59 protein-coding genes are annotated in these 55233 nt (G+C 47.1%); 48 read left to right on the forward strand and 11 right to left on the reverse strand.

Annotated elements, in window-relative coordinates:
* Window positions 1–234: 234 nt before the first annotated feature.
* The 13 genes from HYR79_10925 to HYR79_10985 all read left to right on the forward strand — a co-directional run bounded on the left by HYR79_10925 (window position 235) and on the right by HYR79_10985 (window position 12425).
* On the forward strand, window positions 235–588 hold the full coding sequence (locus tag HYR79_10925) for a hypothetical protein (protein MBI1822210.1): 354 nt from the start codon (window positions 235–237) through the stop codon (window positions 586–588).
* Entirely contained in the window at window positions 585–2447 is a 1863-nt protein-coding gene (locus HYR79_10930) for a hypothetical protein (GenBank protein MBI1822211.1), read from the forward strand. Before HYR79_10925 ends, HYR79_10930 begins: the two co-directional genes overlap by 4 nt.
* A 20-nt stretch (window positions 2448–2467) precedes the next feature.
* Window positions 2468–2686, forward strand: coding sequence for an ATPase (locus HYR79_10935; protein ID MBI1822212.1), 219 nt, complete (start codon window positions 2468–2470; stop codon window positions 2684–2686).
* 9 nt (window positions 2687–2695) lie between these two features.
* Window positions 2696–3298, forward strand: coding sequence for a hypothetical protein (locus HYR79_10940; protein MBI1822213.1), 603 nt, complete (start codon window positions 2696–2698; stop codon window positions 3296–3298).
* Window positions 3291–4337, forward strand: a complete 1047-nt coding sequence (locus HYR79_10945; protein ID MBI1822214.1) for a V-type ATPase subunit — start codon at window positions 3291–3293, stop codon at window positions 4335–4337. The genes HYR79_10940 and HYR79_10945 overlap by 8 nt, the downstream gene beginning before the upstream one ends.
* Window positions 4338–4377: 40 nt before the next feature.
* The gene (locus tag HYR79_10950) at window positions 4378–4707 is read left to right on the forward strand and encodes a V-type ATP synthase subunit F (GenBank protein MBI1822215.1); all 330 of its coding nucleotides are present in this window, start codon (window positions 4378–4380) and stop codon (window positions 4705–4707) included.
* A complete protein-coding gene (locus HYR79_10955; GenBank protein MBI1822216.1) occupies window positions 4704–6458 on the forward strand; it encodes a V-type ATP synthase subunit A in 1755 nt (584 codons plus the stop codon). The genes HYR79_10950 and HYR79_10955 overlap by 4 nt, the downstream gene beginning before the upstream one ends.
* Window positions 6451–7887, forward strand: a complete 1437-nt coding sequence (locus HYR79_10960; GenBank protein MBI1822217.1) for a V-type ATP synthase subunit B — start codon at window positions 6451–6453, stop codon at window positions 7885–7887. Before HYR79_10955 ends, HYR79_10960 begins: the two co-directional genes overlap by 8 nt.
* Before the next feature lie 9 nt (window positions 7888–7896).
* Window positions 7897–8520 carry a V-type ATP synthase subunit D gene (locus HYR79_10965; GenBank protein MBI1822218.1) on the forward strand — a complete coding sequence of 208 codons (624 nt, stop codon included), beginning with the start codon at window positions 7897–7899 and terminating at the stop codon, window positions 8518–8520.
* Window positions 8521–8531: 11 nt separating this feature from the next.
* Window positions 8532–9038, forward strand: a complete 507-nt coding sequence (locus HYR79_10970; protein MBI1822219.1) for a ubiquinol-cytochrome c reductase iron-sulfur subunit — start codon at window positions 8532–8534, stop codon at window positions 9036–9038.
* Entirely contained in the window at window positions 9035–10360 is a 1326-nt protein-coding gene (locus HYR79_10975; protein ID MBI1822220.1) for a cytochrome b N-terminal domain-containing protein, read from the forward strand. Before HYR79_10970 ends, HYR79_10975 begins: the two co-directional genes overlap by 4 nt.
* Before the next feature lie 99 nt (window positions 10361–10459).
* Complete coding sequence (locus HYR79_10980) at window positions 10460–11149, forward strand: universal stress protein (GenBank protein MBI1822221.1); 690 nt, start codon at window positions 10460–10462, stop codon at window positions 11147–11149.
* A gap of 34 nt (window positions 11150–11183) precedes the next feature.
* Window positions 11184–12425, forward strand: coding sequence for an FAD-dependent oxidoreductase (locus HYR79_10985; GenBank protein MBI1822222.1), 1242 nt, complete (start codon window positions 11184–11186; stop codon window positions 12423–12425).
* An 88-nt stretch (window positions 12426–12513) separates the two neighbouring features.
* On the opposite strand, the gene HYR79_10990 is transcribed toward HYR79_10985, so the two are convergent.
* From HYR79_10990 to pyrF, 4 genes are all read right to left on the reverse strand, one after another.
* Window positions 12514–13953: a diguanylate cyclase gene (locus HYR79_10990; GenBank protein MBI1822223.1), complete on the reverse strand. Its 1440-nt coding sequence runs from the start codon at window positions 13951–13953 to the stop codon at window positions 12514–12516.
* Window positions 13954–14075: 122 nt separating this feature from the next.
* Entirely contained in the window at window positions 14076–14945 is an 870-nt protein-coding gene (locus HYR79_10995) for an aminotransferase class IV (GenBank protein MBI1822224.1), read from the reverse strand.
* Window positions 14942–16372: an anthranilate synthase component I family protein gene (locus tag HYR79_11000; protein ID MBI1822225.1), complete on the reverse strand. Its 1431-nt coding sequence runs from the start codon at window positions 16370–16372 to the stop codon at window positions 14942–14944. The genes HYR79_10995 and HYR79_11000 overlap by 4 nt, the downstream gene beginning before the upstream one ends.
* An 8-nt stretch (window positions 16373–16380) precedes the next feature.
* Window positions 16381–17103, reverse strand: a complete 723-nt coding sequence (gene pyrF, locus HYR79_11005; GenBank protein MBI1822226.1) for an orotidine-5'-phosphate decarboxylase — start codon at window positions 17101–17103, stop codon at window positions 16381–16383.
* A 234-nt stretch (window positions 17104–17337) separates the two neighbouring features.
* On the opposite strand from pyrF, the gene HYR79_11010 reads away from it, so the two are divergent.
* The 8 genes from HYR79_11010 (at window position 17338) to iscX (ending at window position 24340) form a co-directional block, all read left to right on the forward strand.
* On the forward strand, window positions 17338–19155 hold the full coding sequence (locus HYR79_11010) for a HEAT repeat domain-containing protein (GenBank protein MBI1822227.1): 1818 nt from the start codon (window positions 17338–17340) through the stop codon (window positions 19153–19155).
* The gene (locus HYR79_11015) at window positions 19142–20620 is read left to right on the forward strand and encodes an HD-GYP domain-containing protein (protein MBI1822228.1); all 1479 of its coding nucleotides are present in this window, start codon (window positions 19142–19144) and stop codon (window positions 20618–20620) included. The genes HYR79_11010 and HYR79_11015 overlap by 14 nt, the downstream gene beginning before the upstream one ends.
* A gap of 232 nt (window positions 20621–20852) precedes the next feature.
* Window positions 20853–21317: an Rrf2 family transcriptional regulator gene (locus HYR79_11020; protein MBI1822229.1), complete on the forward strand. Its 465-nt coding sequence runs from the start codon at window positions 20853–20855 to the stop codon at window positions 21315–21317.
* A gap of 19 nt (window positions 21318–21336) precedes the next feature.
* The gene (locus HYR79_11025; protein MBI1822230.1) at window positions 21337–22551 is read left to right on the forward strand and encodes an IscS subfamily cysteine desulfurase; all 1215 of its coding nucleotides are present in this window, start codon (window positions 21337–21339) and stop codon (window positions 22549–22551) included.
* A 30-nt stretch (window positions 22552–22581) separates the two neighbouring features.
* Entirely contained in the window at window positions 22582–22992 is a 411-nt protein-coding gene (gene iscU, locus HYR79_11030; protein MBI1822231.1) for a Fe-S cluster assembly scaffold IscU, read from the forward strand.
* A gap of 12 nt (window positions 22993–23004) precedes the next feature.
* Window positions 23005–23736: a Fe-S protein assembly co-chaperone HscB gene (hscB, locus tag HYR79_11035; protein MBI1822232.1), complete on the forward strand. Its 732-nt coding sequence runs from the start codon at window positions 23005–23007 to the stop codon at window positions 23734–23736.
* Window positions 23737–23851: 115 nt separating this feature from the next.
* Complete coding sequence (locus tag HYR79_11040) at window positions 23852–24130, forward strand: 2Fe-2S iron-sulfur cluster binding domain-containing protein (GenBank protein ID MBI1822233.1); 279 nt, start codon at window positions 23852–23854, stop codon at window positions 24128–24130.
* A gap of 3 nt (window positions 24131–24133) precedes the next feature.
* On the forward strand, window positions 24134–24340 hold the full coding sequence (iscX, locus tag HYR79_11045) for a Fe-S cluster assembly protein IscX (GenBank protein ID MBI1822234.1): 207 nt from the start codon (window positions 24134–24136) through the stop codon (window positions 24338–24340).
* Window positions 24341–24403: 63 nt separating this feature from the next.
* On the opposite strand, the gene HYR79_11050 is transcribed toward iscX, so the two are convergent.
* Genes HYR79_11050 through HYR79_11060 form a run of 3 tightly spaced genes read right to left on the reverse strand, consistent with a single transcriptional unit; the run spans window position 24404 to window position 25353 of the window.
* Entirely contained in the window at window positions 24404–24616 is a 213-nt protein-coding gene (locus tag HYR79_11050; protein MBI1822235.1) for a hypothetical protein, read from the reverse strand.
* Window positions 24617–24671: 55 nt separating this feature from the next.
* Complete coding sequence (locus HYR79_11055) at window positions 24672–25037, reverse strand: DsrE family protein (protein MBI1822236.1); 366 nt, start codon at window positions 25035–25037, stop codon at window positions 24672–24674.
* 4 nt (window positions 25038–25041) lie between these two features.
* A complete protein-coding gene (locus tag HYR79_11060) occupies window positions 25042–25353 on the reverse strand; it encodes a DsrE family protein (GenBank protein ID MBI1822237.1) in 312 nt (103 codons plus the stop codon).
* Between the two features lie 17 nt (window positions 25354–25370).
* On the opposite strand from HYR79_11060, the gene HYR79_11065 reads away from it, so the two are divergent.
* Window positions 25371–26600, forward strand: a complete 1230-nt coding sequence (locus HYR79_11065) for a cysteine desulfurase (GenBank protein ID MBI1822238.1) — start codon at window positions 25371–25373, stop codon at window positions 26598–26600.
* 11 nt (window positions 26601–26611) lie between these two features.
* On the opposite strand, the gene gltX is transcribed toward HYR79_11065, so the two are convergent.
* Both gltX and HYR79_11075 read right to left on the reverse strand, forming a co-directional pair.
* Complete coding sequence (gltX, locus tag HYR79_11070) at window positions 26612–28015, reverse strand: glutamate--tRNA ligase (protein ID MBI1822239.1); 1404 nt, start codon at window positions 28013–28015, stop codon at window positions 26612–26614.
* A 120-nt stretch (window positions 28016–28135) separates the two neighbouring features.
* Entirely contained in the window at window positions 28136–30217 is a 2082-nt protein-coding gene (locus tag HYR79_11075; protein ID MBI1822240.1) for a HAMP domain-containing protein, read from the reverse strand.
* Between the two features lie 425 nt (window positions 30218–30642).
* On the opposite strand from HYR79_11075, the gene HYR79_11080 reads away from it, so the two are divergent.
* Window positions 30643–31785 (forward strand): hypothetical protein, encoded by a 1143-nt coding sequence (locus HYR79_11080; GenBank protein MBI1822241.1) that lies wholly within the window; start codon window positions 30643–30645, stop codon window positions 31783–31785.
* A gap of 46 nt (window positions 31786–31831) precedes the next feature.
* Window positions 31832–32404: a hypothetical protein gene (locus HYR79_11085; GenBank protein ID MBI1822242.1), complete on the forward strand. Its 573-nt coding sequence runs from the start codon at window positions 31832–31834 to the stop codon at window positions 32402–32404.
* Window positions 32405–32431: 27 nt separating this feature from the next.
* Here the strand turns inward: HYR79_11085 and HYR79_11090 are convergent, their stop codons facing one another.
* Window positions 32432–34336: an ABC-F family ATP-binding cassette domain-containing protein gene (locus HYR79_11090; GenBank protein ID MBI1822243.1), complete on the reverse strand. Its 1905-nt coding sequence runs from the start codon at window positions 34334–34336 to the stop codon at window positions 32432–32434.
* Between the two features lie 286 nt (window positions 34337–34622).
* Window positions 34623–35471, reverse strand: a complete 849-nt coding sequence (locus HYR79_11095) for a hypothetical protein (GenBank protein ID MBI1822244.1) — start codon at window positions 35469–35471, stop codon at window positions 34623–34625.
* A gap of 476 nt (window positions 35472–35947) precedes the next feature.
* On the opposite strand from HYR79_11095, the gene HYR79_11100 reads away from it, so the two are divergent.
* The 24 genes from HYR79_11100 to HYR79_11215 form a co-directional block, all read left to right on the forward strand.
* Window positions 35948–36247, forward strand: coding sequence for a 2-nitropropane dioxygenase (locus tag HYR79_11100; GenBank protein ID MBI1822245.1), 300 nt, complete (start codon window positions 35948–35950; stop codon window positions 36245–36247).
* Window positions 36248–36408: 161 nt separating this feature from the next.
* Complete coding sequence (locus HYR79_11105; GenBank protein ID MBI1822246.1) at window positions 36409–37008, forward strand: 4a-hydroxytetrahydrobiopterin dehydratase; 600 nt, start codon at window positions 36409–36411, stop codon at window positions 37006–37008.
* Window positions 37009–37011: 3 nt separating this feature from the next.
* Entirely contained in the window at window positions 37012–37638 is a 627-nt protein-coding gene (locus HYR79_11110; GenBank protein ID MBI1822247.1) for a tetratricopeptide repeat protein, read from the forward strand.
* A complete protein-coding gene (locus HYR79_11115; protein ID MBI1822248.1) occupies window positions 37635–37883 on the forward strand; it encodes a hypothetical protein in 249 nt (82 codons plus the stop codon). The genes HYR79_11110 and HYR79_11115 overlap by 4 nt, the downstream gene beginning before the upstream one ends.
* A 3-nt stretch (window positions 37884–37886) precedes the next feature.
* Window positions 37887–39164 carry a (Fe-S)-binding protein gene (locus HYR79_11120; protein ID MBI1822249.1) on the forward strand — a complete coding sequence of 426 codons (1278 nt, stop codon included), beginning with the start codon at window positions 37887–37889 and terminating at the stop codon, window positions 39162–39164.
* A gap of 1 nt (window position 39165) precedes the next feature.
* Window positions 39166–39816 carry a fructose-6-phosphate aldolase gene (gene fsa / locus HYR79_11125; protein ID MBI1822250.1) on the forward strand — a complete coding sequence of 217 codons (651 nt, stop codon included), beginning with the start codon at window positions 39166–39168 and terminating at the stop codon, window positions 39814–39816.
* Between the two features lie 144 nt (window positions 39817–39960).
* Window positions 39961–40419, forward strand: a complete 459-nt coding sequence (gene rpiB / locus HYR79_11130; protein ID MBI1822251.1) for a ribose 5-phosphate isomerase B — start codon at window positions 39961–39963, stop codon at window positions 40417–40419.
* 220 nt (window positions 40420–40639) lie between these two features.
* Window positions 40640–41878, forward strand: a complete 1239-nt coding sequence (locus HYR79_11135; GenBank protein MBI1822252.1) for a serine hydroxymethyltransferase — start codon at window positions 40640–40642, stop codon at window positions 41876–41878.
* 14 nt (window positions 41879–41892) lie between these two features.
* Entirely contained in the window at window positions 41893–43479 is a 1587-nt protein-coding gene (locus HYR79_11140; protein ID MBI1822253.1) for an APC family permease, read from the forward strand.
* Window positions 43476–43724, forward strand: a complete 249-nt coding sequence (locus tag HYR79_11145) for a hypothetical protein (protein MBI1822254.1) — start codon at window positions 43476–43478, stop codon at window positions 43722–43724. Before HYR79_11140 ends, HYR79_11145 begins: the two co-directional genes overlap by 4 nt.
* A 44-nt stretch (window positions 43725–43768) precedes the next feature.
* The gene (locus tag HYR79_11150; protein ID MBI1822255.1) at window positions 43769–44293 is read left to right on the forward strand and encodes a universal stress protein; all 525 of its coding nucleotides are present in this window, start codon (window positions 43769–43771) and stop codon (window positions 44291–44293) included.
* Between the two features lie 36 nt (window positions 44294–44329).
* On the forward strand, window positions 44330–44728 hold the full coding sequence (locus HYR79_11155) for a TrkA family potassium uptake protein (protein MBI1822256.1): 399 nt from the start codon (window positions 44330–44332) through the stop codon (window positions 44726–44728).
* Between the two features lie 232 nt (window positions 44729–44960).
* Window positions 44961–45617 carry an NAD-binding protein gene (locus HYR79_11160; GenBank protein MBI1822257.1) on the forward strand — a complete coding sequence of 219 codons (657 nt, stop codon included), beginning with the start codon at window positions 44961–44963 and terminating at the stop codon, window positions 45615–45617.
* A gap of 177 nt (window positions 45618–45794) precedes the next feature.
* Window positions 45795–46283 carry a transcriptional repressor NrdR gene (nrdR, locus tag HYR79_11165; protein MBI1822258.1) on the forward strand — a complete coding sequence of 163 codons (489 nt, stop codon included), beginning with the start codon at window positions 45795–45797 and terminating at the stop codon, window positions 46281–46283.
* A complete protein-coding gene (gene rsxC, locus HYR79_11170) occupies window positions 46267–47616 on the forward strand; it encodes an electron transport complex subunit RsxC (protein ID MBI1822259.1) in 1350 nt (449 codons plus the stop codon). The genes nrdR and rsxC overlap by 17 nt, the downstream gene beginning before the upstream one ends.
* 144 nt (window positions 47617–47760) lie before the next feature.
* Complete coding sequence (locus tag HYR79_11175; protein ID MBI1822260.1) at window positions 47761–48744, forward strand: RnfABCDGE type electron transport complex subunit D; 984 nt, start codon at window positions 47761–47763, stop codon at window positions 48742–48744.
* Window positions 48713–49330: an RnfABCDGE type electron transport complex subunit G gene (locus tag HYR79_11180; GenBank protein ID MBI1822261.1), complete on the forward strand. Its 618-nt coding sequence runs from the start codon at window positions 48713–48715 to the stop codon at window positions 49328–49330. The genes HYR79_11175 and HYR79_11180 overlap by 32 nt, the downstream gene beginning before the upstream one ends.
* Window positions 49331–49456: 126 nt before the next feature.
* Window positions 49457–50158, forward strand: coding sequence for an electron transport complex subunit E (locus HYR79_11185; protein MBI1822262.1), 702 nt, complete (start codon window positions 49457–49459; stop codon window positions 50156–50158).
* 189 nt (window positions 50159–50347) lie between these two features.
* Window positions 50348–50929, forward strand: a complete 582-nt coding sequence (rsxA, locus tag HYR79_11190; GenBank protein MBI1822263.1) for an electron transport complex subunit RsxA — start codon at window positions 50348–50350, stop codon at window positions 50927–50929.
* 48 nt (window positions 50930–50977) lie between these two features.
* On the forward strand, window positions 50978–52027 hold the full coding sequence (locus tag HYR79_11195) for an RnfABCDGE type electron transport complex subunit B (GenBank protein MBI1822264.1): 1050 nt from the start codon (window positions 50978–50980) through the stop codon (window positions 52025–52027).
* A 397-nt stretch (window positions 52028–52424) separates the two neighbouring features.
* A complete protein-coding gene (locus HYR79_11200) occupies window positions 52425–52856 on the forward strand; it encodes a response regulator transcription factor (protein ID MBI1822265.1) in 432 nt (143 codons plus the stop codon).
* 249 nt (window positions 52857–53105) lie between these two features.
* Window positions 53106–53915 (forward strand): hypothetical protein, encoded by an 810-nt coding sequence (locus tag HYR79_11205; GenBank protein ID MBI1822266.1) that lies wholly within the window; start codon window positions 53106–53108, stop codon window positions 53913–53915.
* A 298-nt stretch (window positions 53916–54213) separates the two neighbouring features.
* The gene (locus tag HYR79_11210) at window positions 54214–54750 is read left to right on the forward strand and encodes a cupin domain-containing protein (GenBank protein MBI1822267.1); all 537 of its coding nucleotides are present in this window, start codon (window positions 54214–54216) and stop codon (window positions 54748–54750) included.
* Window positions 54751–54769: 19 nt separating this feature from the next.
* The coding region (locus HYR79_11215; protein MBI1822268.1) for a universal stress protein at window positions 54770–55233 on the forward strand (464 nt) is incomplete at its 3' end.

Genomic DNA, 55233 nt, shown 5'->3' on the forward strand with positions numbered 1-55233 from the left:
CAGTCAGGAATGAGATGGACCGTCAAAGGCGCCAATGCGATTATCGCCCTGCGCTGCTGCCAGATCAGCGGCCGGTGGGAGGAGTTTTGGGGAAATCGGGCAACCGGGTGAGAAGTTTACCCATAAATTTGTCTCACACCCGTCTTGGGTCCCCCTCTTGACTTGTTAAATCTCCCGGAATAGGATAAGCAGACGCTTTTCAAATTTCAGCCGATGGATGGGATTGAGGAATAGATGGATGCCAAAGGTTTCGATGAAACTGCAATTCTAAAGAAAATCCAGGAAGTTGAAGCGGAGTTGGAAGAAACGATTCAGCGGGCTCAAGCGGAGACCGGGGAAAAGGTTAGAAAGGCCAAAGAAGAAGCCGATCAGCTTTTCCGGAAACGGGGCGAAAGTATAAAAGCGGAGTGCGAGCGATGGCTTCAAAATGAGAAATCAGAAGGGGAAAAGGAAGCCGCTTTAATCTTTTTAGCGGCGAAAGTAGAGGCGCAAGATTTAAGGGAACAGGTTGGTTCGAAGATTGAGGAGGGTTCGAAACATGTTCTCAGGGGGATCTATCCAGATCTCTCCGAGGATCTTCATAAATGATCCTTGGGATGGCCAAATTGAGGATCGTCGGCCCTCTTGCTCTTTTGGAGGAGGTGACTCGTCATCTTCAGGAGCTTGGCGATGTCCACCTCGAGTTTTCTCCTGTCCAAACTGGGGGAGTTTCCGGTTTGGCCAGGATTTCTCTCGATCCGGAGAACCAGAAGAAAAAAGCCGGCCTCGAAAATCTCAAAAAGGAATTAAATCATCTTATTGTTTCCTTGCCGGTGATTGAATCAACTGAATCCTCCATCACTGAAAATCAACCTTTGATCATTGAATCCCTTCGCCGGCAGGTGGAAAAGGTTCTGGAACAGGTCAGGGAGAGCGAAGAGGAGCAGGGCCTTCTTTTGAAATACGAGCGTGTCCTTGAGGCCCTGGCGCCGCTGCTTCACCAGATCAAAGACAAAGAGAATCTCGAACTGGATTTCATTGGATTGGTTCTGGAGGCGGAAACCGGGTCATCCATCCACGCCATTCGGCAGATTCTGTCTGAATTAACCGCCGGACGTTATGAATTATTTTTCTCCCGGGTGGATCCGAAAACAGTGGCTGGCCTCCTGGTTATTCCGCGCGAATTGTCGGGGACCGTTAGAGCTTCCCTATGGCAGAAGAATATTTCAGAGCTTAAGCTCCCCGCTTCCTTGATCAATCAGCCCGTCGGTCAGGCTCTTAAAATTCTTCTGAGGAAACGTTTAGAACTTCCTTGCCGGCTCCGGGAACTCCGTGAATCCCTTCACCGGCTTTCTCTTCAATGGCGGGACCGGTTAGTCCAATATGAAAGAAGCGTTGAAAATCAACTGGCTCAGCTGGAATCGGCCTTCTTCTTTTATCATACCCAGACTGCCTTCCTGGTCTTCGGCTGGGTTCCGGAGAGCAGGGTTTCCGGGGTTGTTCAACGATTAACCGGAATTTTTTCCGAACGGGTGGTCGTTGAGCGGTTAGTTATTCCAAAAGAAGAGCTCAGGAACGTTCCTGTTGCCTTGAGCAATCCCCCTCCGGTAAGATCCTTTGAATTGTTGACCAGATTAGTGGCTCTTCCCCGATATGGATCGATAGATCCAACCCCTTATTTGGCTTTTTTCTTTCCCCTTTTCTACGGAATCATCCTTGGAGACATTGGATACGGCGGATTGTTGCTTGCCCTTTCTCTTTACAGCAGGAAGCGGTGGGCGGGCAACCCGCTCATCCGGGATCTTTCGCTCGTTTTTATTCTGGCCTCCCTTTCGTCTATTCTCTTTGGCGTTCTCTATGGAGAGTTTTTTGGAGAGTTGGGAAAACCGGCGGGGATCCACCCTCTTTTGATCAACCGGATGGAGGAATTTATTTCTTTGATTAAAGTGACGCTTGGAATCGGTTTGTTTCAGATGTTTCTTGGAATGATTTTGGGGTTAATTACCGCATTTCGATATGGGGATTTCCGGAAGTTGATGATTAAGGGATGTAGTATGATCTTTTTTGTTTCCGTTCTCCTGACCCTTGCGGGGGCGGCGGGTCTGTTAAGCTCCGCTTTTTCGCTTGCCGGCGGGGCGACAGTCCTGGTCATGTTCTTTGCAATTTTTGTTTTAGGGGGAGCCCGTTCCCTCATGGAACTTCATAGCCTGGTCAGTGTCCTCTCCTATCTCCGTTTAATGGGAATCGGCGTGGCTTCAGCCGCGTTAGCGTTTGCGGCCAATACGCTTGGCCGATTGCCCGGCAACATCGTTGCCGGGATTTTTATCGGATTTTTTCTTCATCTGATTAATTTTTTGTTTGGGGTCTTTTCTCCGATGATTCAGTCTCTCAGACTCCACTATGTTGAGTTTTTTGAGAATTTTTTCCAACCGGGAGGCCGTGAGTATCGGCCGTTTAAAAAACTGTAGCGATCAGATAAGGAGGATCTATGGAGGCGGGACTTATTGCCATTGGGGCAGGATTGGCCATTGGACTTGCGGCGCTTGGAACAGCCATTGCCCAGGCAAAAATTGGAGCTGCAGCGATTGGAGCGATTTTGGAAAAACCTGAATCCTTTGTAACCGTTTTAATTTTGCTGGTGATTCCGGAGACCCTGGTGATTTTTGGCTTTACGATAGCCATTCTTATTATTTATACCTTAAAATAAGGCTTGTCGTTGGGCTATCAGGTTTTGATTGAAACCCTTTTGAAAGAGGGAAAACGGAAAAGCGAGGAAATTGTTGAAAAAGGACGTCTGGAATCCCAGGCCCTTTTCCTGAAGGCCAAAGAAAAAGCCGGCCATTTTGAACAGGAAAAACGAAGGGAAATTCAGAAGGAAATCCTTTTGACCCGGGCCAAAATTTTAAATGAGGCCCGTCTGGAAAGCCGCCGGATTATTTTAGAGGCCAAACATGAAATCTTGAAGCGCGTATTTGAAAGGGCTGAAGAATGTTTACAAACCTGGTTAAACGAGACGGCCGGAGAGGAACGACTCCGGATCTTTTGGAAAAAAAGGATGGAAGAGGCATTGCAGGAGACTCGAAGCGCTTCTTTAAAAGCTTTTCTTCCAGAGGACGGATCTAAAGGCCTCGAAGCTGTTTTTAAGGAAAAGGGGATTCCTTATGAAAAGGTGAAAGATCCCGATCTTCGCTATGGTTTTAAATTGGCGTTGGAGGAGGAAAAAGTGACGGTGGTTAACAGCTATCCTTCCCGGGTTGAAAAAATCCGAACGGAACTGATCACCGATCTTCAGAGCCTGCTTTTTAAAAAAAATGGATGATTACGCTTATCTCAATGCCCGCATCCGGTTTCTAAGATCGGAATTGTTGGACCCTCGAGTTTACGGGGAACTGATGAGCCTTCCTGACCTCATCTCCGCCAGGGGAGTTCTTGGAAAGACGGTTTATGAAAAGGTTCTGGGGGATTCTTCGGATAGACCGTCCTTGAGCCGGCTGGAGGCGGGTATCCGGGAGGAGTGGGCGCGGACGGTCAACAAGATTCACCAAATGACCGATGGGCGTCCAAAGGCGTATCTCCAGGGTTTAACGGCGTGGTGGGAGGGGGAGAACCTTAAGGCAATCCTCAGAGGCAAAACCAATCATTTTGGAGAACAGGAAATTTTTTCAATCCTCCTGCCCATAGGGTCTTTAAACCCATCGGCTCTCCGGGAGTTGGTTCGTCAGCCGTCGGTGCAAGGAATGGTCGATAGGCTGGTTGCCTGGCGTTCTCCCTATGCCAAACCTTTGAACATAGCTTTAAAAAATCAACCTGACCTTAAGAGGCTGGATCTCCTGGAACTCTCCCTGGATCGATTTATCTTCGAGGAGGTCTTCAAAAAAATAACAAATGGCGGACAGGATGCGAGCCTGTTTCACCAGCTGGCGGGTCTTATGGTTGACAAATTAAATCTTCTGACGGCATTTAAAGTTTTTCGTGAAGGAGGATTCGCGGCCTCCGACCCCGCCGATTATTTTATTCGGGGGGGAAATCACGTGATTCTAAAGGTTTTTCAAAAGGTAGCCCGTGCGCAAGATTTAAACGACGCCATTGAAATGATCAAAAAAACACCTTATTCCGGCGTTGTCGCCGGGATAAAACCGGAGGGAGAGCTCTTCCCGGCCCTCCGGTTAGAAATCGGTTTAAACCGGTTCATTCTTCGGCGGGCCAGAAAAATGGGGGTAGACGACCCCCTTGGATTTGGTTTAATCGCAGGATATTTTTTACAAAAATATTTTGAGGTGGTTAATCTTCGAATGATATTCAGGACAAAGTCTTACGGGATGTATGATTCTGATATTCGGTCGTTGTTGGTGGTTTAGCGACGACCCGACGGGGCGACGCTACAGAGGAAGGTAAAAGGTGGCCTGGATTGCGGCTCTGACAAACCCGGAAATGGCTTTAGGATTTCGGTTAGCCGGGATCGAAACTTTTTCGGCTCAAGACGCCCTTGAAGCCGAAGGCCTTCTGAAGGGTTTATTAGAGAGAAAGCTGCCGGGTATTGTGGTGATTAGCGAGGAGTTTCTTCCTTATTTTTCCGAAGGGACTCGGAAAAAGGTTGAAGAAAATTTTCAGCCGGTATGTGTTCCGGTCCCCCATATTCAATCATGGCGGGAAGGAGAGAAAAAGGAAGAATATCTCTCCCGGTTAATGCAAAACGTAATGGGTTACCAAATTAAAATTAAACGATGAAAACTAAAGGCAAGATCGTCAAAGTGTCAGGACCGACCATCGTCGCATCCGGAATGAAAAGCGCAGGGATCTACCATCGGGTGACCGTCGGGACTTTGAAGCTCCTGGGTGAGGTCATCCGGTTGGAAAGGGATCGGGCGACGATTCAGGTTTATGAAGATACGATCGGGCTCTCTTTGGGAGAAGAAGTCGAAGACCTGGGAGAGCCTCTGATGGCTGAACTGGGTCCCGGTTTGATTTCTTCTATTTTTGACGGTGTTCAGAGGCCTTTAACGGCGTTGCTTGAGAAACAGGGAGATTTTATTTCGAGGGGATTTGCTGTTCCGGCCCTTTCCCGGTCGATGAAATGGCGGTTTGTTCCCTCCGTGAAACCCGGAGCAGGGGTTTATGGGGGAGACCTCCTCGGAACGGTTCAGGAAACCGACCGGATCATTCACCGGATCATGGTTCCGCCCGGACGGTCTGGAAAAATAAAAGAGATTCGGGCCGGAGAGTTTACGGTTCAGGAGACAATAGCGGTCTTGGACGGCGGTATAGAAATCAGCCTCATGCAGAGGTGGCCGGTGAGATCCCCGCGCCCCTTTAAAAAGAAGCTCCTCCCGAACCTTCCCTTCATTACCGGCCAGCGGATATTTGATATGGTGTTTCCGATCGCCCTGGGAGGGACGGCTATTATGCCGGGAGGATTTGGGACAGGGAAAACGGTGGCAGAGCAAAGCCTGGCAAAATACGCCCGGGCAGAGATCATCGTTTATATCGGATGCGGCGAGCGGGGCAATGAGATGACCGACGTCTTATCCGAGTTTCCAAATCTTCAGGATCCGCAAACCGGCCGGCCGTTAATGGAGAGGACGATTCTTATTATCAATACCTCTAATATGCCGGTTGCGGCACGGGAAGCTTCTATTTTTACGGGAATTACGGCTGCCGAATACTACCGGGATATGGGATATCACGTCGCTTTGATGGCGGACAGCACGTCCCGCTGGGCTGAGGCGCTTCGGGAGATTTCATCCCGGCTGGAGGAAATGCCGGGGGAAGAAGGTTATCCAACCTATCTTTCCACCCGGTTGAGTCATTATTATGAAAGAGGAGGCCGGGTGGCCTGTCTTGGCCGGGAGGAGCGGGTTGGATCGGTGACCATCGTGTCCGCCATTTCTCCGCCCGGAGGGGATTTTTCCGAACCGGTTTCCCAGAGTTCAATGAGGATCGCGGGCGGCATATGGTCGCTCGATTCCGACCTCGCTCATCGCAGACACTTTCCGGCCATTAATTGGAAACGAAGTTACTCCCTTTATACCGATCTGCTTGATCCCTGGTTTCGGCAACAAGTGGCTTCTGATTGGTCTGAACTACGCGCCTGGTTAATGGAAGTCCTTCAGCAGGAAGAAGAGCTTTTAGAAGTGGCTCAACTGGTTGGAAAGGATGCGCTCCAGGAAGGGCAGAGAGCCATTCTGGAAATTAGCCGGCTGATCAGGGAAGATTATCTCCGTCAAAGCTCTTTTTCGCAGAGCGATGCCAACTGTCCGCTTGAAAAGCAATACTGGATGCTAAAAGTCCTCCATCGGTTTTATCAGCTTTTAATGGCGTCCGTTCAAAAAGGAACAGCCATTGACGTTGTTCTCGATCAACCTTTTGTTTTAGAGTTGATCCGGATGAAAGAGTGGCCTTCTGAGGGATTTGAACCCAGGGCAATTTCCTTGATCAATTTAATGGATGAGGGGATCACACAAGAGCCAGTCCATGGATAAGCGATCTTCCGGTCTTTTAACATTAGATTACCAGTCTGTGGGATCCATTTCCGGACCCCTTTTATTTGTGGAAGGGGTTCGAGGCGCTCACCTGGGGGAGATGGTTTCAATTTTAATGCCAGGGAATGAGCAGAGGAGGGGGCAGGTGATTGAACTCTCCGAACGGCACACCGTTGTTCAGGTCTTGGAAGAGACGTCAGGAATGCGTCTTTCCGACACCCGTGTCCGTTTTACCGGAAAGGCGGCGCGAATGGATCTTTCCCTCGATATCCTGGGGCGGCGATTTAACGGGGCAGGAGCGCCCGTCGACCTCCTTCCGCCCGTGATTCCGGAAAGGCAGACTTCCATTATCGGAAGCCCGATCAATCCCCTGGCGCGGGAAAGGCCCTCCCGCTTTATTCAAACCGGTATTTCAGCCATTGATGAACTTAATACGCTGGTACGGGGTCAGAAACTCCCGATTTTTTCGGGAGCAGGTCTTCCTGCAAAAGAAATTGCCGCCCAAATTCTCCGCCAGGCTGAAATTGTCTCTCCCCTCGATCAGAGCGAAGAAAAAATCGAAGAGCAGGACCCGGACGGTCGATTTGCCATCGTGTTTGCCGGGATGGGGATTCCATTCCGCGAAGCGGCGTTTTTCACCGAGGCGTTTGAGGAAAGCGGGACAACGTCCCATACCGTGGCCTTTTTAAATCTGGCTGATGATCCCACCATCGAACGTTTGTTAACCCCCCGTTTTGCGTTGACTGCGGCAGAGTACCTTGCTTTTGTTCATGATTTCCACGTTCTGGTCATTATGATGGATATGACCCATTACTGCGAGGCCCTTCGGGAAATTTCCACGGCCCGCGAAGAAATCCCAGGCCGCCGGGGGTTTCCGGGTTATATGTATACCGACCTGGCTGCATTGTATGAGCGAGCCGGGCAGATCAAAGGAAAAAAAGGTTCCGTAACGCAGATTCCGATCTTGACGATGCCGGATGATGATATCACCCATCCTATTCCTGATTTGACCGGTTATATCACCGAGGGACAAATTGTCCTGTCGAGAGAGCTGCACCGGAAAGGGATTTATCCTCCCATTGATGTTCTCCCCTGTCTTTCCAGACTGATGAACCACGGAATTGGAAAGGGACGGACAAGGGAGGATCACCGCGGCGTGGCCGATCAGCTTTATGCGTTATATGCTCAAGGGAGGGAATTGAGGCAGGTCGAAGCCATTGTCGGGCAGGAAGGATTAAGCGGGGACGATAAACGTCTTCTGGATTTTGCCAATCTCTTTGAGACGAAGTTTGTCAATCAGGGGAATCAGAAGAGAGGCCTGAAGGAAACACTCGACCTGAGCTGGGAACTGTTAAGGGGGATTCCGGTAGAAAGGTTGACCCGGATCAAGCCGGAACATCTCCAAAAATATGATCGGCCGCGGGGATAAAAAAAAGCGATGGAAAAAACAAGCCCCACACGGTTGAACCTTCTTCTTCTGAAACAGCGCGTTCAGACAACTGAAAAGGGACTTGGCCTGCTGGAAAGCAAGCGGGAAGCGCTGGTGAAGGAGTTTTTTAAGATGGCGGCGTCGGCCATGACAGCGAGAGAAAATCTTCGTCAAGGGATGCAAAAGGCTCAAAACGCCTTAACGCTTTCAATGGCTGTTTTTGGGAGAGAATCCCTGACTTCTGCCGCTTTTGCGTCCAAACGAAATCTGGCGCTTGAAGTGTCGGAAAAAAATATCTGGGGGGTGCGTTTCCCGGACCTCCAGTTTCAGACGGCAGTTCGTTCCGTGGAGGCAAGGGGCTATTCAGTGACCAGTACCACCCCCCATTTAGACGAGACGGTCAAAGGGTTCGAAGAAGTCATCGACCTTATTCTCAAGACGGTATCGGTGGAGATGAAACTCAAACGGATTGGCCAGGAAATTAAAAAGGTGACCCGCAGGATCAATGCCTTGAAGGAATTAATTCTGCCCCCCGTGAGGGCTTACATCCGTGAAATTAAGAACAGCCTTGAAGAAAGGGAACATGAGGAGATTTTCAGGATTAAACGGTTTAAGAGAAAATGGAAAGACTAAAGGAGAATAAAATGCCTGAAGAAGTGACGCGCCGGAGTTTTTTTGGAAAAGCCATTGCAGCGATTGCAGGATCCATTGCCCTGATTTTATCTGTTCCCATTCTGGGATACACCATCCTTCCTGCCCTTCGAAAACGGGAAGAACCCTGGTCGGAGGTCGGGCCGGTCACTCAATTAGAGATGAATCAGCCTAAAGAGCTGGAAGTCGTTCGTTCGGTTTCCAGCGGCTGGATGAAAGCCGCCTCGGTCAGATCGATTTGGGCGTTTCGTAAACCTGAGGGGGAGGTGGTGGTTTATTCGCCGATTTGCACCCACCTGGGATGCGGTTACCATTGGGACGATCAAAAAAAGAAATTTCTCTGCCCCTGCCATAATAGTTCTTTTGATTTGAACGGCCAGGTTTTGGGAGGCCCGGCTCCCAGACCGCTTGATGCGCTTCCGGCTAAAGTGGAGGGCGACCGGCTCTATGTGGTTTATAAAGAGTTTAAGTCCGGGATTTCACGAAAAGAGGAGATATGATGAAACGGATATCGGCATGGATTTCCAAACGATTAAATCTTCCTCCTGTACTCCATCATCTTCTGGATGAAAAAATCCCCGGCGGAGCCAGCTGGATCTATATCTTCGGAAGCGTGACCCTGTTTCTTTTTCTCCTCCAGGCGCTGACCGGAATGTTTCTGGCTATTTATTATGCGCCCACGCCGGATCATGCCTATGAGAGCGTCCGCTTTATTCAAGAAGAGATTCCTTTCGGTTCTTTTATACGGGGTCTCCATCATTGGGGAGCCAGTGCGATGATGGTCATGATCGGACTTCACATATTGCAGGTTTTCCTCTATGGCGCTTTTAAAGCTCCCCGGGAAATGATGTGGATGGTCGGCGGTTTTCTCCTGATCCTGACGTTGTCTTTTGGATTTACCGGATACCTTCTGCCCTGGGATCAAAAAGCCTACTGGGCCACCCAGGTCGGAATCAACCTGGTGGGGACTGTTCCGTGGATCGGAGGAGCCTTGACCCGGATCTTGAGAGGAGGGGGGGATCTGGGCGCTTTAACCTTAAGCCGTTTTTTTGCCGTCCATACGCTCTTTCTTCCCTGGTTGGTTGTGATGATGATTGCGCTTCATCTCTTTATTTTAAGGCGAGTTGGAGCGGCTGGCCCCTGGGATAAGAAAAAGGCAGAGGCCGTTTCAGAGCCCTTTTATCCCAGGCAGGTCTTCATGGATGCGGTGGCGATGGGAGTGATGTTTATTGTGCTGGTGGTTCTGGCGGCTAATGTTCCGGCTCATCTGGCCGATCGCGCCGATCCCACCGATACCACCTTCCGGCCTGTTCCTGAGTGGTACTACCTTTTTTATTACCAGTTCCTGAAATATTTCGAGGGACGTTTTGAAATTGTGGCGACCTTTGTCATTCCTCTCCTTTTTTTCGGAATATTTTTCGCGATTCCTTTTTTAGGACGCCGGTGGGAACGGATTCCCGTTAAACGGCCGATGGCAATGATATTAGGCGGGTTGTTTCTTGTTTTTGTGTTTACGATGCTGGGACTGGCCGTGAAAGAGACCGCTTCGATTGTCGTCGCCGACCCGGCGATTGCCCGGGGGAAGGCGATTTATGCAAAACTGGCCTGCGCCGGCTGTCACAGGATTCAGGGAGAAGGGGCTCAGGTGGGACCTGATCTTTCGTATGAAGGGGATAAGCGGGACAAGACCTGGCTGGAGGCCCATTTTAAGGACCCACAAAGTCTTTCTCCCGGTTCTTTTATGCCCTCTGTTCGGTTAAGCGAGGCAGAATTGGAAAGTTTAACCCGGTATATGCTGAGCCTAAAAAAAGAAGCCCGATAAATATTATTGCAATCGTGTTGACGCGTAACTGAAACTCTTGATAAAGGCTTGTCTGTTGCGCTACCCTGAAACTAGAGGGTTAGATTGAAGGAGGTCAAAATGTCCAATTCCGCAACCAATCGCGCAAGTGTTCAATTGAACATACAAAAGATACTGGTCCCTACAGATTTTTCGGAGTGTTCTGAAAGGGCGATGGCGTATGCTGGTTCTCTCGCGAGAGATTTCAAGGCTCGAATCATCCTTTTGCATGTCATCGAGTCGTCAGTTTATGCATTGGATACTTCTTTAATGCCTCCCGGAGACCCCCTTGGGTTGAGGCAGAAACTCATTGAGATGACCGAACAAAGAGTGAACCGGTTGAAAGAGAGCGGACTTGAAGCCGACGGGTATTGCGTCACGGGTGTCCCTTCGATTGAGATTATTAAAGCGGCCAGGGAGGTTCAGGCCGATCTGGTGGTCATGGGAACCCGAGGGAGAACGGGTTTGGCCCACATCTTACTCGGGAGCACTGCGGAACGGGTGATTCAACGCGCTCAATGCCCTGTTTTGACGGTTAAAGCGGAAACCATGCGGGCAGAGAAAGGGGAAAAGAAACAAACGATTGAAGAGAAAAGAAACACGGTAAAGGAGCTTGTCCCGCCCGGGGAGAATTTAACCTTTTGCCATTTATGCGCTCAGCCTTCTCATGACATCATTTGTGATGCCTGCAAGGTTCGTGTGCAGTCTGAGGCTTTTGACATGAAGCAGAGGGTTGAAAAGGAAGGGCGGGCCGATACCGGCCGGAGATAGTTTAATTACAGTTTGAATAGGGAAGGAGGAAAATATGGCCCGCGTTGTTATTATTGGCGCTTCAATCGGAGGTCTTCCAGCGGCCTATGAATGTCGGAAAATGCTAGGTCAACGGCACTCCGTAACGGTTATTTCTAATGTTGATTATTTTCATTTTGTGCCTTCCAATCCCTGGGTGGCCGTGGGTTGGCGGACGCGTAAGGAGATCTCCTTTCCATTAGCGCCTGTTCTTCGGAAAAAGGGGATAGAGTTTATTCAGTTGCCTGCAGAGGGAATCGATCCGAAGCAAAATCAGGTGATGACGTCAAAAGGCCCCGTAACGTATGATTATTTGATTATTGCTACGGGTCCTAAATTGAATTTTGGCGCGATTCCGGGGTTGGGACCCGGCGGATATACGCAGTCCATCTGTACAGTCGCTCATGCTGAACAGGCCTGGGGCGCCTATCAGGAATTTTTAAAAGATCCGGGGCCGATTGTCGTGGGAGCCGCGCAGGGAGCGTCTTGTTTCGGTCCGGCTTATGAAATGGCCTTTATTTTTGCGGCTGATTTGAAAAAGAAGAGGCTGCGCCGAAAAGTGCCAATCACCTTTGTGACGCCGGAACCTTATGTCGGTCATATGGGTCTCGCAGGCGTAGGCAAATCGAAACGACTGATGGAAGATGAGTTTGCCGATCATGACATCAAGTTTGTGACGAATGCCTCAATTAAAGAGGTCAAACCCGGAAACCTGACCCTTGAAAGCGGACAGGAGATCCCTTTCCGTTACTCGATGTTTATCCCTCCATTTGCCGGTGTGGACGCGGTTGCCGGGACATCGGGGCTTTGCAATCCAAAAGGGTTTGTGAACATCGATCCTTATCAGGCCAATCCCGGCTATAAAAATATCTATGCCGCGGGGGTTTGCGTCGCCATTCCTCCCGTGGAACAGACGCCTGTTCCGACCGGAGCGCCAAAGACGGGCTATATGATCGAATCCATGGTGGCGGCCGCTGTTCATAATATTAAAGCGGACATTGAAAATAACCCGAAAAGGGCAACTGCGACCTGGAATGCGATCTGTCTGGCGGATATGGGGGATACAGGAATCGCCTTTGTGGCTCTTCCGCAGATGGCGCCCCGCAATTTAAACTGGACCAAGAAGGGAAAATGGGTGCATCTGGCCAAGATAGCTTTGGAGAAATATTTCTTGCATAAAATGAAAAAGGGGATCAGCGAGCCTTATTTTGAAAAAGCCATTTTAAAAACGCTTGGGATTACCAAGCTGGAAAAATAAGAACTAATACAAACGTATTAGATGTTGTTGCATTTCATCGTAGGGGCAGGCCCCTGTGCCTGCCCTGGGCAACCACGGGGGGTTGCCTCTACCTGTCAGAAGAGTTCCTTGGGATGATTCGTGTAATCCCAGGCCTGCGATTTTTCTGATCTTTAATGATTAATCCTTTTAATTTATTGTTTGGAGAAAAACTTATTTTATTTCTTCCATTTTGTTTGGATTCATATAACGCGGTATCTGCATGGTGAAGAAATTCATCGGGAGTCGTTTTTTTGGTTTCAGATTCGGACAAAGTATGAATTCCAAAACTACAGGTAACCGCGGAGTCATCCGGAAGAAGTTTGGCATTCGAGATCGAGCTTTTCAGCCTTTCACAAAGTTTCATAGCGGCCGTCCCATCCGCATCGGGTAGAAGAATCAGAAATTCATCTCCACCAAACCTGGCAAAGGTATCATATTTTCGTACAGAAGATTTAAATAACCGGGCCAGGCTCTGAATGACGCGATCGCCGGCCAAATGCCCGAACTTGTCATTAATCTTCTTGAAATGATCAATGTCAAAAATAATTGCGGATAGAGGATGATTCAGCCGGAGAGCCCTGTCGATTTCCAAAGTAAGAATTTCCATAAAATATCTTCGATTATACAAACCGGTTAGCGGATCGCGAATCGAGAGGGTCTTTAACTTTTCCAATGCTTGCTGTTTTTGAATCGCTAAGGTCGCTCTTGAGGCCAAAAGCTTTAAGATATCAAGGCAAGATTGCGAGAATTCACGGGGTTTAAAGTCGTCAAGAAAAAGGATCCCCATTGGACCATCCTGGGCTGCTAACGGAACACCGATAAGAGATTTTACCCCTTCCTTTATTAACAAGGAGTTGTTAAAGGACGGGTTCTCTTCCACATTGGACACGACAAAAGGTTCTTTCTTGGACAGAACATGTTCTGTCAGACCTCCTGTCCGGACCAGGTCAATGGCATGTTGATAGAATTCAGTTGAAAAACCCTTTGCGTAGACTAAAAATAATTCATCTTTTGAATCGTTATAAATCGATAAAGAGGCCGCCGGAACCCCTGCCAGATTCATTCCTCCGTTTACGATGGTCTCGAATATATTGTCGGAAGTTTCAGCTTCGGAAAGTTTAAGCGCGACTTCGGCTAGAATCTGATGTTCTTCAAGCGATTCCTTTATTTCCTCTTTTTGTTTGTTTTCCTGACGAATCAAATTCATGAAAAGGGCGGCAGTTTCGCCCGTAGCAATGTTGAATTTACCGTTTGTCATATTCAAGAGATTGGATGCTATGGCGGGATCTTCTGTAAGATCAAAAACCAGATCGATATCCAGTTTTTCCAAATAATCTAATGAATCTTCAATAAAAACAGGAATGCCATTTTCCTCGGCAACGAACAGGCCTGGAGCAGAGGATTTAATATCGGAAATTCCTATCACCTTCACCCAATCAAGATTCAGGAACTGGTCTAATAATTGGGTTCCCTTATCTCCGGCACCCATCAAAAATACGTTTAACATGATGAGAAATCTCCTTTAAAAATATTTTACTTATTTCAGTTCATTTTATAAGTATAACCGATTTTTGGAATTATGATTCAGGTTGAAGTTACAATGCTGTAAAGATCGATACAGGATGACAGTCAGGAGGAACATTTAACATGCTCTTTGAAAAGATTCATCAAAAGTTTTGTTAATGGACCAGGTTTGCCGTTTCCGATCTTTTTCCCATTCACTTTTGTGGCGGGCATGATTTCATAGCCGGTACTCGTGATCAAACATTCATCCGCCATCAAGAACTCTTTTGGCTTGACGAGTTTTTCAATGACTCGAACGCCAATCTCTTTTGCAATTTCAATCACGATGTTACGGGTGATTCCTTCTAAAATCCCTGATTTTAAAGAAGGAGTGACCAAGACCCCGTGTTTGATATAAAAAACATTACTGATGGTTCCTTCGGCGATATGCCCCTTGTCATTTAATAGAATCCCTTCATCTGCTCCGCTTTGTTTGGCTTCCATTTTTGCCAGAATATTGTTTAAAAAATTGGCAGATTTGATATCGTTCGGAATCGCTCCTGGATGGTTCCGGATGGTTTTGACAATTTTCAGGGCAAGCCCTTTTGAATAAAGAGATTCAGGGGGAGGGTTAAACGGAAACGCCATGATCATAAAAGTAGAACGGGGACATAGGGAAGGGTCTAGTCCAATTTCACCCGGACCTCGAGAACAGGCGATACGGATGATCCCGTCTTTAATTTTGTTTCTTGCCAGAGTTTTTTCGACAATTGTTTGAATTTTTATTGGAGATTGGGGAAACCGCAATCCGATCCTGCGGCAGGAATGAACGAGCCTTTTTAAGTGATCTTTTAATTTAAAAGGCCGCCCATGGTATGACCGGATGGTTTCAAAGACCCCGTCGCCGTAAAGAAATCCATGGTCCATCGGAGAAACGCGGGCGGATTTTAAAGGAACCCACCGGTTGTTGAAATAGATGACGAGGTTTTTATTCAAATTTTAAGCTCCATTGCGTTAAAGAGGGCCCGGGCCTTTTGGATTGTTTCTTCATATTCCTTTTCAGGATCGGAATCCGCGACGATTCCGGCGCCGGTTTGAATATAGCCCTTGCCGTCAGTGAGAAAAAGGGTGCGGATAAGGATGTTTAAATCGAGGTCCCCCGAAAAACTGATATAGCCCAGGGAGCCGGTATAAGGCCCCCGGGTGACCTTTTCTAATTCTTCAATAATTTCCATGGCTCTGATTTTAGGCGCGCCGGTAATGGTCCCTCCCGGAAAAACCGCCTTTAAAATGTCATACCATCCTTTTCCCTTTTTTATTTGACCGGTAATATTTGAAACAATATGGATGACATGAGAGTAGCTTTCAAGGCCCATTAATTCATCGACTTTAACCGATCCAAATTCGCAGACCCTTCCAAGATCGTTTCTTTCCAGGTCAACAAGCATGAGATGTTCCGCTCTTTCTTTTTCATTGGCGATCAGGTCGGACGTCAGCCCGGCATCTTCAAGAGAATTTTTTCCCCGGGGCCGGGTTCCCGCGATCGGGCGGGTATTAAGCCGTCCTTGAAAGAGATTGACCAGCCTTTCCGGGGAAGAACTCACGATTTGAAAGTCCCCGGCATCCAAAAAAGATGAAAACGGAGCCGGGTTAATTTTTTTCAGGACTTCATAAAGAGAGAGAGGGGAGGCGCCGACTTCAGAAACGGTAAAACGTTGTGACAAATTGGCCTGGAAAATCTCTCCGTTACGAATATATTCTTTACACTTAAGCACATTCTCTTGAAACGCCTCTTTTGAAATGGACGGAGAAATGGCGGGAGTCTGGAATGCGGAGCATGGAACGCGGGGGCATTTCGGGGAAGTTTTTAGTCTTTCAAAATACAAGAAGACTTTCTCCTGACCGGTTTTTTCGAGACTTTCCCAATCTTTTTCTAATAAATCTTCGGGTGAAGGACAATAAATAATTTTCCCGGTTCTCTCCAGGTGGTCAAATACGATGATGGTATCGACAAAGAGAAGAAAACAGTCGGGGAAACCGATCCCTTCCCTGGGTTGGAAAGGAAGCCGCTCAAAATAACGGACCATCTCATACCCAAAAAAGCCGACCGCTCCTCCGAAAAAGGGAGGAAGACCCGGTGGTCTTGAAAAATTAAAACGGTCGATTAGCGGCTTTAGATATAAAAAGGGGTTACCTTTTAAAATTTTGGCCGGGCCTCCTTTTTTTTGGATGACGACCGTGTTTTTCCCGGCGTTAAATGTCAGATAGGGGTCGGAACCCAGAAAAGAGTAACGTCCTGTGATCGGATTTTCCCGCGCGCTTTCAAGAAGAAACCCGGGCGGGGAACGAAAGATTTTCTTAAAGCAGAAAAATGGGGATTCGTAAGGGATCACTTTTACAATAGGCTTAAATTTAAATCCCATGGTAAAGACTATTCTGTGGGAGAAATTTCCTGAATGATCCTCTGAAGGGCCTTCTCGGGATCTTCAGCGGTCAGAACAGGTCTGCCGATGACTAGGAAACTGGCCCCATGAGCAAGGGCTTCTTCGGGTGTTACGACTCTTTTTTGATCGTCATGGGCGGCCCATGCGGGCCGGATTCCGGGGACCACATAAGAAAAATCTTTTCCAAACTCTTTCCTTAAGAGGGGGAGCTCAAGCGCCGAGGTAACGACACCTTCGATCCCCGATTCCTTTGCGAGCTTGGCGAGCCGAATTGAATGGTATACGAGGGGGCCCTGAAGACCCATTTCTGTTTCGACCATGATTTTGCTATGGCTCGTGAGGAGCGTAACGGCCAGGATTTTGGGGAGAGGGAGGTTATTTTGAATCGCAAAATTACGGGAAGATTCTATGCAGGTTTTCATCATTTCGGCCCCTCCAAGGGCGTGGACATTGAACATCCCGGCACCCATCCGGGTTGCTTCAATTCCGGCTTTTGCGACGGTATGTGGAATATCGTAGAACTTCAAATCTAAAAAAACTTTCGACCCGTTCCGAAGGACTTGATCGACGATCCGGGGACCTTCCGCGAGAAAGAGCTGGCTTCCGATTTTAAACCATTCGATAAAGGGTTTTAATCGATCGACCCATTCAAGGGCTTCGCCGCCGGATTCAACATCAAGGGCTAAAATGATTTTTTCGTTGGGAATCATGAATAGGTGCCGTTAGATTTAACTCGAAGGTATCATACAATGAATCTCATTAAAGTCAATATGTTGTTTAAGCCCAAGAACAGCGATAGGATTTGTAACTCCTTGTTTTGCCTGTCATCGCGAGCGCCCGCAGGGTGCGTGGCGATCTCGGTTCACGATGGCGAGATTGCTTCGCTTCGCTCGCAATGACAACTTTCTATCGCTGTTCTTGGGTTTGCGCCTATATTTTATAATGTGACAGCTGACCCGAATAAATATTCTAAAAACCCTTCCACGCCGGTTTTGAAGGACAGTGATGACGGTGAGGATTTTTCTTCTCAGGCAGTTAAATCTATCGGAGAGGTTTTTAAAATCCTTGTTAAAGCCCTCAAGAATTTAAAAATTTACCTTCCCAATAATCCCGTTCACCAACGGTTCTTAAAAGAGTTTTACGCGCAGCTGGATACCCATTTAAAAAACTTCGGAGAGACTGTTTTGACGGTCGGACAGTATACCCTGTCTTATGATGATCAGGTCATATACGAAAATATGAACCGGCTTGATAGTCTGGCTTTTAAATTGTTCGTGGACGGTGTTAGACAGATGACTTTATTAGAAGGGATGACCGATGAGGAATCAAGAGAACTTCTGGAGGTCTTGGGGAAAACCTATGACGCGGAATATCCCGATGATGACCTGGTGACCTTGCTGTGGCAGCGGCATTTTCATCATATTAAGTTTCAAATTCTTGAAGATTACTTTTCGGACTCGAATGAATCGTCTCTGATCCCCGATCTACAGGCTAAAGCGGGATTCACGAACCTTATCCAATCGGAATTAAAGGATTCGCAAGAGTTAAAAGATCAAACGGATGCCTCTGCAAGCCACCGTCCCTCGATCAGCGTGGAAACCAAAGGCCTTCAATTCAGTCAGGTTTTTAGGTTGACAGATGATGAGATCGAAAAAATAAAACAAGAAATGAAAGAGGAGGGGGACAAAGACCTGATCCTGGAAATGATTGGAATTATTTATTCTGTTCTTCAGGTCGAAAAAGATAGTCAGTTTTTCTCAGAGATGATCGGGGCCTTGACAAAGAACATCACTCAGTTTTCGGACCAGGGGGATTTTGTCCAGGTAGAAAAAATCACCCGGCTCTTTGTCTTGTTAAAAGAGCAAATTCCGCCCTTGCCTGAAAACCAATTGGCGATCTTAAACGAGTTCATTGATTCGCTCGCGAAGCCTGAATGTTTGATGAATCTGGAACAGCATATCAACAGCCTGGATGACAAAAATATAGCGGCTCTGGCAAATTTTTTAGGCATGTTAACCCTTTCGGCCGTTCCTTCCATTATTAATATTCTAGGAAAGGCTAAAACGAGGAAGACGCGGAAAGTATTGTCCGACATCCTTGTCGAATTTGGAAAAAAAGATATTGGACCGATCATTAAACGGCTTCAGGGAGGTGAATGGTTCGTCATCCGAAACCTGGTTCAGATCATCGGGCGGATCGGGAACAAACAGGCGATTGATTCTTTGAGAAAACTGGTTCAATACCCCGATGAAAGAGTTCGCAAAGAAGTGGTGGCCACTCTGCTAATGATCGGAAATGAAAAAGAAAACGCCAGGGAGATGATGCTCCAATTCTTACATGATCACGACCTGGCGATCCGGAAACAGGTTATTCATGTCGTTCAATTAAACAAAAATGTTAAAGCGGTGCCTGTTTTAATAAAAATGATCGGAGAAGAAGATTTTAGTTCCAGGGATCCGGAAGAAAAACATTTAATCTTTAGCGCATTGGGCAAATTAGGAAATGATGATTTAATTCCCCTGTTAGGAAGCTATTTAAAGCCGACATTTTTGTATTTTGTCAAAAGAAAAAAAAAGGAAGAAAAAGCGATCTGTGCGGTTCATGCCTTAAAACATTTAGAAACCGCGAAGGCTGTAAACCTGCTGACAGAAGCGAAAAAACACCCTTATAGGCCGGTGAGTGATTTTGCCGCCCGGGCGTTATTTGAAATTCAAAGGGCCAATGAAAAACGGGAGTTAAAAAGAAAAAATGAATCCGAATAGCCAGACTCTGTCAAATGAATCCCATTATTCCAAAACCGTTGACGCCGAATTTTTAAACTACGGGAAACAGTTGGTAAGCCAGTTTAATATCATTTTAAAAATGGCGTTGATTCATCAGGTCCAAAATTCCTCTTTTGACACTCCGATTTCCAATTTAATGAAAACTTTTCAATTTTTATTTACGATCGATGATGAGATCGCCATTAACCGGGAAGCCGACTCGTTGTTCCTGAATGAAGAAAAATTAAAAATGGATATTGAAACTTTTAATTCGTTTTCGAGTTTTATCGATGCCCTTTTAAAACGCAACATCGGGAAAATCGTGTTTTTGAATACGGCGACGCCTCAGGATATAAAAACTTTTGTTTTCATTTTTAATGGAATCGATTTGAAAAAAACCGAAACGCCCTTTAAAGATCTGGAAGACTCCCTTATCGAGGCCGGTTTAACAGCGATTAAAATTGAAGAATATATTGAAAAAAAAGGGGCCGATCTTTCTTTCAATGTGAATAAAGGAACCAGGGAGTTTGTAAAAAAAACCTATTTTAATACGGTCTCGGCAGTGAATCAGGTGATGGAGAGTTGTAAATTAAATCAAGCCGTGAGTTTGAAGAAAACGAAGAGAATGGTTCAATCCATGGTCGATTTGATTCTGCAGGAAGAATCTGTTTTATTGGGATTAACCAATCTTCGGTGTTATGACGAATACACTTACAATCATTCCGTCAATGTCTGTGTTTTAAGTTTGGGAATTGGACAAAGGCTGGGTTATGACAAGATTGAATTGTCGAATCTGGGGATGGCAAGCCTTTTTCATGATATCGGGAAAGCCAACGTTCCTATTGATCTCTTGAATAAACCGACAGATTTTAATGACGAAGAATGGAATGTGATTCGAAGGCATCCTGTTTTAGGGATTAGAAATATTATGAGGATCAAAGGGCTTAACGAATTAACCATAAAAGTGATGTATGGATCATTTGAACATCACATGAATTATGATAGTTCAGGTTACCCGAAACTGGCCAAGAAACGCAAAATTTCCCTTTTCGGGAGGATCATTTCCACCGCGGATTGTTATGACGCGATGACCTCGGCCAGAGTTTATAACCGTACGCCGATACCTCCTGAAAAAGCGCTTCAATTTATGCTGAAAAAGAGTGGGACGGCTTTCGATCCTGTTTTACTCAAAATTTTTGTCAATTGTGTTGGAATATTCCCTATTGGAACATTGGTGCTGCTGAACACCCATGAAATTGCGGTCGTTTTTCAGATTCATCCTGATTCCGACAAAGGGGACCGTCCGAAGGTGAAGATTATTGTCAATTCGTCAGGGCAGGAAGTCGACGGAGAGATCATTGACCTGAATGAAACAATTGGTGGAACTTCAGAGTTCAAACGAAGTATTCTGAGAACGATTGATTCTCACAAATATAAAGTGGATGTGAGCCGATTTTTTCTGTAATCCCAATTCTTTCAAAAATTAACCTCCTTTCAAAAGACCCTCCGATAAACCTACAGCCCTTTTATCCGATCTTTTTAATCGTAATTTAGAAGGTTGATTTCATTAATAAAAATATTCCAATAACCGAATAAAAAAGGCTTGACACCCATTAAGGGAACATGCTAAATTTATATACGACCAGATAAGTCTCAATCTAAAATGGTCGTATATAAATTTAGCCAGATGGGTTTACATGCTTAAGTTATCAAAAAAAATAGATTACGCCCTAATCGCCATGCATTATATCGCGTTTATGGAAAATGATCAGGTGGTCAATACCAAAACGATTGCTGAAAAATACAATATCCCTTTAGAACTTCTCGCGAAAATTCTGCAGAAATTGGCAAAGAAAGGTTTGGTCATTAGTCATAATGGGCCAAAGGGAGGGTATATTTTAGCAAAAGACCCGGCCGAAATTTCCGTAGGAGAGGTGATTCAGGCCATTGAGGGGCCGATTGGAATTGCCGAGTGCTATCATGATCGTGATAACCCCTGTTCTCAAAAGGCCAATTGTAATATTCGTACCCCCCTGGGCGTCATTCAAATGAGTATCATTAATTTATTGAGTGGCATTTCATTGTATCAGATGCATCAGGAAACCTTTGGTGCAACCTTCAATACTAACCATTCGAACATTGTTAATTCTTTAATCAAGTAAGGAGTAACGGGTAATGGATTTGAAAACGCCGATTTTTATGGATAATCATTCGACAACCCCGGTTGACCCAAGGGTACTGGAGGCGATGATTCCTTATTTTACGGAAAAATTCGGAAATGCCGCGAGTCGGAATCACCTTTTTGGATGGGAAGCCGAAAAAGCCGTTGAGAATGCAAGAAATGATATTGCCAGTCTGATTCATGCTGACCCCAAAGAGATCATTTTTACCAGCGGCGCCACAGAATCAAACAATCTTGCCTTAAAAGGCGTCGCTGAAATGTACCGTGAAAAGGGAGGCCATATCATCAGCTCTGCGACTGAGCATCGCTCTGTTCTTGATACCGTGCGGCGTCTTGAAAAATCGGGCATGAAGGTCACGCTGGTTCCCGTCGATTCCCAGGGTATTGTTCATCCGGAAGAGATTCTAAAAGCGATTACGGATAAGACGATTTTGATTTCTGTGATGCTGGTCAATAATGAAATCGGCACCATTAATCCGGTTGCGGAAATCGGAAAATTAGCCAAAGAAAAGGGAATTATTTTCCATTGTGATGCCACTCAGGGCGTTGGGAAAATCCCTGTCGATGTCGAAGCGATGAAAATTGATTTAATGTCTTTTACCGCCCATAAGATTTACGGTCCGAAAGGCGTTGGCGCTTTATATGTGAGAAGAAAAAACCCGAGAGTCCGGCTGGCTCCCCAGATGGACGGGGGCGGGCACGAAAGAGGGATGCGATCCGGGACTTTGAATGTTCCCGGGATTGTCGGGTTTGGCAAGGCCTGTCAAATTTGCAACGAGGTCATGCCCGAAGAATCCGCCAGAATCAAACGTTTGAGAGATAAATTGCAGGATGGGATCATGGGAGCGCTCGATTTTGTCCATTTAAACGGACACCCCACGCTGAGAATTCCTAACAACCTCAATATCAGTTTCGCCTATGTGGAAGGAGAATCTCTGCTCATGGGATTAAATAAGATCGCCCTTTCTTCGGGATCCGCCTGTACGACGGCCACCCTTGAACCCTCTTATGTGTTGCGGGCGCTTGGCGTGGGACATGATTTAGCCCATTCCTCGATTCGTTTTGGAATAGGACGTTTTAACACCGAAGAAGAAGTGGATGAAGTGGCAAAAAGAACCATAGAGGCCGTAAGACGGTTACGGGAAATGTCTCCCCTCTATGAAATGGCGTTAGAGGGCGTTGATTTAACAAAAGTACAATGGACCCAACATTAGATAAGAATACAAAACAAAGGAGAAATTAAAATGTCCTATAGCGAAAAGGTCATCGATCATTACAATAACCCAAGAAACCTCGGCAGTTTTGATAAAAAGGATAAAAATATCGGAACGGGGATTGTTGGCGCTCCTGAATGCGGTGATGTCATGAAACTGCAGATCAAAGTCAATGAGGAAGGGGTTATTGAAGATGCCCGTTTTAAGACCTTTGGCTGTGGAAGCGCGATTGCCAGTTCAAGCCTCGCGACTGAATGGGTCAAAGGAAAGACGATTGATGAGGCGTTGCAAATTAAAAATACCGATATCGTGAACGAGCTTAATCTGCCTCCTGTGAAAATCCATTGTTCGGTTTTGGCTGAAGACGCCATTAAAGCGGCCCTTTCGGACTATAAGAAAAAAGCGGAAGAGCAGGCATCGGTCGGCGCAGAAAAAAAATAGTCCTTGAGCGGAATGAATGATCAGATTTGTTGGTATTGTCAATCCGGGGTAAAGGATTATTTTTGCGTTAAATGCGGACGCATTCAGCCTATTCCCGCCTGTGACGATTTTTTTTCCTATCTGGGTCTGGAGCGAAAGCTCAATTTAAACGCTCCAAAGCTTGAAAGGCGATTCCATACGCTAAGCCGTCTGTTTCATCCCGATTTTTTTCAAAGAAAATCTCCCGAGGAACAGGAGGTTAGTCTGGAAAATTCTTCAGTTTTAAATAAAGCCTACCGGACATTAAGGGATCCTATATCAAGACTTGAATACCTGATACAGCTTGAAAAAGGGGATACCGGAGGGATTCGCGCCAAAGCTCCCCCCGATTTGCTTGAAGAGGTTCTGGAATTACAGGAAAAGCTTGGAGAGATCCGTGGTTTGAAGCAAGAAGGAAATCTTTATTTACTTGAAAATGCAAGAGGCGAGCTTAGAACAGAGCTCAAAAGTCTTGAAAACAGATTATTAAAACTTGAAGGCCGGATGATTCAATTGTCCGGTCAATGGGACGACTTGCCCCTTCCGGGGACGTCCCGCGGCGGTTTTGTTGAAGGCGGGCCGCAAGACCAGGAAATCAGGGGGGGGGGAGAAGACGCGGAAACGCGGCGTCGGAAGGGGGAAATACTTTCGGAATTTAGAAATATTCTTTCTCATCGGACGTATATTATGAATATTACCGAAGATATTAAAAAGGAACTATCCTGAAGGCATATTTTATAATATTAAAATAATAACGAGATGACTTATGGAAACAACGACGCAAAAAGAGATGGAACAGAAAAATAAAACCGGAAAGAAATATAAGATTGTGTTTCTTCCCATGAATGTGGAAAGTATGGCTAATGAAGGAGAAAGCATTCTCGACGCCGCGGAAAATTGCGGAGTGGACCTTCCCCATAACTGCGGCGGGGTCTGTGCCTGTTCAACCTGCCATGTGATCATCAAAGAGGGAATGGAAAAGCTGACTCCGAAACACGAAGAAGAGGAAGACCGTCTTGATATGGCGGAAAATCTGACGCTCGACTCACGGTTAGGATGCCAGGCAAGAATTTATGGCGATATTGTCGTGGAATTGCCGGAATGCACCCGGAAGGAGTAACTAATGGAATGGAGTAACATCGAAGATATTGCCATTTTGTTGGCAGAAAAATTTCCGAATACCGATCCGCTGACCGTCCGGTTTACGGAGATGCACAAATCGATCGTCAGCCTTCCCGGTTTTACGGGCGATCCGATGAAATCAAACGAAAAAATTCTGGAAGCGATCCAGATGGCCTGGCACGAAGAATACCAGGACGCGCATCAATAACTGATTTTCCATTTCCCGCCCACGAAGACCACGAAAAACATCCGTACCGTAAAAATTCAACCGTTACCAGCCCACCACGGAATCGGCCTCAAACATCAAATCAATGAACTCACCATAACCAATCACCTCAACCCCCTGAGGAAGGGGAGCGGGGAGAGGGGTCTCATCTTTCAAGAGATAGGTTTTAGATTTCCATCTCGGTTTGACCTTGATGCCGTCTTGAATAAGGACGACCCTCATATTGGCAGGATTAGACCGGGACAGCTCCTCAATCATAGTCAAAGCTGTATGATCAGAAGCGTTTTTTAATATATGAAGGAATTTCTTCATTTCAAAATATTAAAAACCGGTCTCCTTGCGCCATTTTTTCGGCGATTTTTTCTCTGGAAACCGGTTCGTAAGGATAAATCGTATCAAATTCCGGGTGTTCTTTTAAAAAAGTCTCTTCTACAAAAAACGGCTGTTCAGCGTCTTCGAAATTAGAAATGTATTTTTCGAGCGTGTCAAAATCGGCGATTTTATCCCTTTCTTCTGTTAAAAGATAAGGGGCCTGTCCCATTAAAATAATGTCGACGCGGTTTATTCCGCTCCCCAGGCCCAGTGCCATACGAATGGCTTCTACAGCTCTTGGCGATTGAAAGGGGTCCTCTTTGACGAGAACAATGATATGGAGCGGCTTTTTTTCAGAGTGATTCATAAGGTTAATTGAGGGAGAAGAATCTGTCCGTCCCCTCCATCAAAGTCGACAAAATCACCAAACCGCAGTAAGTCGCCCGGGGGTCGTCGATCGGGATGTTCCGGTTTTGACAGCCGTAAGCGCAGACAAACAGTTTTGCCCCCTGTTTTTTCAGATCAAAGAGGGAGTCATTTTTTAAATTATAAACCCCGTCATCCGTGACATATAAATAGACATCGATCTTTTTATCGAGAGCGGTTCTGGCCACTTCAAGCGTGGTTTTTGTACCGGGATCTTCGGGTTTGGTTGTCAGAACGATGGCCATCTTTTTCTGCATAGCTTGTTTCCGGTTCGATTTTTAGAGTAACATTCAGTTTTGAGGATTGTCAATCCTCTATCGTCGCGCAGACCAATAAAACTAAAAGGAGAATTACCATTAAAAGTATCTATCTGGATTATCTCAGTGCGGCTTCCATACTTCCTGAAGCTTATGAAGGGATGCTTCCCTATTTATCGGAGTCGCACGGAAACCCTCAGAGCCTCCATGCATGGGGAAAAGAGGCCCGTGAGGCGGTTGAAGCCGCGCGGAGGGAAGTGGCCCTTTTAATCGGGGCAGATTCCGGCGAAATTTACTTTACCTCCTCCGGATCCGAATCGAACAATTGGGTCGTTAAAGGGGTCTCTTCCTTTTTTAGAAAAAAGGGGAATCACATCATGACCAGTGCTGTTGAGCATGTATCGCTGACCAATCCTCTCAGGACTTTGATGACACAGGGATTCGCGGTGACCTTTCTCCCGGTCGATGCCTCAGGCCGGATGAACCCGGACGACATTGAAAGAAATATCACCGAGCGAAGCCTTTTATTGACCTTTCATCATGCGCAAAGTGAAATCGGAACGATTCAGCCGGTCAAAGACCTCGGTGAAATCGCGCGAAAATCCAATCTTTTGTTTCATCTGGACGGCGTGGCCGCGGCGGGCTTGATCCCGGTGGATGTCAAAACCCTCGGGGTTGATTTTTACACCCTCTCCGCTCAATCGGTTTATGGTCCAAAAGGGATTGCCGCGCTTTATATCAAAAAGGGGAGACGGCTGGACCGGTTAATCGAAGGGGGAAACCAGGAAGAGGGACGGCGCGCAGGTTTGGAAAATGTTCCCGGGATTGTGGGATTCGGGATCGCCGCGCGTCATGCCAGAGAACATCTGGCCGAACGCCGGGCCTCCCTGTGCGCCAGGAGAGATCGCCTGATCCAGGGGATTTTGAGCGCTGTTGCGGGATGTCACCTGACGGGAGACCCGGTTCACCGCCTGCCTCACCACGCCAGTTTTTATTTCGAAGGGATCGAAGGGGAAGCGCTCGTTCTTTTACTGGCCAGGGAAGGCGTTGCCGCGGCCACCGGTTCCAGCTGCGTTTCCGGAGCGGTCAAGCCCCCTTCCGTGTTAACGGCGTTGGGAATACCGCCGGTTCAGGCGAGAGGGTCGCTCGTTTTAACGCTGGGATGGAAGACGACCGATGAAGAGATCAAAGAAGCCGTTCCTATCATTGCGAAATCTGTTGAAAAGTTAAGAAGACTTAACCCCTAAAACTGCTCGCGTCAGGGGGAGAGGAGTTGAACGGCCCGGTCAATGCGAAGGAGGGCCCTTTCTTTCCCCAGCAGGCGAAGGACATCATAAATTCCCGGGCTGACGGTTTTACCGGTCAAAGCAATCCGCAACGGCTGGGCCACTTCACCCATCTTTTTTCCGGTTTTCGCCATAACCTCCTTAAACATCTTTTCCAGAGGTTCATGTTCCATAGGGAGCGGAGCGAGTTTTTCTCTAATTTCTTTTAGCAGTCCCATCGCTTCCGGCCCCAGTTTCTTTCTTGCCTCGGATTCGATTTGAATTTCGTCGACGAAATAACCAATGGCCGAATAAACCAATTCGTTTAAATCCCGCGAGCGTTCTCTTAGACTGTTATAAATCTCCTTAAGTTTCGTTTCTTCTATTTTTACCCCGTCGATTAAGCCCAGGTCATGCATTTGACTGTGCATCAAATGAGCAAATCTGTCGGGATCGCCGGTTTTAAGATAATGGGCATTTAACCAGAGGAGTTTTTCCGGGTTAAACACCGCGGCGGATGAGCCGACCGATTCAAACGAAAAAAGCCCAATCAATTCATTTAAACTGAAAACCTCCTGGTCTTTATAGGACCATCCGAGCCGGACAAGGTAGTTCATCATTGCCTCGGGGAGAAACCCCATCTTTTTATATTCCATAATCGAAGTCGCGCCATGCCGTTTCGAAAGCCTGGCTTTGTCCGGTCCCAAAATCATGGAGAGATGGGCGAATTTTGGAACCGGATAGTTAAAAGCTTCAAACATCGGAATCTGCCGGGGTGTGTTGTTTAAATGATCGTCTCCCCGGATGACATGAGTGATGTTCATCAAGGCGTCGTCAACCACCACGCAAAAATTATAGGTGGGCCAGCCATCTGATCGGATAATAATCAGGTCGTCCAGCTGTTGTCTGTCAAAGGTCACTTTCCCTTTAACCAGGTCTTCAATAACCGTTTCACCCTCATGAGGCGCCTTGAACCGGAGAGCGGCAGGGCGGCCTTCGATTGGTTTTGTCAATTCCCGGCACCGGCCGTCGTACTTCGGCGTTTTACCCGCGGCCAATGCCGCTTTTCTCCGCTCTTCGAGTTCTTCGGGGAGGCAATAACAACGGTAGGCCTTCCCTTCGGCTAACAGCCGGTCGGCATGTTGATGATAAAGGGCCATCCGTTCGGTTTGACGAAAAGGGCCTTCGTCCCAATCGAGACCCAGCCATTTCATTCCGTCGATTATCGCCCGAATCGACTCGTCGGTCGACCGGCTCTGGTCGGTATCTTCAATCCGTAAGATCAATTTCCCTTTATGGTGGCGGGCAAAAAGCCAGTTAAACAGGGCGGTCCTGACACCGCCGATATGCAAATAGCCGGTGGGGCTGGGGGCAAACCTTACTCTTACGTCAGACATCTATCTTCCCTTAAATTGATTAAAACCAGAGGATTATCATATAACAAAATATGGAGGATAGCAAAGAGATGAAATTAAAAATTAGTTATTCATTCCGGGGAGGGTGGTGGAGAAAAAAAACTACACTTTAAAACGGTCGACTTCGTTTTTCAGGATAGTGGTTTGCGAGGTAAGGACTTCCACGGTTTTACTCATCTCTTCAGAAAGCTGAAGGCTGGTCTTGGAAACCTTTCTAATCCCTTCCATCGTTCCCATAAAGACCTCGGTCCCTTTTTTTTGTTCTTTTATCGCATTTGAAATGTGTCTAACCCGTTCAGTGACCTCTCCCATTGCGTCTGTGATCTGCCGGCTTCCTTTCGATTGCTCCTGAGTCGATTTTTGAACGCCCCGGGTCGAATCCCGCATTTTTTCGGCATTTTGCAGAATTCTATCGCTCCCTTTTTTTTGCTGCATGGTAGCGGTTGAAATCTGCAAGATCATCCCGTTGATCTGTTCGATTGCCTGGGTGATTTGTTTGATTTGCCGGGACTGTTCACCGGTGGCTTTCTCAATTTCGTTTGCCATGGTACTGGAGAGGTTTGAACTCTTTAAGATGCTTTTTAACGCTTCCCGGGCGTTTAATGAGAGTTGAATGCCGGTCTCAACATTGCCAACCCCTGATTGAACGGCTTGAATGGCTTCCTGAACCTCTTTTTGAACATCACTGATCAGTTGCGAAATCTCATGGGTCGATCCCGAGGTCTGATCCGCCAGATTCTTTATTTCGTTGGCGACAACGGCAAAACCTTTTCCCTGTTCCCCCGCCTGAGCGGCGAGAATTGCCGCATTGAGGGCCAGGAGGTTTGTTTGTTTGGTGACCTGGTCGATGACGGTGAGGATTTTGCCAATCTGGGTTGACCTTTGTCCGAGTTTATTAATGACCTGCACCGAGGTCTGGACGCTTTCTTTGATCTTATCCATTCCATTAATGGTCTTTTCAATGGCCGTCATCCCGAGTTGTTCCGCGTCAGCGGTGACCTTTTCCGAGAGGCTGGCAGCATCTTTCGCGTGATTTTCAACCTCTTTGACGGAGGCATTAATTTCCTGAACCGACGACATGGTTTGCGCCGCTGAACCGGAAAGACTCTCGATGTTTTGGACGACCTCTTTAATCGCGCTGTTCATTTCAATGATTGAAGCGGCGGTTTCGTCCACGGAACCGACCATATTCGCGGTTGTTTTGGCGACCTCTTCGAAAGAGGCCGATAGTTCCAGGATGGAGGAAGAAGTCGTCTCGGCTGAAAGGGATAATCCTTCAACATTGGCTGAAATTTCCTTGATTGTGGAGTCCATTTCGATGACGGAGGTGGTGGAGGTTTCGGTCTTTTCCGATTGATTTTTAGCGCCTTCCATTATGGTTAGAGAATTATTTTTTATCTGTTCGGAGGCGGCCGCGAGGTTAAAGGTTACCTCGCGAATATTTTTAACCATTGAATTTAAACTGCCTGACATTTTAGCAAAGGCCCCGCCAAGCACGCCAATTTCATCCTGAGAATTGACGTTTATCGTTTGCGTGAAATCTCCGTCAGCAATTTTTGTCGCGAGCAGAGCCATGTGTTCAATGGGCCTGATCACCTTTCTGATAAATAAAAAAGCGAGACAACTCCCGATGAGAAGAATAGAAGCCGTAAGTCCCAAACTCAACAAGAGGTTTATTCGAAGTTTTTGTTCAAGGGATTTTAGCGACAATTCGACCCGCACGACGCCGATTTTATTTTCTGAGTTTTTTGTGTAGACAGGTGAAATAATATCGTAATAGTTTTCTCCCTGGTCAGAACGGTATTCATAGGCTGTGGCTGTCAACGCGGAGAGAGCTTTTGTCGCTGGCACATCCGAAAGTGTTTTGCCGATTTGATCTTTTTGAGAATGAGCCAACACTTTTCCATCCATACCCATAATAATAATATTGGACACATCGGGCTCTTTGATCAGTCCCGGTAAAAATCCCATTAACGTGTCGCTGTCTCCGACCACCACGCCGTAAGAACTGTTATAAGCCAGATTTTTTGAAAGAGCCATTCCGCGCTGTTGGAGGTCTTCTTTTAACGAAGACTTTTCTCGGACGATAAAAAACCAGCTCTGCAGTATCCCTTGAAGGAAAAAAAAGGAACAAAAAACCGCGACAAATTTCATCCTGAGGCTGTATCTCATTTTATGATCCATAAGTTCCTTTCTAAAAACAATATTTGAATTCTATCGATAAGATCATTAAAAACTAAAACATCACTTAATTAATTCTAGCATATTTAATAAATTCTGTATTCTCAGAGGGGTAACCCTTCAGTGAAGGGTGGGCATTGACGAAAGTGCCTGGTATGCCATGGATGGAGACTTCGATGAATTTTGCTTATCCAACCTTAATGCAATCATCTAGAGATGAGGATAAATTCATCGGCGTCGGAAGGAATGGCGTTCCAGGCGCTTGAGAACCATTGACTGAACGATTACTCAGAGGGTTTAAATTAATTTGACAAAAACGTAAATTCTGACTATCTTACGTTGTGTAAGAGATGTTATTCATGTAATTAATTCCTTAATAATAGGTTTAATAAAGAAGATTATTTAACCCAATAAAAAGGAGGTTCCTAATGATTAGAAACAAAATGTTTGATTTTTTATTCTTATCTATCTTTTTTTGTTTTATTTTTGAGATCCTGAGCCCTCTTGCGTGGGGACAATCTGGTGAGATAAAAGGGGCTCAATATGGCTCTCCCGAATCGTTTGCTGAATTTCATGGTTTTGTCAATCTCCAATATTATGATTTTGATAATCAATTACCGGCGGGCGTCCCTTCGGGGTTTGATTTAAGAGATTTTTATTTATCTGCGAGAAGCAAGATCCGTCAAAATGTCACGGTATTTGGTGAAATTGACGCTGAACAGGGCGTTTTCAAATTAGACAGGGCCCTGATTGATTTACAGCTTCATCCGCTGGTCAATTTTCAATTTGGAAAGTTCTTTACCCCTTTTGGGATTGATAAGGTTGAGTCCACCCAGGCTCCGTTGAATAAGCTAAGCAGTATCCCTTTGCCCCTGGTGGAATTGGGTTATGAAGATTGGGCTGACGTCGGGGTTCAGATGTACGGAGAGTATGGGATGAAACCGGTTAAGCTGGGATACCACCTGGCGGTGTTGAAAGGTCCTTCCGGTTTTACAGAGACCGACATCAGGAATAAGGAAAACAACCGGAATAAATTTCTGACCGCGCGCGGCGTTATCAGGAGTCCATTGACCGGTGAAGGCAGGTTTGAGGCGGGCGCTTCAGCGGCCTATGGTAAATATGATGACGCCAGCCAGAATACGATCAAAATGATTGGCGCGGATGGAAAACTGCTGTGGAGCGGTCTTGAGATCCGGGGAGAATATATGATCCGGCAGGGGAATGACTCAACAGCGGCCGTCTCCTGCGACGGAACGAACATCGCTGGCCCTGGAAATTGCACCATCGCCCGGGCAGACGCAAGTGGATATTATCTTCAAATTTCATATGCTCTGTTGAAAAATATCCCCTCTGTCTATTTACTGGAACCGGTTGTCCGGATAGACAAAAGCGATTTGGCCGATCACTTTGCCCCTCCGGACCCTGACACGGCCAGACGCCGGGTAACGGTAGGGATCAATTACGCTCCCTATGCGCATTTTCTCCTAAAAGGAGAGTATGAGTTCGTGAAAAATGATGGGACCGATCTCCATAATGATGGGGTGCTATTATCCGTGGTGACCGACTTTTAATCAATACGTGAAATTTTATTGAGTTCAAAAATAAGGGGGCTGAGATATGAACCTTATCAGATTGATTTTTACCGTAATGATATGGATTTGGGTGCTTTTATTTCCGTTAAGCGGCTCATCCGTGGCACAGACCTATCGGGAAATAGGCCTGCCGCCGTCCGAAATTTTTGAAAAAATGATCGGTTACGCTCAGGAAAAAGATTTTGAAAAGCTTCGCAAGACCCTTCAGATCATCAAACCGATTACACAAACATTGGGAAACAAATACTCTAAAACTCCGGATGAGGCCATTCGGACGGCTATCGACAAAAAGGACAGAGAAAAGGCCGTTTTGTCAGTCCAACGTCTGGTGGCCCTCGATTTGCAGGATCTTTTGTCGATAGCCGTGGGGAGCGTTCGGGAATCGTCGGAAAAAGCGACGACGAAATTCAAAGCGGCTTACCTTGATTATCTGTTGATCAGTCCCTATGTTCAGGTAAAAAGTTTTTCGGCTGATCAAAAAATCAAAAATACCTTCAGAAAAACGGTAACCACATCGGCAAAAGAGGACGAGCTTAAAGAGATGGCAGAGGTTATTCAAAAAGAATTATTTAATGCTTGCCCCGAGCTTAAACCTTAAAAGACTGAACCGGTCTGATGACCCCGCTCAGCCGGTTGTTTCTTTTCTGGTTTCAAGAATTTCCCATCGTTCGATTTTTTCAGCCAGCAAGGATTCAAATTCCTGAAACTCGATTCCGATTTTTTTCATCTCTTCCCGGTCAATCTGGGCTGGGTTGGCCATCAACCGGTTGATTTCATTCTTTCGGGCCTCCAGAGCCTCAATTTCTTTTTCAAGGCGTTCCACCTCTTTCAATTCTTTAAAAGTTAATCTTTTTTTTTCTTTTCTTGAAGGTGACGGGGAATGACTCACAAGATCTTTTTTTTGAGTTTGTTTTCCTTGTTCTTCTTTTCTGGCCTTCCACTCCCGGTAAATTTCGTAATTTCCTTCAATATAATGAACTTCTCCTCCGGGCTCGAAACTTAAAATTCCGGTGGCCACTTTATCCAGAAAATATCGGTCATGGGTGACCATGATCACGCATCCTTTAAAGAAGGTGAGGGCTTCGTCCAAAAGCTGGAGAGTGGGAATATCGAGATCGTTGGTCGGTTCATCCAGCAAAAGAAAATTGCTGTTTTCAAGCATGAGCCTGGCGAGGATCAGGCGCGCCTTTTCGCCGCCGGAGAGGGTCCGGATAATTTTCCGTTGATCGGCATATGAAAATAGAAACGATTCAAGGTAAGAGGTTTTGGTTTTGGTTTCATCTCCCACTTTGATCCAGGCGTTCTCTCCGAGCGCCTCTTCAACCCTTTGTTCGGGGTCTAAAGACTCCCGATGCTGGTCAAAATAAGAAATTTTCGTATTTTTCCCCAGAATGATACCCCCCTGGGTTGGAAGTTCCTCTTTTAAAATCAGTTTGAGCAAGGTTGATTTTCCACAGCCGTTTGGGCCAATAACTCCGATACGGTCTCCTTTTTTCAACGACAGGAGAAGGTTTTTAAAAAGGGTTTTGTTCCCAAACGACTTGGTCAGGTATTGAAGCTCGAGAATAATGTCTCCCAGTCTTGCGTCGGATTTGAAATCAAGTTGTAACCCCGCTTTCGGGGGGCCTTTGACCTGGTTCTGAAGGGTCTCATATCGTTCAATTCTCGATTTCGATTTGGTGGTCCGCGCGCGGGCGCCTCGCATGATCCAAGCGGTTTCGGTTCGAAGAAGTGTGAACAGCCGGCTTTGGGCCCTGTTTTCGTGAACGAGCCGCTCTGCTTTTTGTTCAACATAACGGCTATAACTTCCGGGATAGGGGGTGAGCGCCCCGTTTTCAACTTCAATAATCCTGTTGACCACGCGGTCCAGAAAATAACGGTCGTGGGTAATCAACATCACGGCGCCGGGATAGTCGATAAGGTAGTTTTCAAGCCATTGAGTGGTGTCGGCGTCGAGATGGTTGGTCGGTTCGTCTAAAAGAAGAAGCGCGGGGGCTTCCAGAATCAATTTTGCGATGGCCACCCTTTTTTTTAATCCTCCCGACAGGTTCCCGATGATTTGATTCTGATCGGGAATTTCGAGATGGAGCAGGATTTCTTCGACCCGATGGTTGATGGTCCACCCCTGGTGTTGTGAAATCCAATGCGAAAGCCGTTCCTGTTCCGCAAGCAATTTATCAGATTCAGAAGGGAAACGAGGGGATTGGAGCGCGTGATTAATTTCTTCAAACCGGCGGAGGGCGTTTTGAATGGCATGAAGCGCGGATGCCAGCTCTTCCCGGATCGTCAGTTTTAAATCGAGGATCGGGTCCTGGGACAAATAGCCGAGCGTGGCCCCTCTTTTTGTTGAGATGATGCCGTCATCTTTGGTTTCCTGACCTGCAATGATTCGAAAAAGAGTTGATTTTCCGCTTCCGTTCAGGCCGATAAAGCCGACTTTTTCCTGCTCTCCAATGGTAAAAGTGGCATGATCAAGCACTTGCTTAAAGGCAAATTTCTTATCCAGATTTTGAACGTCTAAAATATTCATGATTGAACCCCTAAAATAGCAGATTTTGGTCGTCAATGGTAAAAAATAAAAAAAAGCGGGCGCCGGCAAGACAGACTAACCGGTGAGTTTATCGATCAGGAACTCTTTGAAGCGCGCCGGGAGGATCCGGGAGCAGGTTTGTCAAAAGGCAGAAAAGAAAGAAAACAAGAGATCGCTATTTCTGGCCGTTGAGAAAGGGCCAGGGACCTGAAAAAACCAGCTTCGCTGCGGGATCGCCCGGCGGAGCAAGCTTAGTGGCAGATGGCTCTTTCCCGACGGCTCAGGATTAGAATTGGTAATTAGCCCGCAGGACAACCGGGGTCCCGAATCCGGAAATGGAGTCGTAAGGCCGTCCGCTGCCGGAAAGAGAAGCATAGCTCAAGATCATTCCATCTACCGTGACCTTGCTGTTCGGATTGAGTCTGGCCCCCAAACCAATCACGATTGCGGAAGCCGAATTTCCATTGGATAGTTTATTCGGATTATTGTTCGTGTCAAATCCAAGTTCCCCGACGAAGGTCAGTTTAGGGATAAGGGGAAGAAGAATGGCGCCGTTTAATTTAAAATCGGTGGTCGACTGATTATTGCTGACTGTCCCGGTATCGGAGTAGTCAGAGTCAATCGTCAGCTCTCCATTTAAATTGACGATGAGGCTCTTGAGGTCCTGGGAAAAGGCATATCCGAGGGTTAAATCAACGTCTCCCGTTTTTGTTTGAGGAGGATTTGCCGAGGGAGAGACACGATTAAAATTCACCCTTCCATATCCCGCACCGGGACCCAGCACGAGTTTATAGCCGAGGCTTCCGGTGGAACGGATTTTTTCGGTTCCGTATCCCCCTCCGACGCGGAGTTCGCCTCCCCAGATCCCCATATTAATTTGGACGGTGGGAATGTAGGCCTGGGTGCCGCCTGGCTGATAGTAGCCCGTTCCATCCAGGGCCGTCAGGTCGACATTGACGTCATCTTCTTTAATCACTCCGCCCATCTCCTGGGTAATGGTGCGGGTGGGACCGTTCATAGAGGTCATATTACCGCTTGAGGCGCGTTTTGCCGTCGTTGCGGCAAAAACGGAATAGGCGGTAAAGGTAAGCGATACGAAAAATATGAACAGAAACATGATGCTTGATTTTTTCATTCCAAAATCCCCTTATTGTTATTAATGAATGGTTTGTCTAAAACGGTTTTTACGATACCATAGTATTTTGTTTTGTCAAAACAAAAATGTCTTGTTTTGTAATCCTTCAGTGAACGGTGGCATTGACGAAAGCGCCTGGTATGCCATGAATGGAGACTTCGATGAATTTTGTTTATCCCACCTTCTTAATATAAAGATATAGAGATGAGGATAAATTCATCGGCGTTGGAAGAAATGGCGTTCCAGGCGCTTGAGAACCGTTGACTGAAGGATTACCTTTATCTTAAAGAGGAGATCTTAAAGAGGAGATTGCATTTGAATACGGTATTCTTTATACTAAACATTATTAGGTTTAATCAAAAATCATGAACGCCTTTAAACTAAAAGAGTGAAGCAACCGGCTTGGCCGGTGCGGAACGCGGGGTTCGGGGGCAATGGGAGCGAAGCGAGCAGGCCCCTGAATTGATCGAATCGCCATGACTGAAAATAAATTTGAAATTCAGTGCCCCTGTTGTCAGGCGAGGCTTATCATTGACGGTGCGTCAGGGACGGTCCTATGGCACGAGGCCAGGAAAAGCGAAAAGACCCTGCCGACCATGAGTGATATGATCAGGAATCTCGACCTGCAGAAGAAAGCCGTTGAAGAAAAAATTCAAAATGAAAGCAAGGCCTTAAAAGACCGATCGAGGATTTTAGAAGAGAAGTTCAAAGAGTCGATGAAGCGTCTGGATAAGAATGAAGATTTAAAACCAGTTCGTCCGATCGATCTTGATTGATTTCTAGGAGCGGGCCGCCGGCTCGCCGCAAGCCGGCGGGTATCCACCCAGCGAGCGGAAGCGAGCGTGGAGCATCCGAGCTGGCTTTGGGAGCGGTTCCACAGCGGACAGATGCCCTTAATCAAGGGGGCGACGCGAGCCCCTCAGATAGGAGGATTTCAGTGAAAATACCGGAACAGAAGGTGAAAAATATGGAAGGGCTCGAATCCTGGAATTTAATTGATGACGGATTCCGAAAACAGTTTTTTAAGGGGTCTTATCGGGCCGCGGTTGCTTTTATGAACAAAATCGGGCGTTCATCTAAAGAAGGGTTTCCTCCCGATTTAGTGATCGATAAGGATGGCCTCTGGGTTATTTTTCACGCTGAAGGGGACGCGATTTCTCCGGCCCAAAGAGAGATCGCCGCGAAAATTGACCGGGCCTACGAGGAGATCATCTTTGAACAGGATCCGCCTCTAAGTCAGGAAGAAATCGACGAATTAAAACCCGGACTTTCAGCGTGGAATTTTTCACATCGGGCCCTTCAACGAATTATAAAGATTGATTCTTTTAAGACGGCGGTTGAGTTTGCAAACCGCGTTGCCGCTGTCGGGATCGGCGCCGGGCATCTTCCTGATCTGGTGATCACCAGAGAAAGCGTGATGATTGTTATTACCAGCCGCTTATCCAGCGGAGTGACCGTCTCGGACATTAACCTGGCAAGACAGGTTTCAGAGGTGGTTGAGAAGTTTGATCAGGGCCAGGGAATTCGGAACCGCTAAAGGATGTTTTTTTTTCGTCATTTTAAAAGTTCAAGGACCCATCTTTTAGGATGGTCAGCGCTCGTTCTTTTTATCGGACTGCCGGCATGTGAGAAACATCCTTCCGCTGAAAATATTACTTCCTCTTCTTCTCCAGACTTTCCAAACTCTTCCGATTCAGACGGCGCAATTTCGGAACCCAATCATCCCGGGACCGGAGTCATGGGACAAATTAATGTTTATAAAGACCGGCTGAAAGAAAATCCCAAAGACCTTGAAGCTCTTATTTTTCTTGGGAATTCTAATTTTGATATTAAACGGTTTGAAAAAGCAAAGGCCCTCTATCTTCAGGCCCTTTCCATTGATCCGAAAAATCCGTCTGTCCGGACCGACCTTGCGACCTGCTTTAGAAACCTGAAACAACCTGATCAGGCCGTGGCGGAGCTTCGGACTGTTCTTGCCTTGACTCCAGGACATCCTCCCGCGCTCTTTAACCTCGGGGTGATTTTATTGAATGATTCGGGGGACAAGGAGGGAGCGATTGAGGCGTGGCAGCAACTCCTTGAAACTCATCCGAAACATGAACTGGCCAGGGGGTTGGCGGAAAAAATCAATCAACTCAAGTCGACGGGAGCCCTGTCAGAAAAATGAGATTGATATTGGTCCTTGGATGGATTTTCGTTTTTGTTTTTATCTTAATGACGTTTTTTCTCTCGCTTTTTAAAAGAAAGTTTCCAAAAGATGCGATTGAAAAAGGGTCTGATATGGTTTTAGACGAGGTGTGCCGGGTGTATGTTCCGAAAGAGCGGGCTAAATTCCTGAAATTTAAAGGGCGAGACCGGTACTTTTGCAGTCGAGCGTGTGAAGAGAAGTTTTTAGCCCAGGCCGGGAAATGATCAATGCCGCTTTCTAATCTAAAGCATCTTATCGAGGAATATGAGACCTGTATCCGCTGCGGAGCCTGTCTTGCGGTTTGTCCGACCTTTGACGCAGAGTTAATTGAGTCTTACGGCCCCCGCGGGAGGGTCCAGTTGGCCGGCCGTTTTATTCTAAATCAAATGGAGGTGACCCCCGGATTTACCGACAAGATGACCTCCTGCATTGATTGCAAAGCGTGTGTCGCCGCCTGCCCCAGAGGCGTTGAACTCGACACCCTTTTCAATGCGGCAAAGGAAAAGGTCGCCTTTTTTAAGGGAATGGGATTTTTCAATCGATGGATTGCAACGGGAGTTCATTGGGGATGGCCCCTCTATCCGGTCTTAAAAGTTTTGGATTTTTTAAGAAGAGTTTTTTATGAGCGTATTTCCGCCGGGTCTTTTATGGGTAAATGGCTCCCTTTCGTACGAAACGGAAAAAAACGTCATCTCCCTCCAATTGCGCCGGTTCCCTTTTATCGTTGGTTTAAAAAACAATTGAAATCTGCCCCGGTCAAAAGGCGGATCGTCTTTTTCCCGGGATGTGTGATTAATTTTTCAGATACTGAAATCGGCAAATCGACCGTGGATGTTTTACGCCATTACGGGATTGAAACCATTCTTCCTCCGGCCCAGCTTTGTTGCGGAATTCCGCTGATTTCGATGGGAGAAACGGAAACCGCAAAAAAACTGGCTTTGAAGAATATCGAAATGCTTGAAAACCTGGAAGTCGAAGCCATGATTACCGCATGCGCTTCCTGTGCGTATACTTTTAAAAAAGAATATCCGAAACTTTTGGGGGATGACCATGAAAAAACCGGTCGCTTTGGTGAAAAAGTTTGGGATATCCATGAATACCTTGAACAGAGAGTCAATTACAAAGAAGGGCTGGGGGTTCTGTCCCGTTTGGTCACGTTTCATGATCCCTGTCATTTAAAAAGAGGGTTGGGGATTTCTGAACCCCCTAGAAACATTTTGCAGGCAATCCCGGGAATACAATTTAAAGAGATGGCGGACGCGGACCGCTGCTGTGGATTCGGGGGGATTTTCTCTTTGAAACATTATGATCTTTCGATGAAAGTGGCGGAAGAAAAGGTCACGCGAATCGATGAAAGCGGAGCGGAAATGGTGGCGACGGGATGTCCGGGCTGCTCATCTCACATTGGGGACGCGTTGTCACAGGCGGGAAAACGAATTGAGGTCAAACATACGGTGCAGATTCTGGCGGAATCCATCCGGAATATTAAAATGAAAGGGGTTTAAAATGAAGTTTTTTATTGATTCGGCCAACGTGAAGGAAATCAGGGAGGCTAACGATTTAGGCGTAATCGACGGGGTAACGACAAATCCCTCGTTAGTTGCCAAAGAGGGAAGAAACCTGAAGGAAGTCATTCAGGAAATTTGTTCCATCGTGGATGGTCCAATCAGCGCCGAAGTCGTCAGTCTCGATTCGGAGGAGATGGTGAAAGAGGGCCGTGGTCTGGCGAAGATCCACCCCAACGTCGTTGTTAAAATTCCGATGACCCCGGACGGATTAAAGGCGATTAAAAAATTAAGTCAGGATGGGATTGCCGTCAATGTAACGCTTATTTTTTCTCCCATTCAGGCTCTTTTGGCCGCCAAGGCGGGAGCGGCGTACGTCAGCCCTTTTGTCGGGAGGTTGGACGATATCGGACATGTCGGGATGGATCTCATTCAGCAAATTGTGACGATCTTCAATAATTATGTTTACAGGACGGAAGTCCTGGTGGCCAGTGTGAGAAATCCCGTCCATATTATTGACGCGGCGATGATGGGAGCCCATGTGGCGACGATTCCCTATCAGGTGATCATGCAGTTAACGAAACATCCGCTGACGGACTCCGGTTTGAAAAAATTCCTGACGGACTGGGAAAAAAACCCCCAAAAACAATAGCTGGAAACAGCGGGGGAGGTCATCCATTTGAAACCCGAAACCGTTTATTTGTCCGAATTGTTAACAGTTTTGGGCTTGACTCCTCAAACCCACATAAGCTACCATCCCGACTTAATTAAAAACGGGGTAGAGGTTCCGTAAGAGATGAAAATTTCTAAGGTCATCATTGGATCAGATCACGCCGGGTTTGATTTTAAGCAGAGTGTCATCAATCAGTTAAAGGATCAAAAGGTTGAGGTGGAAGATGTCGGAACCCGCTCCAAAGAATCGTGTGATTATCCCGATCCTGCGATGAAAGTCGCAGAGGCGGTTTCGGAGGGGAAAGCGGACCGGGGCGTCTTGATCTGCGGTTCCGGAATCGGCATGTCCATCGTCGCCAACAAATTCCCCGGGGTCCGTGCGGCGCTCGTTCACGATGTAGAGACCGCCAAACTTAGCAGGCGGCATAATAACGCAAACGTCCTGATTCTTGGAGAAAGAGTGTTAAACCCTCAGCGAATTCCTGAAATTTTGTCAGCATGGCTCGACACCGAATTTGAGGGAGGGAGACATCAAAGGCGTTTGGACAAAATTGAAGCTTTAGAAAAAAAACTCTATAAGTGAAGCAACCGGCTTAGCCGGTGCGGAACGCGGGGTTCGGGGGCATTGCGAGTGAATTTCTTGAAGGCCCCTGAATATAAAAAGTGAAGCAACCGGCTTAGCCGGTGCGGAACGCCCAGCGAGCAACGCGAGCGAGAGGGGGAGGCTCAATCCGGCTTTGCCGGTTGAGGGGGCGACGTGAGCCCCTATAAAAGATCCTCCTGAATATGAATGAGAGGTAATCATGTCTTCATTAAAGCAGATCGACCCTGAAATCTTTCAGGCTATAGAATCCGAAAAGAAACGGGAAAAAGAAAAAATTGTTTTAATTGCCTCGGAGAATTACGCAAGCAAAAGCGTGATGGAAGCCCAGGGGTCGGTTCTGACGAACAAATACGCGGAAGGATATCCTGGAAGACGATACTACGGCGGCTGTGAATTTGTCGATATTGCCGAACAGCTTGCCATTAACCGTGCCAAAGAGATTTTTAAAGCGGAACATGTGAACGTTCAACCCCATTCCGGGTCACAGGCCAATATGGCGGTTTACTTTTCGGTCTTGAAACCAGGGGATACCATTTTAGGAATGAGCCTGGCTCATGGCGGACATTTGACGCACGGGAGTCCCGTGAGTTTTTCCGGAAATCTTTATAAAGTGTTTTCTTATGGTCTTGACAAAGAAACCGGGCTCATTAACTACAAAGAGGTTGAAGAGCTGGCCATGACCTACCGTCCTAAAATAATCATTGCCGGCGGGAGCGCATACTCCCGGGTGATTGATTTTAAACGCTTTAGAATGATCGCGGACAGCGTGGGCGCTCTTTTCCTTGTGGATATGGCCCACTTTGCCGGCCTCGTCGCGGCGGGAATCCACCCCAACCCGGTGGAATGGGCTGATTTTGTAACCTCGACGACCCATAAGACTTTGAGGGGACCCAGAGGCGGCCTGATCTTATGTAAAGAACGGTTTGCGAAGGCGCTGGACAAGGCAATTTTTCCCGGTCTTCAGGGAGGGCCGCTCATGCATGTGATCGCGGCGAAAGCGGTTGCGTTTAAAGAGGCGATGACGAAAGAATTTAAGAATTATCAAAAGCAGGTCGTCGTGAATGCCAGGACGCTTGCCAGGGCGCTCGTCAATAAAGGTTATCCGGTCATCTCAGGGGGAACGGACACCCATTTGATGCTGGTTGATTTGAGGAGCCAATCGTATTCTGGCAAGGATGCTGAGGCTGCGCTGGATGTGGCCGGGATTACCCTGAACAAGAACGCGATTCCTTATGATACCAAACCCCCTTCCATTACCAGCGGGGTCAGAATCGGAACGCCTTCGGTGACCACCCGGGGAATGAAAGCCGGCGAAATGAATCTGATCGCGGGGATGATCGACACGGTTCTGAGCAACCTGGACAGCCCTGAGGTTTTTGAAAGCGTGAAAAAAGACGTCAAAACCCTTTGCAGAAAATTTCCTCCTCCTTTTGTTTAAGGATATCTTTCTAAATGGATAACTCCGTTTCAGCCTCGACCGCCAACGGTGAACCCAAGCAGGAGTTGCGCCGGAATGTGACCATCTGGGGCTCTTATATGTGGGGTTTTGCCGATGTAGGAGCAGACAGCTATGTTGCCCTGGGTTTGGTAATGGCCTATGTGCAGGGGGCAACGGGGCTCGCTTTTGCCCTGGCCGGGATCGTCTACATTTTTATCGGATTGGCCTATACAGAGCTTGCGTCAGCATATCCGGTGTCCGGAGGAGGCCCTTATTATTGCTTAAGAGGCCTGGGGGATTTCTGGGGGTTTATCGCCGGTTCGGCGTTGATGCTCGATTATACGATTGATATTGCTCTCTTCGCGGTTGCCAGCGCGGGATATATTAATTTTTTCCTTCCTTCAATGATTGGCCATTCGATCGAGTATTTTGCGATGGACCTCGGTCCTTTTCACCATGTGAATCCCCTGTGGTGTATAGAATCTCTTGTCATTATCGGGCTTCTCATTGCATTAAATATTAAAGGCGTCAGAGAATCCTCCTTATTAAATGAGGTTTTGGGAGGGGTGACCATTGCCATGGAATCTCTTTTGGTTATCATTGGTTTTGTGTTTGCCTGGAAACCTGATCTTCTGGTCGATCAATGGGTTCATCAATTTCCCTCTTTTCATAATTTTATGTATGGTTCTTCTCTGGCGATTATTTCTTTTGTCGGGCTGGAATCGATTTCTCAGGCCGCTCAGGAAACACGCCGGCCGGCCACGATTATTCCACGGACGTCGATCACCCTCGTTTTTTCTGTTTTTATCTTTGCTTTATCGCTTTCGATTTTGGGGTTGGGCGTGCTCCCCTGGCAGGAATTCGCCAAACATTTGGACAATCCCGTCGCGGTGCTTGCGGGAGCTCTTCCGATTATCGGCCCGGTTGCCGGGATCCTCGCGGCCTTACTGGGCGCTATTATCCTTTTTATTTCATCGAATGCGGGAATTATGGGGGCCTCACGGCTGGCTTATTCCATGTCCCAATTCAAACTGATTTCAGGTTGGTTTGACGCTGTTCATCCCAGGTATTATACACCGGTCAGAACCATTTTTGTTTTTTCAATGGTCGCGGTAATACAGACCTTTCTTTCCTTCCTCTCGCCAAGCGCCATGGATACCCTTGGAAATATGTATGCGTTTGGAGCGACGTTGGGCTATACCATGGTGTTCATCGCGATGATTAAATTAAGATTTTCAGACCCCTACAGCCCGAGGCCCTATCGGATGCCCTTGAATTTGAAATGGAATTATAAGGGGAAGACCGTCTATATTCCGGTGCTCGCTTTTTTCGGGATGCTCGGGGTGGGTTCAATTTTATTTGAAGTGATTTTGACCCATGCCATAGGCAGGATTGCCGGACCGGCCTGGATTTTGCTTTGTTTTGGCTATTATGTCTGGTATCGAAAAAAAATGGGGCTTCCTGTCTTTAAGAGCGTTGAGCGGGATTGGGAAAAAGAACAGATCATGGTGTTAACTTCAGCCGAGGAATTTGAGCTGGTCGAAGAATATAAAAGCGCCCTGGCGGGAAGGGATAAGCTTTTGGGGGTTAAACCCAAATGAAGAGAGTCGTCCTTTCGTTATTTAAAGAGTGGAGGTGGGGGGATTATGTTCAACTTATTCACTCACTGGGCTTTGTCCTTTTTGGATTTTTAATCCTGGTTCGATTAAGAAAACAAGACGCATCTCTTGGCTATGTGATCGGTTTATCCTTCCTTTCTTTCGGGTTATACCGTATCAAACTGTTTATCGATTATTTTCGGAAGGTTTATGGAGATTCGAAAAAGGAATTTTTAATTCGTCATTAGTTATGGAAATTCACGCTCATCTATATGGAACCCTGCTGGCCCTTATGTTTTCCTCTTCAATGGGCTTTCTTCTCTGGTGGATGCTCCACCCTCCGAGACAGGTGGGAGAAGCGGCGGCAAAAGCAAGGCACTCTTTATTTGCGGTTAAAAAGATACTGGTTCCTACGAGCGGTTTTCCCTATTCCGAGAGGGGGGTTGAGCTGGCATGCCGGCTGGGTCAGAAACAATCGGCGGAAATTTTTTTGACCTATATTATGGAGGTTCCCAGAACGATGCCGTTAGGGGTCCCTTTGCCCGATCTTGAACAAAAGGCAAAAGAGTCTTTGGACCGGGCGGAATCGATCGTCGTCCTTCATGGCCTTAAAACCGAGAAAATGATCCACCGGGCCAGGATCGCCGGAGAAGAAATTGCCAGGATTGCCAGAGAAAAAGATGTCGACATGATTGTTCTTGGAATCCGTTCCCATATCGGCTTAACGGAGAACCTGTTGGGACACACGTCGGACGTAATTTTACGCCTTTCCCCGTGCGAAGTCATTATTGATAAACTCCCGGGAGAGGTCGTTTAGGGAAAACATTGTTATGGAATTAAAGAGGGATGCAAGATGAGAGTCGTAATTGTAGGATCAGGCCGGTTGGGCTCCAGCGTTGCCATGAGCCTGGAAAAAGAAGGCCATCAGGTGACGATCGTTGACGAAGTAGAAGCCAAATTCAGAAATCTGGAAAGTCCCGGCTCGATCCGGAAATTGACCGGTAATATTTTTAATGAGGAAATCCTCGAACAGGCCTTTGGAGACAAAACAGATGTGGCGATTGTTGTGACCGGCAAAGACAACGTCAATATTATGATTGGTCAGATTATCAAATTGAAACGAAACGTCGGCCGGGTTGTCGTCCGTATTTTTGATCCTCCGCTGGCAGAGGTTTATCAAAAGCTGGGGATCGAGACGGTTTGTCCAACAAATTTTGCGTTGGCCAATATTATTAACCTTATTATTAAGTGAAGCCACTGGCTCTGCCAGTGACGGATTGTGGAATGGTCGTGGTTAGACCGAGACGGATTGTGGAATGGTCGTGGTTAGACCGAGACGGATTGTGGAATGGTCGTGGTTAGACCGAGACGGACTTAGGAATGGTCGTAGTTAGACCGAGCGTAACGCGGGGTTCAGGGGCCATCGGAGCATCCGCCGAAGGCGGGGCGTACGGGCCCCTGAATAAGAATGAGGTCAGGCGGATATGTATATTATCATTGTGGGCGCGGGAAAAGTCGGCCTTAATTTAGGGACGTTGCTTCTTGCCCAGAAACACGAAGTCCTTTTAATTGAAAACGACCGAAATAAGCTGCCGGAATTAAAGAAGGTCTTTGGCGAATCGGTGATGGAAGGGACCGGATCAAGAGTCCAGGTGCTCAAAGAAGGGGGAGCCAATCGGGCGGATGTCCTGGTTGCGGTGACAGGGAAAGATGAAGATAATCTGGTGATCTGCCAGCTCGCAAAAACCATTTTTCATTGCCGGCGAACCATTGCCAGGCTGCATGACCCTCGCCATGAGGATGTCTTCGCAAAATTAGGCATTGATGCGACGGTCAGTTCGACGCGAATTATTGATTCTTTGATTGAAGAACAGGTCCAGGCTGAAGATATGGTCATCCCGCTGCTCACTTTAAGAGGTGGAAATGTGGAGATTATTGAATTTGAACTTTCTCCGAACTCCCCGGTTGTCGGAAAGAAGTTAAAAGATATCCAGCCCTCCGAAGGGGCAATTTTGATTTCAATTCTGAGAAAAGAAGACGTTATTCTCCCCAAAGGAGAAACAGAATTACAGGCCGGCGATCGAGTGGTGGCTTTGATTAAAAAAGGGGCAGAAGGAGGGATTAAATCCATCCTCCTTTAAGCGTTTTCTATTTCAGTTTTGAAACATTTTAAGGGCCAGGAGTTTCATCTCTGAAAAAAACAGGTTTTAAAAAAAAAGTTTAACCCTCCAGCCCAAAACTCCCTTGACTTCCCGTTTGAACGATTGATAATATTGAGCCCCCGCAAGTAATTTTTTGGGAGAAATAAGGAGTTTTTTGTGCGCTGTCCTTTCTGTACCCACGTCGAAGATAAGGTTGTTGATTCCCGCTTAAGCAAAGAGGGCGACGTGATCAGAAGGCGCAGGGAGTGTATCTCCTGTGAGAGACGGTTTACGACTTATGAGCGCGTTGAAGGAAACTTTCCGATGGTGATCAAAAAAGATGGCCGGAGGGAGCCATTCGATCGTCATAAAATTCTGCAGGGAGTCAAAAAAGCGTGTGAAAAAAGACCGATCAGCGTGAGCACGATGGAAGAGGCCGTCGCCCAGATCGAAAAGAAAATTCAGGAGATGGGCGAGTCGGAAATTCCGAGCTATGTCATCGGTGAAGAAGTGATGCGGAAGTTGAATGAATTAGATCCTGTCGCCTACGTCAGGTTTGCTTCAGTCTACCGGGAATTTAAAGATATCAATGAATTTATGAATGAACTTAAAGATTTATTAAAAGAGGAAAGAAGAGAGAAGCCCCATGATCATGAAAGGAAATAAATTTCCGGGGGGGATACATCCTTTTTACGGCAAAGAATTTACCGAAGGAGGAAAAACGGAAACCCTTCCATTACCGGACAAAGTCGTCATCCCCCTTAGCCAGCATATCGGTGCGCCGTGCAAACCTTTAATGACTATCGGCGCGATGGTCAAAAAAGGCGAACTGATTGGTGAAACAACCGGTGTCATCGCGGCTCCGATTCACGCCTCTCTTTCCGGAAAAATAACGAATATCGGCCCTTCTCCGCATCCCGGCGGAAATCAAATTCTTTCGATGACGATTGAATCCGACAAAAAGGATGAATGGATCGGCGGTTTTGAAGAACACCCCGACACGCTTGATATAGATATAGAAACGATTAAAAAAATCATTCACAAGGCCGGAATTGTCGGGCTGGGGGGCGCCGCTTTTCCCACCCATGTCAAATTAAATCCGCCAAAAACCAAAAACGTGCATACCCTTATTTTAAACGGTGTGGAGTGCGAGCCCTATTTAACCGCTGACCACCGTCTGATGGTCGAACAGCCTAACGACGTGATCGAAGGGTTGAAAATATTGACCCGGATTCTGGGTATTAAAAAAGCTTATATCGGCATTGAAGACAATAAGAAAGACGCGCTCAGGATCATGGAACAGGCCGTTAAAAAAGAGGGGAGCCGTTTAGTCGAAACCCATGTGGTCGAACTTGAAACCAAATATCCGCAAGGGGGCGAAAAACAACTCATTCAGGCGATTCTGGGACTTGAAGTTCCAAACGGCGGGCTTCCCATGGATTTGGGGCTTGTGGTTCAGAACGTGGGGACCGCCGCCGCGATTTACGAAGCCGTTCGGTATGGAAGGCCGTTAATCGACCGGATTATTACCATAACAGGGAGGGGAATTGCTCAGCCTAAAAACCTGAGGGTCAGAATCGGCACCCTGGTCCGGGATATCTTGAGTTATTGCGGCGGGTTCGCGGGTGAGCCTGGCAAAGTCATTATGGGAGGTCCGATGATGGGTCCAGCCCAATATACGCTTGATGTTCCGATTGTGAAAGGAACCGGCGGAATACTTGTTTTCCCCAAGGAAGAAGTTTCGGTTGAAGAAAGCCGTGCCTGTATTCGTTGTGCCGCCTGTATAGAAGTCTGTCCGGTGGGACTTCTCCCCAATATGCTTTCGATCACGGCTGAAGTTTTAAATTTCGCTGAAGCAAAAAAATTTCATCCGCTTGCCTGTATTGAATGCGGGTGCTGTTCTTACGTTTGCCCTTCCCGCAGACCGATTGTGCATCAAATTCGCCACATTAAAATGGATATGGCGTCGACCAAGAAAAAAGTGGTCATGGTGACATAATCCGGGCTCTTGATAATAGCTGAAATTAAATAAACCTGATATGGATTAATTCCCATGCCCGAAGATGTAAAAGATATCACTCCCCCGGTGACTGAACCCAAGACAGTGTCTGCGCCCACGAAGCCAAAGTCCGCTGAAAAAGAAATGGTTCTCGGAATTTGGCCTCATATTCGCACAGAGACCAATATCAATAAGATTATGTACACGGTGATCGCCACCCTTATTCCGGGGGCGCTGGCCGGGGTTTATTTATTTGGATGGAGCGCCATCCAGGTGATTGCGGTTTCTATTGTTGTGGCGATGGGCACCGAAGCCGCGATGCAAAAGTTAATCAAGCAGAAAATGACGGTGTTTGACGGGAGCGCGATTTTAACGGCTTTGCTGCTGGCGATGACGCTTCCTCCGGGATGCCCCTGGTGGGTTACGGCTTTCGGCTCTTTTTTTGCGATTGCGATCGGAAAACAGATTTACGGCGGATTGGGCTACAATCCCTTTAATCCGGCCCTGGTCGGACGGGTGGTTTTGCTGATCGGTTTTCCCCTTCAAATGACAACCTGGGAAAACCTGCATCCCCTCTTTTCAGGTGTTGATGTCACGACCGGCGCGACCCCCCTTGGAGATGTGCAGGTTGCCCGGCTCTCTCACAAACCTGTGCCGGATATGGAGACCCACCAGTTCTGGAATATGTTTACCGGCAATACCATGGGAAGTCTGGGGGAAACTTCGGATCTCCTTTTGATTCTGGGCGGGCTCTATCTTTTGTACAAACATTTTATTACCTGGCATATTCCCGTGTCGATGATTGGAACCGTTGTCATTTTCAGCGGAATTTTCTGGCTCATTGATCCGGCTCATTATGCAAACCCTCTTTTTCATGTTCTCTCCGGGGGATTGATGCTCGGGGCGATTTTTATGGCGACGGATATGGTGACCTGCCCGAATACGCCTAAAGGACAACTCGTCTTTGGGGCGGGGTGCGGCCTCTTAACCATCATTATCCGGATGTGGGGGGGATATCCCGAAGGGGTTTCCTTCGCGATTCTTCTGATGAACAGTCTGACGCCGATGATCGATCGGTATATTCAACCCCATTTATATGGAGCAAAAAAAGGTGCAGGGAATAAATAAACTGGTCATTGCGTTAACCGCTGTCTGTATGGGGGCGGCTTTTATTCTGGGCGGGGTTTACGCCTTTACCAAAGACAATATTGCCGAGCAAAAACGGCAGAAAAAAATCCGGTCCTTAAAATCGGTTCTTCCGGCAACAGACAATGAAATCGATAAAGACTTTGTTGAAGTCGATCAGGGGAAAGATTCAAGAGGAAACCCCCTCAAAGTCGTCCTTTACCACGGCAAGAAAGACGGAAAATTAGTAGGGACAGCCTTTTCTGTCGTAGCCCATGACGGCTATTCCGGCGATATTGAGTTTATGCTCGGTGTGGCTCCGGATAAATCGATCACCGGAATTGAAATCATCAGCTCTAAAGAGACCCCCGGCCTGGGCGATAAAATTTCAAAAGAGAGCTGGCGGTCAGAGTTTAAAGGTAAATCGCTGGAAACCAAGACGGATAAAGGAACCCCTTTCCTGGATGTTAAAAAAGACGGGGGAGGAATTGACCAGTTTTCAGGGGCGACCATTTCTCCAAGAGCCATGGTTAAAGCGGTTAAAGAAGGCTTGAAGATATATGAAACCGTTGCCTCCAAATCCTCTTGAAAAAGGAATTTAGAGGTTTGACTTCAAACGGATGGCAGTGGTACCCTTATAACTAAGGATAAAATAAGGCAAATTCAGTAGGGTATTTGAGAAATGATAGAAATCAGCTTTTGAGAGGGATGAGATATGGCAGAAATAAATAAATTAGCCGCAGAAATTACCGATATCCAACCCGGTATTCAGGTGCCCAGTTTTTCCCTGGCGAAATATAAATATCTCTGGGTTGATTTTATGAATGGACTCTGGTCAGAAAATCCGGTTCTGAAACTCATTCTTGGCATGTGTTCAACGCTTGCGGTGACCACATCGACCCAAAATGGATTGGGAATGGGTTTTGCCGGGCTCTTTGTGCTGACGGGATCGAATGTCATGGTTTCAGCCTTGAGAAAAGTGATTCCTGCAAAAGTGAGGATTCCTGCTTTTATTGTCATTATTGCCGGGTTCGTCACTCTGACCGATTTAATGATGGCGGCTTACACCCCTGGCCTTTACGAGGCGTTGGGCATCTTTATTCCTCTCATTGTGGCTAACTGCATTATTCTCGCCCGTTCTGAGGCTTTTGCCGCCCGCAATCCGGTCGACCGTTCATTAATGGACGGATTAGGCATGGGACTGGGTTACCTTGTGACTCTTACGGTATTAGGGACCATCAGGGAAGTATTTGGCAACGGAACCGTTTGGGGGGTCAGCGTTTTTGGAGAGCACTATATTCCGATGATCGTGTTTATTCTTCCGGCGGGATCTTTTATTATCCTCGGGCTGTTAACCGGTCTGTTTAACCGGATTATGGGAAATAAGAAAATTTCGACAGAAGTCGGGTGTCACTAGCGAAGCCATCCGGCTTAGCCGGTGCTGAGCCTCCGAGCTTGTTTTGGGAGTGCTTTAGCAGCGTACATAAGGGGTTAAGTCAATGGCATTGAGTGTATTTCGCGAAGACCCCAAATATAAATAAAACCCTGAACGTTGAGAAGAGGTCAGTTGGCCTCCTATCGAGGGATCACGTTAAGGAGAATGGTTATGACAGAGTTAGTCTTATTATTCATGAGTACCCTGGTCGTTAACAACTATGTTTTAACAAAAATCTTGGGATTATGCCCATTTTTAGGAGTGACGAAAAAGGTAGAAAATTCCGTTGGCATGGGGTTGGCGACCATGTTTGTGATTACCGTCGCATCCTTAATCGCCTGGTTTGTCGACGTATATCTCCTGAGCCCTCTTCATATTACCTATCTTCGAACGGTTATCTTTATTTTAATCATCGCCGCCCTTGTTCAGTTATCTGAAACCATTATGGAAAAAACAACGCCGGCGCTTTATCAGTCTCTGGGTATCTATCTTCCCTTAATCACGACAAATTGTGCTGTTCTGGCGGTTCCTCTCTTAATTATGAATAAAGGATATAATTTCTGGGAAACACTGGTTTACGCGATCGGGGCTCCCGCAGGGTTTTATCTTGCCTTAATGATTATTTCAATGATTAGAGAAAACCTTGCTTTCGCAAAAATACCGCGTATTTTTCAGGGGGCGGCCATTTCTTTAATCACCACCGGGATTCTGGCGCTCGCCTTTATGGGATTTTCCGGCTTAATCAGAGAATAAATTTTATTCCATTTAAATAACGATTCAACGTAGGAGTTTACTGAATCTATGATCATTGAACTATTGACGATGGGAAGTATTGGAATTATCTCAAGCTATGGGCTGGGGTTTGCCGCTAAAAAATTTCATGTCCAGCGCGATCCGAAAATCGAGCAGATTGACGATGTTCTACCTCATGCCCAGTGCGGCGCCTGCGGGTACCCGGGCTGTAAGCCCTTTGCAACGGCGGTTGTGGCAGGGGAGGCCCCGCTCACAGGATGCACCGTCGGCGGCGCGGTGACGGCAAAAGCCGTTGCGGCGGTCATGGGTGTTGAACTGAATAATACCGGCGCTGAAGAACGGTTAGTCGCAAAGATCATCTGCAAAGGGGGGTGTGAGGAGACCACCAAGAAATTTACCTATGACGGAGTTTATGACTGTACGGCCGCAACGCTGGTTGCCGGAGGAGACAAATCTTGTTCCTTTGCCTGTATCGGGTTGGGAACCTGCGTAGCGGTTTGTCCCTTCCCCGGGGCCATCGCCATGGACGAAAATATGCTTCCTATCATTAATGATGATTATTGTACCGGTTGCGGCATTTGTGCCATTGCCTGTCCGAAAGATGTGATTGAAATGTGGCCGGTAAGTAAAAAGGTGATTGTCGCGTGTGCGTCTCAGGATAAGGGTTCCGCCACCAAGAAAAATTGCACCGTGGGATGCGTGGCCTGCGACCAGTGTGTCAAAACCTGCCCCTACGAAGCGATTACCATGGAAAACAATCTCGCAAAAATTCATTATGACAAATGTATCAACTGCGGATTATGCATCCCCAGTTGTCCGACCGATACCATTTCAGATTTTATCGCCCTGCGGCCTAAAGCTGTGATTTATGAGAGCTGTACCGGCTGTTTAATGTGTAAAAAAGCCTGTCCCGTTGACGCCATTGAAGGGGAGTCGAAGCAGATCCATATCGTCGACAAGAACAAATGTATCGGATGTTATATCTGCGCCGATATCTGTCCGGTTCCCGGAGCTCTGGAAATGGTCACGGAAGAGCGGTTTGATATGGTGATGGCGGAGCTCGCGCCAAAACTCAAACTGGTTAAAACCGGAAAATAATCTTTTCTGAAAGAAAAAATGAAAATAAAAAAGGGGAGCAGAAATGTTCCCATTTTTTATTTTTGGGGTCTTCTTCTCTTTTTTCTGTCTTGAAAGGAAAGATCGTTTGTCGTATCATCTTCTCACCTTGAAGGAGAAAGTGGTCATGACTGACGTGCTGAAACTGCTTTCCAACACCGCGGACGGGGTGTTTGCCATCGATTCCGAGTGCCGGTTCATCTTGTGGAACAAAGCGGCCCAGGAGGTCCTGGGATTTACACCGGATGAGGTGCTTGGAAAATTATGTTATAAAGTTCTTCCCGGTAAAGACTCGGCGGACAATCCTTTCTGCTTTAAAGGATGTTCAGTGGTGAGTGTGGCCAAAAAGGGGCGCCTGGTTAAAAACTATACGATTCAGATGACCACAAAAGCTGGCCATCAGGTATGGCTCAATGTAAGTATCCTGTTGGTTCCGGGTCCGGGGCGGAAAGCTCCCATTATTATCCACCAGTTCCGGCCGGTATCCGGTCCGGAGAGAGTCGAAGGCCTTGTTGAGCAGGTCGCTTCCAGGGTGTTGGAAGTTTTGAAAGTCAGGGGCCGCGTCCCCGGGGCTGACCAGGCTTCTTCGGCCACAAAGATGTCGGTCCTCACCCGGCGTGAAACTGAAATCCTCAGGCTGATGGCCCAATGCCTGGGGACAAAGGAGATCGCTGACAGGCTCTGCATCAGTTATTCCACGGTGCGTCTTCACATTCAGCATATCCTTGAAAAACTCCAGGTGCACAGCAAGGTGGAGGCTGTGGCCCTGGCCTTTCAGCAAAATCTCATTCAAACTCTTTCCGTTAAATAAACACAACCTTCTTCTGAATTCTTATCACCAATTTTGTGATCGGGAAATCACCCATATAGCAATTGCATAACTAAAATAGTGCAATTGTCATATTGTCTCCCCCCACGATTTCAAGATAGCATAGCCTCCATATCTCGATTATATTTCATGTCGCCGGGTTCGTGGTTTGTGGCATCTGGTGACCGATTCCGGAAAATGTCAGTTTCGAACTAAAATAACCTTAACATCAAATAAAGATGGGAGATGATCATGAAGAAATTCTTAACTCTTTTAACAGTTGCACTGGTGATACTCGGATTTGCATCACCTTCTCTGGCAGGTCCCTCACGGGCCCTCGTTCAGGAACTGGGATCGGTCATCGGAGCGGATGAGATCAATGTCGATCTCGACTGGGTCGGTCAAAAACTGAATGTCCTGAGCACAGGTGACACAACGGTTGGAGGCGGCGGCGCCACAATCGGAAGTATGGGTTTATCAAGTGTCAATATCGGGATAACTCAAGCTCTTGAACTCCGGCTCGGCCGCTTGCCCGGTTTCAGGAGCGATCTAACTCTGCCAGCGGCAAACGCCAATAATCTTGGATTGACCCTGAAAGGCGCAGGCCTTGTCCCCGGGCTGGGCTACTGGATCGGTTATGGTTCCAGCTCATTAAGCAATACCGCGTCAGCGAGTAGTTCCGGTTCTTCGTTAAGGGTGGGAGCCGCCTATACCTGGGCAGGTCCTCTTATTTTGAACTTAAACCTTGGGTACGGTCAGGACACGGCGGGGGGCGTAGCGAATAATACAACAAACCTTGACGCCGCCGGGGCAGCTCTTTATCCCCTGAAATCCAATCTCATTGTCGGGGTAGAGCTTCTTTATACCTCTGTGGATATCGGTGGCGGAACTAAAATAGGCGTTATGGCTCCCGCGCTTGGCGCGCGGGCTACAGCCGGGAATTGGACGATAGATGCCGTTGCCGCGCTGCTTGGCACCAGCGTCTCTGTGACAGGGCAGCCCTCCAATGCATCGGCAACGGTGATCGGTGTTCCGAATCTGAGGATCAACTATAAACTTTAGTCTTCAGGATGTGTTGTTGGATGGACAACAACCTGAAAAAAGAGGTAGTGACCGGCGTATCGGACGTGACCTACAGTTCTGATCGTTAGAGGCAGTTGATCGGTGGTGAATTCCCGATCGCGAATCCGGCGATATGCGGGCCCGAGACCCACCGCGCAGGGTCAACGGGGAATTCAGAGTTGATTTCTAGGAATCCTCCCCCCTTGATGTGCAGATCAAGGGTTAATTTCCTTGGAATTCTTCTGGGTTCCCCGTTTTTTTTATAAATGGGCGGCCCCATCATGAAAGGAAAGATGAGATGGCAACGATCCGGATCCATCGGAGTGGAGAAATCTTGCATGAGAAAAAGGCGGTCTCAACCTACCTGAAAAAGCAGGGAGTAAACTATGAATTCTGGGGGGTGGAGCGGATCAATGGTCATCTGAAGGACTCCTACAGGCTCAGCCCTGACGAACAGCATGCAATCATTGAGTTTTACTCTCCGGAAATCGCCCGTCTGAAGTCCCGACAGGGTTACATTACGCAGGATATTGTGATGTTGTCCGATTTGACTCCAAACCTCGATTCGATCCTGGGAAAGTTCAGACGGGAACATCATCATGTTGATGATGAGGTGCGGTTTGTGGCGGACGGGAGCGGCGTCTTCACCATTTGGAAGGCGGACCTGATCTTCGATGTCACCGTGAGTGCCGGAGACCTCCTGGTGGTTCCGGCCTACACCCGGCACTGGTTTGACCTGACACCGGAGCGAAGGATCAAATGCATCCGCATCTTCAAGGACCCCTCTGGCTGGGCGGCCATCTATGACGACCCGGCTGCAATGAGAGCAAAATAGAATAAGCTGAGAGGTTAGAATGGTTAAATCGAAAAAAGAAACAGGTTCCCATTTGGGAATAGAGAGGATACTGGTTCCAACGGATTTTTCGGAATGTTTCCGGAAAGCGGAGGAATGCGCCGGATCCATTGCCAAAGTATTTAAAGCTGAAATCTTTCTTCTCCATGTGATGGAATTAGCGGGTTATCCACTCGTTACTTCCTGGATACAGCCCCCCTATCCATTTGATTTAAGGGAAGAATTGGTTGAAAAGACCAGGAAACAGGCGAATAAGTTAAAAGAAAGGGGAATCGAGGCCGAGGGTTATTGCATTAGCGGGATTCCTTCCATTGAAATCCTCAAAGCGGTTGAGGAGTATGCGGTGGACCTGGTGGTCATGGGGACTCATGGCCGGACAGGCCTGGCTCATATCTTACTCGGGAGTACGGCGGAGAGAGTGATTCAGCGGGCTCAATGCCCGGTGTTGACGATTCCGGTATTGAC

It is taken from the genome of Nitrospirota bacterium (assembly GCA_016178585.1).
GTDB lineage: Bacteria > Nitrospirota > Nitrospiria > JACQBW01 > JACQBW01 > JACOTA01.

What these genes read in the sequence shown, in the direction of transcription:
- HYR79_11205 (MBI1822266.1), top strand. Translation starts at nt 53,106, where the DNA reads ATGAAGAAATTCTTAACTCTTTTAACAGTTGCACTGGTGATACTCGGA.
- HYR79_11080 (MBI1822241.1), top strand. Translation starts at nt 30,643, where the DNA reads ATGATTAGAAACAAAATGTTTGATTTTTTATTCTTATCTATCTTTTTT.
- HYR79_11155 (MBI1822256.1), top strand. Translation starts at nt 44,330, where the DNA reads ATGAGAGTCGTAATTGTAGGATCAGGCCGGTTGGGCTCCAGCGTTGCC.
- HYR79_11180 (MBI1822261.1), top strand. Translation starts at nt 48,713, where the DNA reads ATGGAGCAAAAAAAGGTGCAGGGAATAAATAAACTGGTCATTGCGTTA.
- HYR79_11145 (MBI1822254.1), top strand. Translation starts at nt 43,476, where the DNA reads ATGAAGAGAGTCGTCCTTTCGTTATTTAAAGAGTGGAGGTGGGGGGAT.
- HYR79_11090 (MBI1822243.1), bottom strand. Translation starts at nt 34,336, where the DNA reads ATGAATATTTTAGACGTTCAAAATCTGGATAAGAAATTTGCCTTTAAG.
- HYR79_11015 (MBI1822228.1), top strand. Translation starts at nt 19,142, where the DNA reads ATGAATCCGAATAGCCAGACTCTGTCAAATGAATCCCATTATTCCAAA.
- rsxA (MBI1822263.1), top strand. Translation starts at nt 50,348, where the DNA reads ATGACAGAGTTAGTCTTATTATTCATGAGTACCCTGGTCGTTAACAAC.
- HYR79_11100 (MBI1822245.1), top strand. Translation starts at nt 35,948, where the DNA reads ATGACTGAAAATAAATTTGAAATTCAGTGCCCCTGTTGTCAGGCGAGG.
- HYR79_11020 (MBI1822229.1), top strand. Translation starts at nt 20,853, where the DNA reads ATGCTTAAGTTATCAAAAAAAATAGATTACGCCCTAATCGCCATGCAT.
- HYR79_11110 (MBI1822247.1), top strand. Translation starts at nt 37,012, where the DNA reads ATGTTTTTTTTTCGTCATTTTAAAAGTTCAAGGACCCATCTTTTAGGA.
- HYR79_10990 (MBI1822223.1), bottom strand. Translation starts at nt 13,953, where the DNA reads ATGTTAAACGTATTTTTGATGGGTGCCGGAGATAAGGGAACCCAATTA.
- hscB (MBI1822232.1), top strand. Translation starts at nt 23,005, where the DNA reads ATGAATGATCAGATTTGTTGGTATTGTCAATCCGGGGTAAAGGATTAT.
- HYR79_10985 (MBI1822222.1), top strand. Translation starts at nt 11,184, where the DNA reads ATGGCCCGCGTTGTTATTATTGGCGCTTCAATCGGAGGTCTTCCAGCG.
- HYR79_11175 (MBI1822260.1), top strand. Translation starts at nt 47,761, where the DNA reads ATGGTTCTCGGAATTTGGCCTCATATTCGCACAGAGACCAATATCAAT.
- HYR79_11115 (MBI1822248.1), top strand. Translation starts at nt 37,635, where the DNA reads ATGAGATTGATATTGGTCCTTGGATGGATTTTCGTTTTTGTTTTTATC.
- HYR79_11050 (MBI1822235.1), bottom strand. Translation starts at nt 24,616, where the DNA reads ATGATTGAGGAGCTGTCCCGGTCTAATCCTGCCAATATGAGGGTCGTC.
- HYR79_11140 (MBI1822253.1), top strand. Translation starts at nt 41,893, where the DNA reads ATGGATAACTCCGTTTCAGCCTCGACCGCCAACGGTGAACCCAAGCAG.
- HYR79_10970 (MBI1822219.1), top strand. Translation starts at nt 8,532, where the DNA reads ATGCCTGAAGAAGTGACGCGCCGGAGTTTTTTTGGAAAAGCCATTGCA.
- HYR79_10945 (MBI1822214.1), top strand. Translation starts at nt 3,291, where the DNA reads ATGGATGATTACGCTTATCTCAATGCCCGCATCCGGTTTCTAAGATCG.
- HYR79_11195 (MBI1822264.1), top strand. Translation starts at nt 50,978, where the DNA reads ATGATCATTGAACTATTGACGATGGGAAGTATTGGAATTATCTCAAGC.
- HYR79_11160 (MBI1822257.1), top strand. Translation starts at nt 44,961, where the DNA reads ATGTATATTATCATTGTGGGCGCGGGAAAAGTCGGCCTTAATTTAGGG.
- HYR79_11095 (MBI1822244.1), bottom strand. Translation starts at nt 35,471, where the DNA reads ATGAAAAAATCAAGCATCATGTTTCTGTTCATATTTTTCGTATCGCTT.
- HYR79_11120 (MBI1822249.1), top strand. Translation starts at nt 37,887, where the DNA reads ATGCCGCTTTCTAATCTAAAGCATCTTATCGAGGAATATGAGACCTGT.
- pyrF (MBI1822226.1), bottom strand. Translation starts at nt 17,103, where the DNA reads ATGATTCCCAACGAAAAAATCATTTTAGCCCTTGATGTTGAATCCGGC.
- HYR79_10930 (MBI1822211.1), top strand. Translation starts at nt 585, where the DNA reads ATGATCCTTGGGATGGCCAAATTGAGGATCGTCGGCCCTCTTGCTCTT.
- fsa (MBI1822250.1), top strand. Translation starts at nt 39,166, where the DNA reads ATGAAGTTTTTTATTGATTCGGCCAACGTGAAGGAAATCAGGGAGGCT.
- HYR79_11150 (MBI1822255.1), top strand. Translation starts at nt 43,769, where the DNA reads ATGTTTTCCTCTTCAATGGGCTTTCTTCTCTGGTGGATGCTCCACCCT.
- HYR79_10935 (MBI1822212.1), top strand. Translation starts at nt 2,468, where the DNA reads ATGGAGGCGGGACTTATTGCCATTGGGGCAGGATTGGCCATTGGACTT.
- HYR79_11075 (MBI1822240.1), bottom strand. Translation starts at nt 30,217, where the DNA reads ATGGATCATAAAATGAGATACAGCCTCAGGATGAAATTTGTCGCGGTT.
- HYR79_10975 (MBI1822220.1), top strand. Translation starts at nt 9,035, where the DNA reads ATGATGAAACGGATATCGGCATGGATTTCCAAACGATTAAATCTTCCT.
- HYR79_11040 (MBI1822233.1), top strand. Translation starts at nt 23,852, where the DNA reads ATGAATGTGGAAAGTATGGCTAATGAAGGAGAAAGCATTCTCGACGCC.
- HYR79_10980 (MBI1822221.1), top strand. Translation starts at nt 10,460, where the DNA reads ATGTCCAATTCCGCAACCAATCGCGCAAGTGTTCAATTGAACATACAA.
- HYR79_11055 (MBI1822236.1), bottom strand. Translation starts at nt 25,037, where the DNA reads ATGAATCACTCTGAAAAAAAGCCGCTCCATATCATTGTTCTCGTCAAA.
- HYR79_10965 (MBI1822218.1), top strand. Translation starts at nt 7,897, where the DNA reads ATGGAAAAAACAAGCCCCACACGGTTGAACCTTCTTCTTCTGAAACAG.
- HYR79_11185 (MBI1822262.1), top strand. Translation starts at nt 49,457, where the DNA reads ATGGCAGAAATAAATAAATTAGCCGCAGAAATTACCGATATCCAACCC.
- HYR79_11210 (MBI1822267.1), top strand. Translation starts at nt 54,214, where the DNA reads ATGGCAACGATCCGGATCCATCGGAGTGGAGAAATCTTGCATGAGAAA.
- HYR79_11135 (MBI1822252.1), top strand. Translation starts at nt 40,640, where the DNA reads ATGTCTTCATTAAAGCAGATCGACCCTGAAATCTTTCAGGCTATAGAA.
- HYR79_11000 (MBI1822225.1), bottom strand. Translation starts at nt 16,372, where the DNA reads ATGGGATTTAAATTTAAGCCTATTGTAAAAGTGATCCCTTACGAATCC.
- iscU (MBI1822231.1), top strand. Translation starts at nt 22,582, where the DNA reads ATGTCCTATAGCGAAAAGGTCATCGATCATTACAATAACCCAAGAAAC.
- HYR79_11060 (MBI1822237.1), bottom strand. Translation starts at nt 25,353, where the DNA reads ATGCAGAAAAAGATGGCCATCGTTCTGACAACCAAACCCGAAGATCCC.
- iscX (MBI1822234.1), top strand. Translation starts at nt 24,134, where the DNA reads ATGGAATGGAGTAACATCGAAGATATTGCCATTTTGTTGGCAGAAAAA.
- HYR79_10955 (MBI1822216.1), top strand. Translation starts at nt 4,704, where the DNA reads ATGAAAACTAAAGGCAAGATCGTCAAAGTGTCAGGACCGACCATCGTC.
- HYR79_10925 (MBI1822210.1), top strand. Translation starts at nt 235, where the DNA reads ATGGATGCCAAAGGTTTCGATGAAACTGCAATTCTAAAGAAAATCCAG.
- HYR79_10960 (MBI1822217.1), top strand. Translation starts at nt 6,451, where the DNA reads ATGGATAAGCGATCTTCCGGTCTTTTAACATTAGATTACCAGTCTGTG.
- rpiB (MBI1822251.1), top strand. Translation starts at nt 39,961, where the DNA reads ATGAAAATTTCTAAGGTCATCATTGGATCAGATCACGCCGGGTTTGAT.
- gltX (MBI1822239.1), bottom strand. Translation starts at nt 28,015, where the DNA reads ATGTCTGACGTAAGAGTAAGGTTTGCCCCCAGCCCCACCGGCTATTTG.
- HYR79_11200 (MBI1822265.1), top strand. Translation starts at nt 52,425, where the DNA reads ATGACCACAAAAGCTGGCCATCAGGTATGGCTCAATGTAAGTATCCTG.
- HYR79_11085 (MBI1822242.1), top strand. Translation starts at nt 31,832, where the DNA reads ATGAACCTTATCAGATTGATTTTTACCGTAATGATATGGATTTGGGTG.